The organism is Aquabacterium sp. (genome assembly GCF_016195855.1).
Taxonomy (GTDB): Bacteria; Pseudomonadota; Gammaproteobacteria; order Burkholderiales; family Burkholderiaceae_C; genus Aquabacterium.
The window spans coordinates 112,730-168,208 of sequence record NZ_JACPYU010000022.1; the positions used below are offsets into that span (position 1 = coordinate 112,730).

General features: G+C 62.7%; 52 protein-coding genes, 3 tRNA genes, 3 pseudogenes and 1 riboswitch (2 of these 59 only partly in view). Of the genes and pseudogenes, 25 read left to right on the top strand and 33 right to left on the bottom strand.

What is annotated here, in order from left to right; all coding sequences use genetic code 11:
• The 5 genes in view from HY019_RS18380 to HY019_RS18400 are tightly spaced (at most 19 nt apart) and all read right to left on the bottom strand, a layout consistent with a single transcriptional unit that may run on beyond the window.
• Nucleotides 1–968 carry the 5' portion of an NAD-dependent epimerase/dehydratase family protein gene (locus tag HY019_RS18380; protein ID WP_290694947.1) on the bottom strand. Its footprint begins 64 nt before the window's first position, so only the first 968 of its 1,032 coding nucleotides appear in the window; its start codon is at nt 966–968; the stop codon falls past the left edge of the window.
• The gene (locus HY019_RS18385) at nt 965–2,653 is read right to left on the bottom strand and encodes a fatty acid CoA ligase family protein (protein ID WP_290694949.1); all 1,689 of its coding nucleotides are present in this window, start codon (nt 2,651–2,653) and stop codon (nt 965–967) included. The genes HY019_RS18380 and HY019_RS18385 overlap by 4 nt, the downstream gene beginning before the upstream one ends.
• The gene (locus HY019_RS18390; protein ID WP_290694951.1) at nt 2,650–2,943 is read right to left on the bottom strand and encodes a hypothetical protein; all 294 of its coding nucleotides are present in this window, start codon (nt 2,941–2,943) and stop codon (nt 2,650–2,652) included. Before HY019_RS18390 ends, HY019_RS18385 begins: the two co-directional genes overlap by 4 nt.
• Before the next feature lie 10 nt (nt 2,944–2,953).
• Nucleotides 2,954–3,988, bottom strand: a complete 1,035-nt coding sequence (locus tag HY019_RS18395) for a hypothetical protein (RefSeq protein ID WP_290694953.1) — start codon at nt 3,986–3,988, stop codon at nt 2,954–2,956.
• 19 nt (nt 3,989–4,007) lie between these two features.
• Nucleotides 4,008–5,054 (bottom strand): 3-oxoacyl-[acyl-carrier-protein] synthase III C-terminal domain-containing protein, encoded by a 1,047-nt coding sequence (locus tag HY019_RS18400; protein ID WP_290694955.1) that lies wholly within the window; start codon nt 5,052–5,054, stop codon nt 4,008–4,010.
• 394 nt (nt 5,055–5,448) lie between these two features.
• Here HY019_RS18400 and ccoG (HY019_RS18405) point away from each other — a divergent pair, with 394 nt between their 5' ends.
• The gene (gene ccoG / locus HY019_RS18405) at nt 5,449–6,897 is read left to right on the top strand and encodes a cytochrome c oxidase accessory protein CcoG (RefSeq protein ID WP_290694957.1); all 1,449 of its coding nucleotides are present in this window, start codon (nt 5,449–5,451) and stop codon (nt 6,895–6,897) included.
• Between the two features lie 6 nt (nt 6,898–6,903).
• Here the strand turns inward: ccoG (HY019_RS18405) and HY019_RS18410 are convergent, their stop codons facing one another.
• Genes HY019_RS18410 through HY019_RS18420 form a run of 3 tightly spaced genes read right to left on the bottom strand, consistent with a single transcriptional unit; the run spans nt 6,904 to nt 10,189 of the window.
• Entirely contained in the window at nt 6,904–7,839 is a 936-nt protein-coding gene (locus tag HY019_RS18410; protein ID WP_290694959.1) for an alpha/beta hydrolase, read from the bottom strand.
• A gap of 25 nt (nt 7,840–7,864) precedes the next feature.
• Nucleotides 7,865–8,707, bottom strand: a complete 843-nt coding sequence (locus HY019_RS18415) for an SDR family NAD(P)-dependent oxidoreductase (protein WP_290694961.1) — start codon at nt 8,705–8,707, stop codon at nt 7,865–7,867.
• A gap of 24 nt (nt 8,708–8,731) precedes the next feature.
• On the bottom strand, nt 8,732–10,189 hold the full coding sequence (locus tag HY019_RS18420; RefSeq protein ID WP_290694964.1) for an NAD(P)/FAD-dependent oxidoreductase: 1,458 nt from the start codon (nt 10,187–10,189) through the stop codon (nt 8,732–8,734).
• 81 nt (nt 10,190–10,270) lie between these two features.
• Here HY019_RS18420 and HY019_RS18425 point away from each other — a divergent pair, with 81 nt between their 5' ends.
• On the top strand, nt 10,271–10,927 hold the full coding sequence (locus tag HY019_RS18425; RefSeq protein WP_290694966.1) for a TetR/AcrR family transcriptional regulator: 657 nt from the start codon (nt 10,271–10,273) through the stop codon (nt 10,925–10,927).
• Between the two features lie 30 nt (nt 10,928–10,957).
• On the opposite strand, the gene HY019_RS18430 is transcribed toward HY019_RS18425, so the two are convergent.
• From HY019_RS18430 to HY019_RS18490, 13 genes are all read right to left on the bottom strand, one after another.
• Nucleotides 10,958–11,236 carry a hypothetical protein gene (locus HY019_RS18430; RefSeq protein WP_290694968.1) on the bottom strand — a complete coding sequence of 93 codons (279 nt, stop codon included), beginning with the start codon at nt 11,234–11,236 and terminating at the stop codon, nt 10,958–10,960.
• A 55-nt stretch (nt 11,237–11,291) separates the two neighbouring features.
• Nucleotides 11,292–11,367 (bottom strand) — tRNA-Asn (locus HY019_RS18435).
• A gap of 51 nt (nt 11,368–11,418) precedes the next feature.
• A tRNA-Asn gene (locus HY019_RS18440) sits at nt 11,419–11,494 on the bottom strand.
• A 110-nt stretch (nt 11,495–11,604) separates the two neighbouring features.
• Entirely contained in the window at nt 11,605–13,791 is a 2,187-nt protein-coding gene (locus tag HY019_RS18445) for a TonB-dependent receptor plug domain-containing protein (RefSeq protein ID WP_290694970.1), read from the bottom strand.
• A gap of 84 nt (nt 13,792–13,875) precedes the next feature.
• A riboswitch (TPP riboswitch) is annotated at nt 13,876–13,985 on the bottom strand.
• A gap of 16 nt (nt 13,986–14,001) precedes the next feature.
• Nucleotides 14,002–15,075: an NAD(P)/FAD-dependent oxidoreductase gene (locus tag HY019_RS18450; RefSeq protein ID WP_290694972.1), complete on the bottom strand. Its 1,074-nt coding sequence runs from the start codon at nt 15,073–15,075 to the stop codon at nt 14,002–14,004.
• A gap of 27 nt (nt 15,076–15,102) precedes the next feature.
• Nucleotides 15,103–15,426, bottom strand: coding sequence for a ferredoxin FdxA (gene fdxA, locus HY019_RS18455; RefSeq protein ID WP_290694973.1), 324 nt, complete (start codon nt 15,424–15,426; stop codon nt 15,103–15,105).
• Nucleotides 15,427–15,488: 62 nt separating this feature from the next.
• Nucleotides 15,489–16,313: a uroporphyrinogen-III C-methyltransferase gene (gene cobA, locus HY019_RS18460; RefSeq protein ID WP_290694974.1), complete on the bottom strand. Its 825-nt coding sequence runs from the start codon at nt 16,311–16,313 to the stop codon at nt 15,489–15,491.
• A 25-nt stretch (nt 16,314–16,338) separates the two neighbouring features.
• Nucleotides 16,339–17,664: a GTP-binding protein gene (locus HY019_RS18465; RefSeq protein WP_290694976.1), complete on the bottom strand. Its 1,326-nt coding sequence runs from the start codon at nt 17,662–17,664 to the stop codon at nt 16,339–16,341.
• A complete protein-coding gene (gene cysD, locus HY019_RS18470; protein WP_290694978.1) occupies nt 17,664–18,614 on the bottom strand; it encodes a sulfate adenylyltransferase subunit CysD in 951 nt (316 codons plus the stop codon). Before cysD ends, HY019_RS18465 begins: the two co-directional genes overlap by 1 nt.
• Before the next feature lie 23 nt (nt 18,615–18,637).
• Nucleotides 18,638–19,420, bottom strand: coding sequence for a phosphoadenylyl-sulfate reductase (locus HY019_RS18475; protein ID WP_290694979.1), 783 nt, complete (start codon nt 19,418–19,420; stop codon nt 18,638–18,640).
• A 17-nt stretch (nt 19,421–19,437) separates the two neighbouring features.
• Nucleotides 19,438–19,944, bottom strand: a complete 507-nt coding sequence (locus HY019_RS18480) for a DUF934 domain-containing protein (protein ID WP_290694981.1) — start codon at nt 19,942–19,944, stop codon at nt 19,438–19,440.
• 23 nt (nt 19,945–19,967) lie between these two features.
• Nucleotides 19,968–21,677, bottom strand: coding sequence for a nitrite/sulfite reductase (locus HY019_RS18485; protein WP_290694983.1), 1,710 nt, complete (start codon nt 21,675–21,677; stop codon nt 19,968–19,970).
• Nucleotides 21,678–21,773: 96 nt separating this feature from the next.
• Complete coding sequence (locus tag HY019_RS18490; RefSeq protein ID WP_290694985.1) at nt 21,774–22,553, bottom strand: sulfite exporter TauE/SafE family protein; 780 nt, start codon at nt 22,551–22,553, stop codon at nt 21,774–21,776.
• Nucleotides 22,554–22,677: 124 nt separating this feature from the next.
• Here HY019_RS18490 and HY019_RS18495 point away from each other — a divergent pair, with 124 nt between their 5' ends.
• Entirely contained in the window at nt 22,678–23,592 is a 915-nt protein-coding gene (locus HY019_RS18495; protein ID WP_290694987.1) for a patatin-like phospholipase family protein, read from the top strand.
• A gap of 27 nt (nt 23,593–23,619) precedes the next feature.
• Here HY019_RS18495 and HY019_RS18500 read toward each other — a convergent pair whose 3' ends face one another.
• Entirely contained in the window at nt 23,620–24,057 is a 438-nt protein-coding gene (locus tag HY019_RS18500) for a DUF192 domain-containing protein (RefSeq protein WP_290695079.1), read from the bottom strand.
• A 180-nt stretch (nt 24,058–24,237) separates the two neighbouring features.
• Between HY019_RS18500 and HY019_RS18505 the strand changes: the two genes are divergently transcribed.
• From HY019_RS18505 to HY019_RS18545, 9 genes and pseudogenes are all read left to right on the top strand, one after another.
• Complete coding sequence (locus tag HY019_RS18505; protein ID WP_290694989.1) at nt 24,238–26,643, top strand: cation-translocating P-type ATPase; 2,406 nt, start codon at nt 24,238–24,240, stop codon at nt 26,641–26,643.
• Nucleotides 26,644–26,657: 14 nt separating this feature from the next.
• Nucleotides 26,658–26,792: pseudogene (gene ccoS / locus HY019_RS18510) on the top strand (cbb3-type cytochrome oxidase assembly protein CcoS); the annotation flags it as partial.
• A 90-nt stretch (nt 26,793–26,882) separates the two neighbouring features.
• A complete protein-coding gene (gene ccoN, locus HY019_RS18515; protein WP_290694991.1) occupies nt 26,883–28,310 on the top strand; it encodes a cytochrome-c oxidase, cbb3-type subunit I in 1,428 nt (475 codons plus the stop codon).
• A 15-nt stretch (nt 28,311–28,325) separates the two neighbouring features.
• Nucleotides 28,326–28,955 carry a cytochrome-c oxidase, cbb3-type subunit II gene (gene ccoO, locus HY019_RS18520; protein ID WP_290694993.1) on the top strand — a complete coding sequence of 210 codons (630 nt, stop codon included), beginning with the start codon at nt 28,326–28,328 and terminating at the stop codon, nt 28,953–28,955.
• Between the two features lie 12 nt (nt 28,956–28,967).
• Nucleotides 28,968–29,105, top strand: coding sequence for a cbb3-type cytochrome c oxidase subunit 3 (locus HY019_RS18525; RefSeq protein ID WP_290644976.1), 138 nt, complete (start codon nt 28,968–28,970; stop codon nt 29,103–29,105).
• A 14-nt stretch (nt 29,106–29,119) separates the two neighbouring features.
• Complete coding sequence (gene ccoP, locus HY019_RS18530; RefSeq protein ID WP_290694995.1) at nt 29,120–30,055, top strand: cytochrome-c oxidase, cbb3-type subunit III; 936 nt, start codon at nt 29,120–29,122, stop codon at nt 30,053–30,055.
• Nucleotides 30,056–30,190: 135 nt separating this feature from the next.
• Nucleotides 30,191–31,681, top strand: a pseudogene (gene ccoG, locus HY019_RS18535) (cytochrome c oxidase accessory protein CcoG).
• Nucleotides 31,682–31,702: 21 nt separating this feature from the next.
• Nucleotides 31,703–31,960, top strand: a complete 258-nt coding sequence (locus tag HY019_RS18540) for a nitrogen fixation protein FixH (RefSeq protein ID WP_290694997.1) — start codon at nt 31,703–31,705, stop codon at nt 31,958–31,960.
• A gap of 105 nt (nt 31,961–32,065) precedes the next feature.
• Nucleotides 32,066–32,353 (top strand): hypothetical protein, encoded by a 288-nt coding sequence (locus HY019_RS18545; protein ID WP_290694999.1) that lies wholly within the window; start codon nt 32,066–32,068, stop codon nt 32,351–32,353.
• A gap of 56 nt (nt 32,354–32,409) precedes the next feature.
• Here the strand turns inward: HY019_RS18545 and fnr are convergent, their stop codons facing one another.
• On the bottom strand, nt 32,410–33,126 hold the full coding sequence (gene fnr, locus HY019_RS18550; protein WP_035040296.1) for a fumarate/nitrate reduction transcriptional regulator Fnr: 717 nt from the start codon (nt 33,124–33,126) through the stop codon (nt 32,410–32,412).
• A 247-nt stretch (nt 33,127–33,373) separates the two neighbouring features.
• On the opposite strand from fnr, the gene hemN reads away from it, so the two are divergent.
• The 3 genes from hemN (at nt 33,374) to icd (ending at nt 37,018) form a co-directional block, all read left to right on the top strand.
• Nucleotides 33,374–34,744: an oxygen-independent coproporphyrinogen III oxidase gene (gene hemN, locus HY019_RS18555; RefSeq protein WP_290695002.1), complete on the top strand. Its 1,371-nt coding sequence runs from the start codon at nt 33,374–33,376 to the stop codon at nt 34,742–34,744.
• A 24-nt stretch (nt 34,745–34,768) separates the two neighbouring features.
• Entirely contained in the window at nt 34,769–35,608 is an 840-nt protein-coding gene (locus HY019_RS18560; protein ID WP_290695004.1) for a sulfite exporter TauE/SafE family protein, read from the top strand.
• Between the two features lie 156 nt (nt 35,609–35,764).
• Nucleotides 35,765–37,018: an NADP-dependent isocitrate dehydrogenase gene (icd, locus tag HY019_RS18565; RefSeq protein ID WP_290695006.1), complete on the top strand. Its 1,254-nt coding sequence runs from the start codon at nt 35,765–35,767 to the stop codon at nt 37,016–37,018.
• A 63-nt stretch (nt 37,019–37,081) separates the two neighbouring features.
• On the opposite strand, the gene HY019_RS18570 is transcribed toward icd, so the two are convergent.
• A complete protein-coding gene (locus HY019_RS18570; RefSeq protein ID WP_290695008.1) occupies nt 37,082–37,372 on the bottom strand; it encodes a cold-shock protein in 291 nt (96 codons plus the stop codon).
• Nucleotides 37,373–37,663: 291 nt separating this feature from the next.
• Between HY019_RS18570 and clpS the strand changes: the two genes are divergently transcribed.
• Together clpS and clpA are read left to right on the top strand one after the other, a co-directional pair.
• Nucleotides 37,664–38,017, top strand: coding sequence for an ATP-dependent Clp protease adapter ClpS (clpS, locus tag HY019_RS18575; protein WP_290695010.1), 354 nt, complete (start codon nt 37,664–37,666; stop codon nt 38,015–38,017).
• Nucleotides 38,014–40,332, top strand: coding sequence for an ATP-dependent Clp protease ATP-binding subunit ClpA (gene clpA, locus HY019_RS18580; protein ID WP_290695012.1), 2,319 nt, complete (start codon nt 38,014–38,016; stop codon nt 40,330–40,332). The genes clpS and clpA overlap by 4 nt, the downstream gene beginning before the upstream one ends.
• A gap of 119 nt (nt 40,333–40,451) precedes the next feature.
• On the opposite strand, the gene HY019_RS18585 is transcribed toward clpA, so the two are convergent.
• The 5 genes from HY019_RS18585 to HY019_RS18605 are packed head-to-tail and all read right to left on the bottom strand — an operon-like array spanning nt 40,452 to nt 44,740.
• Complete coding sequence (locus tag HY019_RS18585) at nt 40,452–41,228, bottom strand: UDP-2,3-diacylglucosamine diphosphatase (protein WP_290695014.1); 777 nt, start codon at nt 41,226–41,228, stop codon at nt 40,452–40,454.
• A 25-nt stretch (nt 41,229–41,253) separates the two neighbouring features.
• Nucleotides 41,254–41,754, bottom strand: coding sequence for a peptidylprolyl isomerase (locus HY019_RS18590; protein ID WP_290695016.1), 501 nt, complete (start codon nt 41,752–41,754; stop codon nt 41,254–41,256).
• A gap of 3 nt (nt 41,755–41,757) precedes the next feature.
• On the bottom strand, nt 41,758–42,312 hold the full coding sequence (locus HY019_RS18595) for a peptidylprolyl isomerase (RefSeq protein WP_290695080.1): 555 nt from the start codon (nt 42,310–42,312) through the stop codon (nt 41,758–41,760).
• Nucleotides 42,313–42,341: 29 nt separating this feature from the next.
• Nucleotides 42,342–43,640, bottom strand: coding sequence for a L,D-transpeptidase family protein (locus HY019_RS18600; RefSeq protein WP_290695017.1), 1,299 nt, complete (start codon nt 43,638–43,640; stop codon nt 42,342–42,344).
• A gap of 32 nt (nt 43,641–43,672) precedes the next feature.
• Nucleotides 43,673–44,740 carry a tetratricopeptide repeat protein gene (locus tag HY019_RS18605; protein ID WP_290695019.1) on the bottom strand — a complete coding sequence of 356 codons (1,068 nt, stop codon included), beginning with the start codon at nt 44,738–44,740 and terminating at the stop codon, nt 43,673–43,675.
• Nucleotides 44,741–45,016: 276 nt separating this feature from the next.
• Between HY019_RS18605 and cysS the strand changes: the two genes are divergently transcribed.
• From cysS to HY019_RS18635, 6 genes are all read left to right on the top strand, one after another.
• The gene (gene cysS / locus HY019_RS18610; protein WP_290695021.1) at nt 45,017–46,408 is read left to right on the top strand and encodes a cysteine--tRNA ligase; all 1,392 of its coding nucleotides are present in this window, start codon (nt 45,017–45,019) and stop codon (nt 46,406–46,408) included.
• Nucleotides 46,409–47,104 carry a DNA-3-methyladenine glycosylase gene (locus HY019_RS18615; RefSeq protein ID WP_290695023.1) on the top strand — a complete coding sequence of 232 codons (696 nt, stop codon included), beginning with the start codon at nt 46,409–46,411 and terminating at the stop codon, nt 47,102–47,104.
• A 31-nt stretch (nt 47,105–47,135) separates the two neighbouring features.
• Nucleotides 47,136–48,107, top strand: a complete 972-nt coding sequence (locus tag HY019_RS18620; RefSeq protein ID WP_290695025.1) for an acetyl-CoA carboxylase carboxyltransferase subunit alpha — start codon at nt 47,136–47,138, stop codon at nt 48,105–48,107.
• 32 nt (nt 48,108–48,139) lie between these two features.
• On the top strand, nt 48,140–49,486 hold the full coding sequence (gene tilS, locus HY019_RS18625; RefSeq protein ID WP_290695027.1) for a tRNA lysidine(34) synthetase TilS: 1,347 nt from the start codon (nt 48,140–48,142) through the stop codon (nt 49,484–49,486).
• A gap of 117 nt (nt 49,487–49,603) precedes the next feature.
• Nucleotides 49,604–50,860, top strand: coding sequence for an aspartate kinase (locus tag HY019_RS18630; RefSeq protein WP_290695029.1), 1,257 nt, complete (start codon nt 49,604–49,606; stop codon nt 50,858–50,860).
• A 78-nt stretch (nt 50,861–50,938) separates the two neighbouring features.
• Nucleotides 50,939–51,029, top strand: a tRNA-Ser gene (locus HY019_RS18635).
• Nucleotides 51,030–51,074: 45 nt separating this feature from the next.
• Here the strand turns inward: HY019_RS18635 and HY019_RS18640 are convergent.
• Nucleotides 51,075–51,947 (bottom strand): HDOD domain-containing protein, encoded by an 873-nt coding sequence (locus HY019_RS18640; protein ID WP_290695031.1) that lies wholly within the window; start codon nt 51,945–51,947, stop codon nt 51,075–51,077.
• 196 nt (nt 51,948–52,143) lie between these two features.
• Between HY019_RS18640 and HY019_RS18645 the strand changes: the two genes are divergently transcribed.
• Nucleotides 52,144–53,169, top strand: a complete 1,026-nt coding sequence (locus HY019_RS18645; RefSeq protein ID WP_290695033.1) for a recombination-associated protein RdgC — start codon at nt 52,144–52,146, stop codon at nt 53,167–53,169.
• Between the two features lies 1 nt (nt 53,170).
• On the opposite strand, the pseudogene HY019_RS18650 reads toward HY019_RS18645, so the two are convergent.
• Together HY019_RS18650 and HY019_RS18655 are read right to left on the bottom strand one after the other, a co-directional pair.
• Nucleotides 53,171–53,836 (bottom strand): annotated as a pseudogene (locus HY019_RS18650) (alpha/beta hydrolase); the annotation flags it as partial.
• Nucleotides 53,833–54,885 carry a M14 family zinc carboxypeptidase gene (locus HY019_RS18655; protein WP_290695035.1) on the bottom strand — a complete coding sequence of 351 codons (1,053 nt, stop codon included), beginning with the start codon at nt 54,883–54,885 and terminating at the stop codon, nt 53,833–53,835. The gene HY019_RS18655 and the pseudogene HY019_RS18650, both read right to left, overlap by 4 nt.
• 162 nt (nt 54,886–55,047) lie before the next feature.
• Here HY019_RS18655 and HY019_RS18660 point away from each other — a divergent pair, with 162 nt between their 5' ends.
• Nucleotides 55,048–55,188, top strand: coding sequence for a hypothetical protein (locus tag HY019_RS18660; RefSeq protein ID WP_290695037.1), 141 nt, complete (start codon nt 55,048–55,050; stop codon nt 55,186–55,188).
• A gap of 15 nt (nt 55,189–55,203) precedes the next feature.
• Here HY019_RS18660 and HY019_RS18665 read toward each other — a convergent pair whose 3' ends face one another.
• Nucleotides 55,204–55,479, bottom strand: partial view of a CysB family HTH-type transcriptional regulator gene (locus tag HY019_RS18665; RefSeq protein ID WP_290695039.1) — the 3' portion only. It continues 669 nt past the right edge of the window; 276 of the gene's 945 nt are visible here — the last part of the coding sequence; the start codon falls outside the window, past its right edge; it ends in the stop codon at nt 55,204–55,206.

Below are 55,479 nucleotides of genomic sequence, written 5' to 3' on the forward strand. Positions count from 1 at the left end.
GCCGCAAAGCGCCGATGGGCTTCGTCCATGCTCACTGGCGAGCTCAGATGCAGGTCGCGTTGGGCGGCGGCAACGTCGAAGTAGTGGTCCTTGGCGCACACGGCGGCCACGGCGCGTGTCAGGCGAGGCTCACCGAGCCAGGGCAGCAGCGTGAAGAGGGCCTCGCAGGCGGCCCCGAGGGTGTAGGCGCCGGCGTAGGGCAAGGCCCGCTCGACCGCTGGCAGGCCGATGGACGTGAGCAGCCCATTGATCCAGTCCCACATGTTCACGGGCTCGGCCTCGTTGACGAAGTAGACACGCCGGCCTGCCTGATCAGGGTCGGCGTCGGCCGCTTGCAGGTGCCACCAGGCGGCGTTTTCGACATAGCTCACGCTGATGCGGTTGCGCCCTGGGCCCACCCGGATCAGCTTGCCTGCCTTGTGGCGCTCGATCAGCGCGGGCAGCAATTGGGTGTCGCGTGGCCCCCAGATGGCATGGGGGCGCAAGGCCGTGGTGACCAGGCCATCCTGGCCATGGGCGGCCAGCACCATCTGCTCGGCCAGCATCTTGGTGTGCTGGTAGGCGCTGATGCGTTTGACAGGGTAGGGCAGGCTTTCGTTGACGCCGCACAGGTCATCGAAGCCGATCACGGCGCTGGGCGAGCTGGTGTAGATCAGCTTGTGGACGCCTTGGGCGCGACAGCCGTCAATGAGGTTGCGCGTGCCCAGCACATTGGTGCGGTGAAAGTCTGCATAGCGGCCCCAGGGGCCTGTCTTGGAGGCGACATGGAACACCCGCTCGATGCCCCGGCAGGCGTGGCGCACGGCATCCCGATCGGCCAGATCAGCCTGGATCAGCCGCACACCTTGCTGGCGCAAGAAGGCGTAGTCGCCCCGGCACAGCACGGCCACTTCATGGCCTTGGGCTTGCAAGGCCTCCACGATGTAGCGGCCGAGAAAGCCAGCGCCGCCGGTTACCAATGTCTTCACGATAGAACGCCCTTGTTGATTTGCGCCTGGGCCCATTGCGCGAGGATGGGCCGCTCGATCTTCGAGTTGTGTCGTTTGTCCACGGGGAAGGCGCGCGGGTAGGGCAGCAGATGCTGCACGGGGAAGCCCAGCTCATCCAGGCGTGCCTTGTAGGCGTTGAGCCGGGTGAGGCTGATCTGGCGCTTGTATTCCGGGTAGAACTCGATCACCACAGCCAGCTCCTGGCGGCCCTCTACGGTGACGCCCACCAGTGCAGAACGCCAGACTTCGGTCTCGGCGTTGAGCACTTCTTCAACCGGCACCGAGAAATAGCGTTTGCCCTGCGCGTGCACGATGTGCTTGATGCGGCCACAGAACCACAGCCGGCCCCGCTTGTCGAAGTAGCCCGTGTCGCCGGTGCGGTGCCAGGTTGACTGGTGTGTGTCGTCGCTGTCGTCGGCTTCGATCTTGCTGAGCGCGGTATTGACCGGGTCGTTGTGATAGCGAGGCGACACCAGCGGGCCCCGCACCACGATCTCGCCAACCTTGCCGGCTGGCAGTTCGTCCACGTCCAGCCAGTGCGGCAGCGGCTTGTCATCGATGCGGATGATCTTCACAGTCAGGCCTGGCACCACGCGCCCCACGCAGACGCCATGGCCCACGCTGGAGAGGCGGGCGGTTTCCTGCTCGATCTCTTTGGCGTCGATGGTGCTGATGGGGGTAACCTCGGTGGCGCCATAGGGGGTGTGCATCACACCTTGGGGCATCACGGCACCCAGCCTCTCCACCATCTTGGCCGGAATCGGGGCGCCGCCGCTGAACGAGCGCTTGAGGCTGGGCAACTGATGGCCCTTGGCCACGCAATGGCGGCTCAGCCGCTCCCAGACGATGGGGGAGGCAAAGCCCGAGGTGATGCCGAAGTCCTCTATGGCCTGGATCAGGTTGCCGGGCTTGCAGCGCCCCGGGTGCAGGGAGCCCATGTCGGGGATGACGCTGGTCTGCCCCAGGCAAGGCGAGATCAAGGTGGCAACGGGGAAGGCGGCCAGTTCGACATCCTGCGCGCCGGGGTTGCTCATCGATTTGAAGTGCGCAATCTGCGCGGCCAGCGTGCCGTGTGTGGCCTCAACCCCCTTGGGCGTGCCGGTGCTGCCACTGGTGAAGAAGATGGCGGCCAGATCGCTGCCCGTGGTGGGCTCCATCTGGCCGATGGGCCCGTGCTGGCGCAGCAGGTCCTTCAGGCGGCGTGTGGCGGGCAGGCGCGATGCGCCCGTGCTGATGAACAGGCTGATACTGCCAAATGCGTCACCCACGAATGGGCGCAGGGCATGCACCAGCGTCAGCGCGATCATGGCGTGGGGCTCGACCTGCCTGATGCAGGCCAGCAGGCGCTTCATGCCCATGGCCGGGTCGATGATGACGGGCACCGCGCCCAGCTTGAACAAGGCAAACACGATGACGGGCAGTGCCATGTCGGGCCGAACCAGCAGCAAGGTCTTGCAGCCGCGCCGGATGCCGACCTGGTGCAGGCCCGCGGCCGTGCGGTCCACCTCATCCAGGAACTGGGCATAGCTGCGCGTCTCGTACAGATACCGGCCCGATGCGCTGCGCCGGCGCGCCTGCGCAAACGCCATGCGGCCCGGCTGATGCTGGGCCTGGGTCTGCATCAACTCATAGAGGTTGAGGTGCGGGGTGTGGGGGCTGCTCACGCGGACACCGTCTGGCTTTGCTGAAAACCGATCACGTGCGGCATGCCAAACACCATGATCTGCAGCAGATGGGGCCACAAGGGCCTGGCTTGTTCGCCGAACTTGCGGGTGAAGTACACGCATTGCGCGGCATGGGCCAGCAGGGACAGGGTCATGACCACGTACAGCCAGATGGGCGGAATGTGCACAAAGGGGTGGACCAGCTCGGCCAGCCCCAGCACCCAGGACAGGCCCACGATGGTCTTGCTGATGGCCACGTTGCGGGGCGCGAACAAAGTATGGGTTTTCATGGGGCAGGGCTCAGGCGTCCACGCGGCGAGCCTGGCGTTGCAGGTCGTGCATGGCGATGCAATGGGGTTCGATGACGGCGTCAGGGATGCCGGCCTCGCGGTAGAGATCGGCGATCCAGCTGCGCATGAGTTCACTGGTGGCGTGATGGTCAGCGCCCAGTGATGCATGCAGTTGCAGGGTGAAGCCGGTGCGGCCCTCCCAGGTGAAGCTGCCGGCGGTGATAGGGCACACGGCGCTGACCGGTGGTGCACTGATGACCCAGCTGCCCGCCAGCTTGTGGGCATCGGTTTCAGGTGCTGCCCATGCACTCATGTTGGCGTACACACCAAACCAGGCCTTGCCTTTGAGCCGGTTGTAGGCGCGGCGGATCATGCCGTCGCTGAGCCATCGGGCAAAGTTCGTGTAGATCCACGCCCCCCACAGGATGCCGCGGGCATACAAGGTCTTGAGCTGGCCAAAGATGTCCTGCGCCGTGGGCGCGCCCTGCAGCCGCAGTGACACAGGCGCCGTCCAGTTGCCGGACTGCGTCTGGATGCCCAGCGAGCGGCGGAAGTCGTGCGGCATCATCCACACGCGTTCGCTGTTCTGGCTCAGATGACGCTCACGGCAGACCTTGTCCAGGCTGGCCAGGAACAAGGATGTCTCGCCGACGCCTTGTGCACGGGCGTGGCGCCGCGCCTGTTCGCTGTGCGCCAAGGGCATCAGGAAGTACACAAAGCAGGGTTGCGCCTGGCCGTCATCGGCAGCAGCCTTCTGCCATGGGTAGTTCACAGGCTGGCTGTTGCGGATGTGCAGCTTCAAGGCGGCCAGACGGCCCAGCAGGCTGGGCTTGACAGGCACGTTCTTGTGCGCCTTGGGCGGCATCGTGACGCCCAGCGAGGCCAGGATCTTCACGATAGCCCCGCCGCCGTCGTCCACCTCATGCGAGTGCAGAAACCAGCGCATCTCGCCCAACGTAGGCTGGTACACGCCGAAGATCATGTCGATGTTCTCGCCCAGGGACTTGAGCACCCTGTACTTGCGCCCGGACCAATCCGTTGCCATTTTTGTGCGGCCTCGCGGATCAGTAAACGAAGTTGTAGCGGGTGTAGGACATGCCGGCCGCGGTCATCAGGGCCGTGACCTTGTGGCCTCGCTCCAGCCGGCCTTCTTTGCTGGCGGTGGCCAGGGCGGCGGGCACGGAGTTGGTGACCAGGTTGCCGTACTCGGGCAGCATGAACATATAGGGCACGGTTTTGCCCAGGCGCTTTTCAATATCGCGCCATGCGGTCAGCGTGTTGGTGTGCGGAATGAACAGGTCCACCTCATCAACGGGGATGGGGTTCTCGCGCATCATCTCTTCCAGGTCCTGGATGGTGTTGTCCTGCATCTTCTTGCCGTAGGACATGAAACGCAGGCGGCCCTTGCCTGCCATGGACAGGTCCTTCAATCGCATGGTTTCCAGATCGTCTTCGATGATGGGCGACATGCACAGGTCCGCGTACTGCGTGAAGGTGCGGTTGTCGAACTGCCAGGGCTTGTCGCTGTCGGCGGTCAGGATGGTGGCGGTCGAGCCCTCACCCACGGTGTAGCTGGCGAAGGCCCATTCCAGGTCGGCCAGGCTGGTGAGCTTGTGGTTCTGTGCCAGGGGCTGGCCTTCGTGGCTGGCGTACTCGGCCGTCACGATCAGGATGTTCTTGAACTGGCCCGATGCCAGGAAGGACTGGGCAATCTGCGTGGCACGCGTCCAGCTGCCACAGGCTTCGGTCACGTCGAAACATTGGGTCTTGTGCATGCCCATGGCCTTGGCCACGAAGAAGGCCATGGCGGGCTCGATCACGCGCTTGTCCACGCTGGCATGGATCAGCAGGTCGATGTCTTCCTTGTCCAGGCCGGCCTGGTCCAGCGCATCGTTGATGGCGCGCTCGGTGTAGGCGAAGGCCTGTTCACCTTCGGCCAGCCAGTGGCGGTTCTTCGAGCCGATGTAGCTCAGGTAATGCCCGATGGTTTGCAGGGCCACATCAAGGTCACCCTCGAAACCTTCGCGGCTCTGGTCGGCCACGATTTGCAGCATTTCTTCGTTCGAAACAGTGCGTTCAGGAAAGGCAAAGGAGACACCCGAGATGTGCATGGCGGACTTCCGTTCAAGTGAGGTTCTGGCTGTGGCTTCTCGAACAGTTCAGCTGGCGTTTGGGGGAGGGCCAGAGCGCTGGAGAAGAACGATTGCACGAAGTCTGTCAGATTCGGTTTGATTCGGGAAATCCCTTAAGTGAGCGTCATTTCGTTTCGTTTCTGATTTTGAAAATGTTCGTTGTCTTTCGAATTGCATCCAATATGGCATGAGGTTGACGTATTGGGAAAGAAGCGAATCGTGTCAATCAACACGAATATGGACATGACCTTGTCCGGTAGGCGCTACGCGTCGCTGCCGGATAGCCCCATCTGAATCAGGGAGCTCATAAACATCCATTTGAAATAAATGTTATGGTTCTGCCCGGTAGCCGACTGGCTGCACGGAACCGCACATGAGCCAGCCCCGCATCATCCCCATCAAGCCCGTCAACACGCCGCCTCAGCATGGCTCGCTCTTCGAGGCGCACCAGAAAGTCCACGCACGATCGGTCCAGGGGCTGTTTGCCAACTGGCGATGGGCCATGGTGTGGGTCACGCAACTTGTGTTTTACGGCCTGCCCTGGTTGCCCTGGAACGGGCGTCAGGCGATGCTGTTTGACCTCAACAGCCGGCGCTTTTACATCTTCGATCTGGTCCTGTACCCGCAGGACTTCATCTACCTGGCCGCCTTGCTGGTGCTCAGCGCGCTGGCCCTGTTCTTCTTCACCGCGATCGCCGGGCGCCTGTGGTGCGGCTTTGCCTGCCCGCAAACGGTCTACACCGAGATCTTCATGTGGATCGAGCAGCGCATCGAGGGTGACCGCCTGGCGCGCATCCGCCTGGATGCCGCGCCCTGGTCCGGCAACAAGCTGCTCAAGCGGGGCAGCAAGCACATGGCCTGGGGCGTGTTTAGCCTGTGGACGGGCCTGACCTTTGTGGGCTACTTCACCCCGATGCGCGCCTTGCTGGCGTCCATCCTCAGCCTGAGCGCGGGCCCGTGGGAGCTGTTCTGGAGCGTGTTCTATGGCCTGGCCACCTATGGCAACGCAGGCTTTTTGCGCGAGCAGGTCTGCAAATACATGTGCCCGTATGCGCGCTTTCAAAGCGTGATGCTGGACGGTGACTCGCTCATCGTGGGCTATGACGCGGCGCGGGGCGAATCGCGCGGTTCACGGTCCAAGTCAGCCGACAGGGCCCAGCTCGGCCTGGGTGATTGCGTGGACTGCACGCTGTGTGTGCAGGTCTGCCCCGTGGGCATCGACATCCGCAACGGCTTCCAGATGGAGTGCATCGGCTGCGGTGCGTGCATCGACGTCTGTGACTCGGTCATGGACAAGATGAAGTACCCGCGTGGGCTCATTCGCTTTTCCACGCAGAACGGGCTGGACAACGGCTGGTCCCGATCCAAACTGGTCAAGCGTGTGATGCGATGGCGAACCGCCATCTACGGTGGGGCCTTGCTGATCGGTGCCAGCGCCTTTGCCTTCAACCTGATGACGCGCGCGCCATTCCGTGTAGACATCATCCGGGACCGCGGCGTGATGGCCCGCATGGTGGAAGACGGTGTGATCGAGAACGTCTACCGCCTGCACATCATGAACTCGACCGAGCAGCCCCAGCGCTACCGCGTGGACGTGTCTGCCGAACACGGCGTGTATGGCATGCGGGTGGACAACGCTCAGACCATTCAACTGGCGCCATCCGAGAACCGCGATGTCAGCGTGCGCATCCGGCTGGATGCCAATGCGGCGGCCAATCTGGCGGGCCAGATCGTGCCGATCAGCATGGGCGTCGAGCAACTGGGGGCTTACGGGCAGGCCGTGCGCGTGATCGAGAAGAGCACCTTCGTGGTGCCCCGCTGAGCGGCCTCAGAAGCTGGCCAGGAATTGCTGATAAAGCTCGGCCGTCATGGCCGGGCGCTCCACCATGGGCATGTGGCCGATGCCATCGAGCACATGCACCTTTGACTGGGGCAGGGCGGCTTGCCACACGGGCACGCTGCTGACGTCAATGAGCCTGTCCTCCGTGCCCCACATCAGCATGACCGGCAGCTTCACCTCGTGGATGCGCACGGGCAGGTCGGTCTCCTTGTGCGACTCGCTGAAGATCTGCGCCAGTTGTGCGCGCTGCGCGATGTAACGCTCGCCCACGGCATCCAGCACAAAGCCGGGCATCCAGGGCGGTGAGGCCATGGTCATGGGGTAGAAGCGGTAGAAGTCTGCGCGCGAGCCGATGAGGAAGGGGTTCTGGCCCTTGCTCAGCATGGTGCGCATCTCGCTGGGGTGCAGCGAGGGCAGGCCAGCCGGGTCCACCAAACCGGCAGACAGCGTGCGCTGCGGGTAGCTCACGGCGAACTGGGCCGCGATGAAGCCGCCCATCGAGTTGCCGATCACATGGGCCTGCTTGATCTGCAACTGGTCGAGCAAGGCCACCATGCGCCGTGTCTGTGCCTCGATCGTGTAGCGCCAGTCAGGCTTGAAGCCCGTTTCACCATGCCCCGGCAAGTCAGGAATGATGACCTGGTATTGCCCACTGAAGTGGCGTGCAAAACGCGCCCAGACGTCCTTGTCGGCGCTGAAGCCGTGAAGCATCAGAATGGCCGGGCCGGTTCCAGACGAACGGTACAAGGTGATGGGGATGCCTTCCACCGTGACGACCTCTTTGTGCAGGCCGTACAGGCGCGACTCGATGCCAGCGCCGAGCTCATACGTGAGTTGCCCGATGCGCGGATAGGTCGTGTAAGACCAGCCCAGCGCGAGTGTGGCCAATGCAGCGGCCACAAGCGTTTTCTTCTTCAATGCCATGGTGATGATGCGTGTGGTGCGTGGGTCAACCGGCCAGCATCTTGCGGGCAATGAAGGCCGACATCGGCTGGTACCACGAGCCCACCAGGCGCACGAGGAAGTCCAGGATCTTGGCATCCACGCCCACCAGCACACGACGTTGATTGCGCTCCACCGCACGCAGGATCTGCAGCGCGGCGCTGTGCGCCGTGGTCACGTTCAAGGCTTTGTCAAAACGGGCGCGCGCGGCCTCGGCATCACCGCCAGATGCAGCATGCAGGCTTTCGTCCATCTTGGCTGCGCGGGCAATGTTGGTGCGGATGCCGCCCGGGTGCACGCAGGTCGCGCTCACGCCGCAGTTCTCGATGTCCAGCTCCTGCCGCAGGGCTTCGGTGAAACCACGCACGGCGAACTTGCTTGAGTTGTACGTGCCTTGCGTGGGCGAGGCCAGCAGCCCGAAGAGGCTGGAGGTGTTGACCACATGCCCGTCGCCTGATTGCTTCAGGTAAGGCAGGAAGGCCTGCGTGCCCCACACCACACCCCAGAAGTTGATGCCCATGATCCACTGGAAGTCTTCAGGCTTGACCGTCTCGATGAGGGCGCCCAGGGCCACGCCCGCGTTGTTGAAGACCAGGTTGACCTTGCCGTGATCGGCGACCACCTTGGCGGCCCAGGCGTTCATGGCGTCGCGATCGGCCACATTGAGCTTGTCGGTGGTGACCTTCACGCCCAGCTTGCTCGCCATCTGCGCGGTCTCGGCCAGCCCGGCCTCGTTCACATCGCTCAAGGCGAGGTGGCAGCCGCGGCGCGCCAGTTCCAGCGCCAGCGTGCGGCCCATGCCCGATGCCGCACCCGTGATGGCGGCAACCTTGTTCTTGAAGTCCTTCATGGCTTGCGGTCCTTCTTGCAAAGATCAGGTAAACAGGTGATGGGCCGGCTTGAAGGCCTGGCACATGCGGCGGAAGGTGAAGCTGAAGCCCGGGAACATCGCGATCACGTGGCCGCTCTTGCTCTGGTACCAGCTGTGGCAACCACCCGATTGCCACACGGTCTGCTTCATCTCGCGGTGGATCATGGCGGTGTAATCGTTCTCGGCATCGGGTTTGACCTCGATGGCCTTGGCCTTGCGTGCCTGCACGGACTTGATCGCCCGCATGATGTATTCCATCTGCGCCTCGATCACAAAAATAGCTGAAGTGTGGCCGATGCCCGTGTTGGGCCCGGTCACCACAAACAGGTTGGGGAAGCCCGGGAGCGAGGTGCCCAGGTAGGCGCGCGGGAACGTGCTCCACACCTCGCCCACGGACTTGCCACCCTTGCCGATCACGGGGTAGGAGATCACGCCGTCCGTGGCGTCATAACCTGTGGAGTAGACGATCAGGTCCAGATCCACCTGCTTGCCTTGCGTGGTCACGATGCCGCGCTCGTTGATCTCGGCAATGCCGTCGTCCTTGGTGTGCAGCGTCACATTGGGGCGCGCCAGGGCGGGGTAGAGCGTGCTCGACAGGATGATGCGCTTGCAGCCGATCGTGTAGTCAGGCGTGACGGCGGCTTGCAGCTTGGGGTCTTTCAGCTGCTTGTGGATGTGCCGCAGCGCGGCCTTCTGGGCGACCAGATTGAGCATGGTCTTGGAGTACTTGAAGCCGATCATGCGGCTCTCCAGCGACCAGTAGATGACCGTGCGCAGGGCCTTGTAAATCAGCTTGGAGCCCAGTAGCGCGCGCTCGAACCCCGAAAACACACGGTCAGGGCGAGGCAGCACCCAGTGTGGCGTGCGCTGGAACACATGCAGATGCCCGACGTCTGGCGCGATCGCCGGGATCACCTGCGCGGCCGACGCGCCACTGCCAATGATGGCCACGCGCTTGCCTTGGTAGTTGTAGTCGTGATCCCACGAGTTGGTGTGGAAGCTGTGGCCCCTGAAGGTGTCGCGGCCTTTGAAGTTGGGGATCACGGGCGTGCTCAAGGGGCCGGAGGCATTGATCAGGAACTTCGCCTGGAAGGTGCCAGCGTCATCGGTGTGGATCTGCCAGAGCTGCTGCGCCTCATCCCATTGCACCTTGTTGACATTGGCGTTGAGGCGCACCTTGTCTTCCAGCTGGTGCTTGGCGATCACGTACTTGGTGTACTGCACCAGCTCGTTTTGCTCGGCAAACATCTGCGTCCACTTGTAGGGCTCGAAGGACAACGAATACAGCGGCGACTGCACGTCCACGGCCGCGCCGGGGTAGCTGTTCTGGCTCCAGGTGCCACCGATCCAGGCTCGGCGCTCCAGCATCAGGAAATCGTTGATGCCGTTCTTTTTGAGGTTGATGGCCGCAGCCTGGCCGCCAAAGCCCGTGCCGATGATGATCGCGGTGTACGTCTGCATGGTCCTGCTCGCAAAAGTCTTAAGTGAAGATGCTTGTCGTCAGTTTACAAGTGAAGACGATTGTCGTCAAATACGGGTATGATGAAAACTGGAACCAGCGACGACAACAAGGGCCGCGTTTACGGGGGGGAGAACCAGGAAGAGCGCCGCGCGCGCCGCCGGCAGCAGTTCCTGGACGCCGGCCTGCAGGTGTTTGGCACCCTGGGCTACCGCGCGGCCACCGTGCGCACCCTGTGCAAGCAAGCCGAACTGACGGACCGCTACTTTTACGAGTCGTTCGACACGACCGAGGACTTGCTGATGGGCGTGTACCACCAGCAATGTGATGCGCTGGAGCTGAGCGTGATGCAGGCGCTGGCACGTGCCGTTGGCAGCGCCGACATCATGAAAGGCGTGGAGGCTGGGTTGGACGCCGTGTTCATGCACGTGTCCGACTCACGCGTGGCGCGCGTCATCTGGGTGGAGGTGATGGGCGTCAGCCCGCGCGTGGACAAGATGTACACCGACACCATGGACCGCTTCGCCAACCTGGTGATGACCGTGGCCCGGCAGCGCTATCCGGACCTGGGCATCGACAGCGAAGACGAGATCCGCATGCTGGGCCTGGCCATTGCCGGTGCGGTGAGCCAGTGCGTGCTGCACTGGTTGCTGGGCGGCTACCGCGAGAGCAGGGCGACCATGGTGTCGGCCACATCGCGGGTGTTTCGGGGTTTGTTGTCGACTTTGCCGGCGGGGTGAGGTCAAGGTTGGCGCAGCGCCCAAGCCAGGTCAATGCGTTGGCACGTCCAGTTCTTTGGTCGTGCTGTTGGTCTCATCCAATTGGGGCGGCTCGATCTTGCGCAGCCACGATTGGGCGCAGTCCACCGTGTTGCCCACGGCGCCGTATTCGGTGATCAGGTTGTCACCTTCGACTTTCCATATGCGGCCATGCTCGCTGTGCTCGCCGCGCAAGCACACCACGCGCACGGTCTTGCCCACGTTGGGGCCCTTGGTGCCCAGGGCGCCTTCGATGATTTCGGCGTGGTCACCAGCTTGGATGGGTTTCATGGAAAGCTCCAAAGCAAAACGCCCCAAACATCACTGCTTGAGGCGTTCTTGAACTTGGCTCCTCGACCTGGGCTCGAACCAGGGACCTACGGATTAACAGTCCGGCGCTCTACCGACTGAGCTATCGAGGAACAAATGGTGTCGGGCTTTGCAAATCGGCAAGCAAAGCCGTCTTGAATTTTTGGCTCCCCGACCTGGGCTCGAACCAGGGACCTACGGATTAACAGTCCGGCGCTCTACCAACTGAGCTATCGGGGATCAGCTGAAAACCATGCGCAAGGCGTGGCGATCAGTTGAGAACGCGACTATAGCATGCTTTTACAACTCACCTGGCCACGTTGCGTGTTTTCGTCAGCCGTGTCTGGTCATCAGAAGTCGATTTGTGCGGACAGGGTCACGGTGCGTTGTGTCATGGGAAAGAGGTAGATGTGCCCGAACGATGTGGGTGACTCGCGCCACGCCCGTTTGTCAAACAAATTGGTGACGCCGGCGCGCCAGGTCACAGTCTGAGGGCCCATGGTTTGGGTGGCGCGTACGCCGACATCCACACGCGTCCAGGCTGGCAGCAGCACGGTGTTGCCAGCGTCGACCCAGCGGGCGCCTTCATGAACCACATCGGCCTGCAAGGTCACAGGCAGCGATGCGGCCCAGTTGTAGGCGCCGGAAAGCTTGACCGAGCGGCGTGGCACGTTGACCGGCGTTTTGCCATTGACGCCATCTGTGGCGCTGCCGTCGCGTTGCGCGTCGATCACCATGGCCGAGCCTGCAGCAGACCAAGCCCCCAGGCGTCCTTGCCAGTAGCCCTCCAGTCCCTGATGGGTGGCGCCGCCATCAGTCAGGTAAGCGCCGCCAACGTCACCCGCTACAGGGCGGTGGATGTGGAACCAATTGGCGCCCCACTGCTGGTTCAAGTGGCCGAGGCTGGTCTGCAGTGTGCGCTGGCTCTTCACACCCAACTCGAACTGGCGGCTCTTGAGTGCAGGCAGCACCTGGCCGGCATTGCTGTAGCTGCCGCCATAGGGCGCGGCTTCCACTTCGGCGCCTTCGCCCCAGCTGATGTAGGCGCGGGTCTGCGGGGAGAGGGTCCATGCCAACGCAGCCCATGGTGTGGTCAGGTCCTGGTCGATGGGCGTGGCCTGGCTGCCGTCCGTCGGGGCGCTCAGGCGCCGCAATTGCGTGTAGCGCAGGCCGAGCCAGGCTTGCCATTGCGGGCTGAAGGTGATCGCATCCTGAGCCATCCATTCTGTGGTGCGTTCGTGGCGATCGGCGACGACGTAAAGCGGCGTGGAGGCTGGGGCGAACGCCGAATAAGGATCGGAGAGCGTGCCTGTACCGACCTGGTTATAGGCCTGCGTGCTCACATCGGTCAGGCGCACCGAGCGCAGCGCGCTCATCGTGAGGTCGTGCGTCATGCCAGCCACGTCGAGCTTGCCTTGGACTTGGGCAAGCAAGGAGCGGGTCAGGCGCAGCTCGTCTTCAGAGCGGAAGTCGTACAGGTCGAATTGGCCATCAGCGCAGTAGCGGTCGCCCAGGTAGTCGGGGCCCGCGCTGCAGCCGAAAGGAAAGGCCGCACGGTCGTTGGACTTCAATCGCTGCTCACCATAGGTGATGGTGCTGCGCCAGCCTTGCCCCAAGTCATTGCGGAGCCGTACCGTGCCGGTATCGCCCTGCATCTGAACGGGCAAGGTCCACGGCTGGTTGTTCAGGTTGAGGTTGGGGCTGTAGTCGTGTGCCGATGGCAGTTGGGTGCCCAGCAGGCTCAGGCCGGGCACGCTGGGTTGGCTCATGTAGCTGTGTTCGTATTCGACTTCGATCACATGGCCGGGCGCCAGCTGGCGGTCCACCGCGAAGGCAAACAATTGCCGATGGCCGCGTGTGTTGTCGATGTGCGTGTTCAGGCGTTCAGCGGCCACGTTGACGCGCAAGCCCCACTCATTGTTGGGGCCGCCGCGGTCGCCGATGTCGACGCTGGTCAGCAGGTCGCCAGCATCGTCTACCGAGACGATCGCCGTGCGCACCCGACCTTCCGGGCGCTTGACGACGAGGTTCACCAGGCCACCCGGCGAGCTTTCGCCCGCCTGCATGCCGCTGGTGCCTTTGAGCAGTTCCACCGAGGCCTTGTTGTCCAGCGGCAAACGTGTTTCCGCGTTGATGGGCAGGCCTTCGCGGCGGTAGTTGTCCGCGTTGTCCAGCGTGAAGCCGCGGATGCTCAGGTAGTCCCAGTAGCCCACGGTGTTGTAGGAATCCGTGGTGCTGGCGTCCAGCTTGGTCAGGTCGGCCAGGCGCGTGGCCTGGGCGTTGCGCAGCGTGGTCTCACCAAAGCTCTGGGCTTGCACGGGTTGTTGCCATGCGGGGCCATCACCCAGACCGGCGATGCTGGCGCGGGGCTGCCGGGGGCCTTGAGCCGTCACGTTGATGCTGGGCAGGCTGTCTGCTGCGGCATCGCTTTGGGCATGGCTGGCTGCGCTGCTGATCAGGCCGATGATGGCCAGGCCCAAAGGCGACAGGCGGTGCTGGGCCTTGCGTTGAAGAGCGGCGTGATGTGGCTTGTGCATTGATGACTACTCCGGCACGAAACGGTGGGTGGTCGTCTCGTGGTGAGCAGGCATGCGGGCGGACGCGTGGCCTGGCGGCTTGTCCGGTGTGCATCGGTGCTTCCCTACGCGAGAACGACCTCGGTCAGGTTCAAAGGGTCTTTCTCAGCGAAGCGCATCCGGTACAGGACGGTTTCGCACCCCTAGCGATGGCTGGATTGTAAAGCTTGCCTATTTGGCAATGCCCAGGCGCTGGTGCAAGAGCGGGCTGGTGGTGGTGTAGAGCAGGTGCTGGGGGGCTTCTGGGTGCAGCGTGGCCGCCGCATGGTGCGCCGCCAGCGTGGCCTCGTGGAAGCCGCAAAGCAGCAGGCGTTTCTTGCCCGGGTAGGTGTTGATGTCGCCCACGGCGTAGATGCCGGGGATGCTGCTCTCAAAGCTGGTGGTAGAGACGGCCACCTGCTTGCGCTCCAGCGCCATGCCCCATGTGGTCAAGGGGCCGAGCTTGGGGCTCATGCCCAGGCGGATGAGCAGGTGATCCAGTTGCTGTGTGCGTGTCTGCCCGTCGGCGCCCAGTATCTGCAGTGCAGTGAGCTGCTCGCCTTCGACATGGGCCGCCACTGGCATGCCCACGATCAATTCAATCTGCCCGGTGGCCATCAAGGCGCGAACCTGCTTGTCCAGCTCGTCTTCGGCCTGGAACTGATCGCGGCGATGCAGCAGGCTCAAGCGGGTGGGGCGCTGGGTTGGGTCAGGGTGCAGCGCCATCTCCAGTGCGGCTGACAAGGCCTCGTCTGCGCCGCCATGGATGATCAGATGCTGCCCAGCCCATGGGGTGGCGGCGTCGGCTTGTTCGGGCAGGAAATAGTGCAGATTGCGGACGGCGTCCAGCCCCGGCAGGTTCAAACCGCGCGGCACAAACGCGCCGGCACCCGCAGCGATGAACACGGCGGGGGCGCGGGCTTGCAGGCCCTTGTCGGTCAGGAGCTCGAAGCCACCCTCTGGCAATACGCGCAACTCGGACACCATATGCCCAAGATGCAGGTTGCGGGGGAGTGCATCAGGCGCATCGGCCGGCATGAAGGGCGCTGCCTGGGTCAGCAATTGCTGCGTCAGCTCGCGCCCCGTGCACACGGGCACGCCAGGGATGTCATAGATGGGTTTGTCGGGGTACAGCGCCATGCACTGGCCCCCGGCATGCGGCAACACGTCGATGATGTCGGCCTTCAGGCCCAGCAGACCTAACTGGAAGACCTGAAACAGGCCGACCGGGCCGGCGCCGATGACCAGGGCATCGGTGTGGATCATCGAACGTGCCGCAGGAAGAAGCAGCGATCAGCGGGCCAGCTGATCCAGCTTGCCGGTCTTGTCCTTCCACTCGTCGGCATCAGGCAGGGGTTCCTTGCGCTTGGTGATGCTGGGCCAGGACTTGGCCAGGTCGGCGTTGATCTGGATGTACTGCTGCTGGTTGCCGGGCACGTCCTCTTCGGGGACGATGGCGTTGACCGGGCACTCGGGGATACAGACCGCGCAGTCAATGCACTCATCGGGGTCGATGACCAGGAAGTTGGGGCCTTCGCGGAAGCAGTCCACCGGGCACACGTCCACACAGTCCGTGTATTTGCAGCGGATGCAGGCTTCGGTGACGACGTGGGTCATGTCTAGTCTCTTGAATCAGTTGGAGGTGAATAGGGCGAGATTCTACGGGCTGGGCTTGCGCTTTAGCCTGTCGTGTGGTCTCTTGATTCGCCGCAAAGGGCGATGTGGGTCAAAGGTTGGTCAGGAAGATCCGTGGCGCCAGCCCCCACGATGACCAGGGTCGGGCGCCCGGCGTGGACGGAGCTGGCATCACCCAGCGTGCCCACGGTGTGCACGGTGTGGCGCATGTCAGGCCAGCCGGCACGTGACACCACACTGACGATGGTTTCTGCGGGCCAGCCCGCATCCAGCAGCCCTTTGGACAGTGGATCGAGCTGGCGCCCGGCCATGTAGAACACTTCCGTGTCGGCGCGCTGGCCGGGGCCCATGCCGCATTGCAAGTCGCCCGTGCGCGTCATGGCGGTGGTGAAGCTCACACTGCGGCCTGTGCCACGGCGTGTCAAGGGCCGTTTGGTGGCCGCAGCCGCAGCCAGGGCAGAGGTCACGCCGGGCACCACTTCGCAGGGGATGCCTGCTTCGTTGAGCACATGGAGCTCTTCTTCCAGGCGGCCAAACAGGCTGGGGTCGCCGCCCTTGAGGCGAGCAACCAGACCACGCTCGCCGTGGATGGCGCCAGTGGCCAGCGACTGCTCGACCAGCAACTGGTTGATGCGTGTCTGCCCGTTGAAGTCGCTGCCTTCCTTGCCGGAAAAACCGCGCTTGCCCACGTCGATCCAGTCAGCCTGGGGTGCCAGATCACGCAAGGTGGCGTCCGCGAGTGCGTCGAACAACACCACCTGGGCTTGCGACAGCAGGCGGCTGCCGCGCACCGTGATCAGGTCGGCCTCGCCGGGGCCGGCCCCGATGAACACAACCTTGGCCGCAACGAGTGAGCAGGGCTTATCCACGGATGCTTCCTTGTGGTGTGGGGGATCAGGCGGCCTTGACCAGCAGCGCGCCGCTGGTGCGGTTGGTCGTGGGGTCGACCACGATCAGGGCGCCGCCGATGCGGTTGTCCAGATAGGGCTCGACCGGCAGCGGCTGCTGCGTCTGGATCTGCACGCGACCGATTTCGTTGACGGCCAGTTCATGCGCGTCCTGATCGGCCAGGGTGTGGATGTCCAGGCGGTTGTCGATCGAGGTGATGCGAGCCTGCACCCAACGGTTGCCGTGGCGCACCCAGTACTTGCGGCCGACCACGGCGGGTTCGGTGTCCAGCCAGGCCAGGGTGGCGGTGAAGCTGTCGGTGGGCTTGATGCTGCCGGGCGAGTGGATCCAGTCGCCGCGGGAGATGTCGACCTGGCGGTCCAGCACGATGCCGGCCGACTGGCCTGCCACGCACGCGTCCACAACCAGGGCCGAGTGGCGCACTTCGGCCACGATGGCGGTCTGGCCGCTGGGGAAGATCTGCACTTCGTCGCCAGCCTTGACCGCGCCGTGGGCGATGCGGCCCCAGAACGCGCGGTACTGGTGGCCGGTGCCGGACGCGGATGCTTCGCCTTCACCGACGCTGTCACGGGTCACGTACTGCACGGGGTGCAGCAGCGCGCCGTCATGGCGTTCGTCAGACGCAGGCAGCTCTTCCAGCACCTGCAGCAGGGTCGGGCCCTTGTACCAGGGCCAGTTGGCGCTCGGCGTGGTCACGTTGTCGCCACGCAGTGCCGACACGGGGATCACGCCCTTGCTGACGATGCCGGCTTGCTGAGCGAAGGCTTCCAGCGAGGCCTTGACGTTGTTGAAGGCGGTTTCGGTGTCCTGCTCGATGGCATCCAGCTTGTTCACGGCGAACACGATGGAGGGCACGCGTAGCAACTGGGCCAGCAGGCTGTGGCGGCGCGTCTGGGCCAGCAAAGGCACCGGGTCAGCCTTCCAGTCGATCTTGGTGATGTCGACCAGCACCACGGCCGCGTCGGAGCCGGCGGCAGCCGTCACCATATTGCGGGTGTACTGCTCGTGGCCCGGGGCGTCAGCGATGATGAACTTGCGCGTCTTGGTCGCAAAGTAGCGGTAGGCCACGTCGATGGTGATGCCTTGCTCGCGTTCGGCTTCCAGGCCGTCGGTCAGCAGCGACAGGTCGATCGGGGCGCCAGCAGCGCGCTTTTCCAGCGCGTCGAGCTGGTCGGCCAGGATGGCGCGGCTGTCGAACAGCAGGCGGCCGATCAGGGTGCTCTTGCCATCGTCGACGCTGCCAGCAGTCAGGAAGCGCAGGGCCTTGTGTGCCAATTCTTCGTTGGCAGCGTTGTGAATCACGTTAGTCATCAGAAATAGCCTTCCTTCTTGCGGCGCTCCATCGAGGCCTCGGAGGTGCGGTCGTCCATACGGGTAGCGCCACGTTCGCTCACGGTCACGTGCAGGGTCTCGGCAACGATGTCGGCCGGGTTGGCGGCATCGGATTCAACCGGGCAGGTGCAGGTCATGTCGCCCACGGTGCGGAAGCGCACGTCCACGGTTTCGATGGTTTCGCCATCCAGTGCCGGCGTGACCTCGGTCAGAGGCACCAGCAGGCCCTTGCGGCGCATCACCTGGCGGGGGTGCTTGAAATAGATGTTGGGCAGCGGGATGCTCTCGCGGGCGATGTAGAGCCACACGTCCAGCTCGGTCCAGTTGCTGATCGGGAAGGCGCGGAAGTGTTCGCCCGGCTTGATGCGGGTGTTGAACAGGTTCCACAGCTCGGGGCGCTGTTCCTTGGGCTGCCACTGGCCGAAGCTGTCGCGGTGCGAGAAGATGCGCTCCTTGGCGCGGGCCTTCTCTTCATCACGACGGGCGCCGCCGATCAGGCAGTCGAAGCGGTTGTCTTCGATGGCTTCGAGCAGGGTCACCGTCTGGTGCCCGTTGCGCGATTCCAGCGGGTGGGCCAGGCGCACGGTGCCACGCTTGATGGAGTCTTCCATGTGCGCCACGATCAGGCGCTCGCCGATTTCCTTGACGCGGCGTTCGCGGAACTCGATCACTTCAGGGAAGTTGTGGCCGGTGTCCACATGCACGAGCGGGAAGGGCAGCTTGCCTTCGAGCTTGCCTTGCGCGTTCTTCATCTTGAAGGCCTTCTCGGCCAGATGCAGCACCACGCAGGAGTCCTTGCCGCTGGAGAACAGCAGGCCGGGGCGCTCGAAGGTGGCGGCCACTTCACGCAGGATGAAGATGGCTTCTTCTTCCAGGGCGTCCAGGTGGCGGTGGTCCACATCCGCCAGCAATTGGGTCACATCATTCATAGCTTCAATCTACTTTTCGGGATTCAATTCTTGTGCACGTGCAGGCCGCATTCCTTGGCTTTCTCATCCTCCCACCACCAGCGGCCGGCGCGGAAGTCCTCGCCCACGGCAATGGCGCGTGTGCAGGGCTCGCAGCCGATGCTGGGCATGAACTGGTCATGCAGCGGGTTGTAGGGCACATGGTTGACGGACACGTAGTGCCACACATCGCCCCAGGTCCAGTCGATCATGGGGTTGAACTTGGCGCGGCCCTTGTCGTCCTGTTCGCGCGCGGCCATGTCGCCACGGTTGTTGGACTGTTCGCGGCGCAGGCCGGTGATCCAGGCCGTGCGCTCAGCCAGCATGCGGCTCAGCGGCTCCAGCTTGCGGATGCCGCAGCAGGCCTTGCGCAGGTCGATGCTTTCGTACATCGCCTTCTCGCCGTTGCGCTTGACGAACTCGATCGCGGCTTCCTGCACGGGCTTGTAGACCTCGACATGGAGGCCCACATCGGCGTAGTGCGTCTCGATGGTGCCGATCAACGAGGCAGTCTCGGCATGCAGCTTGCCGGTCTCCAGCGTGCCAATGGCGATGGGCAACTGGTAACGCGCGATCAGATCGGTCACGATCATGTCTTCCACGCCCAGGCTGGTGGCTTGCACGACCTTGCCGGGGTGCTCGAAGGCGGCGGCCTTGAGCAACTCGATGGTGGCATGCACCTTGGCGGCGTAGTCGGCGCTGGGGTGGTTGTACAGCGTGATGGCCGAACCGGCAGGCGCAGGGCCGCCGATCAGGGACGAACTACCGAGGGAGGATGTTTCGCTCATCAGCAATGCTCCTTGGGTCAGGCTGCGCGACCAAACACCGGCTTGGTCACCTTGATGTCGCCCTGGTAGTGCCCGCGTGCGGCAAAGAAGCCCAGTGCGCGTTCGGCCGCGGCACGGTCCTGGTCGCTGCGCAGGGCCACGGCGTCAAAGCCAGAGCGGGCCAACAGCGGCATCATGTCCACCAGCACTTCACCCGTGGCGCGGATCTCGCCCGTGAAGCGGTAACGGGCACGCAGGATGTGCGCCTGGCTGTAGGCGCGGCCGTCCACCCACTTGGGGAACTGCAGCACCACCAGCGCCAGCTTGGCCGTGTCGGCTTCCAGCACTTCGATGTCGGTGTCATTGGGCAGAATCACGCCCACGGGCTTGTAGTCGGCCGAGCCTTGTGCAGGCCACTGCTCGCGCACGGCATGCCACTGGCCCAGCGTCAGCAGGCTGTAGCTCTTGATGGGCGGGTGGGACATGGGGCCGTCTTCGCCGCCAACCGTGCGCCACTGATCGTGATGGGGGTCAATGAACTTCATGTGTGTGTCCTTCCTGGCGCCGATCAGGCTGCTTTGGCTGTCGTGCGGCGTACTGCGTTGGCGGCGGCCTTGAACGGGTCGATGCCGACACGCTTGACGGTGTCGATGAACTTCTCGTTGGCGGCGCGCTGGCCCTTGTAGGTTTCGATGACGGCTTCGATCACGTCGGTGACTTCGTCTGCAGCGAACGAGGGGACGATGACCTTGCCGACCAGGCTGGTGGGCGCGTGGTCGGAGCCATCAGAGCCACCCAGGGTGACCTGGTACCACTCGGTGCCGTCCTTGTCCACGCCCAGGATGCCGATGTGGCCCGTGTGGTGGTGGCCGCAGGAGTTGATGCAACCGGAGATGTGCAGGTCGATGTCGCCGATGTCGTACAGCTCGTCCAGATCCTGGTAGCGCTCGATCAGGTCATTGGCGATGGGGATGGAGCGGGCGTTGGCCAGGGCGCAGAAGTCGCCACCCGGGCAGGCGATCATGTCGCTGAGCAGGCCAATGTTGGCCGACGCCAGCGTGGCGGGCTTGGCGGCTTGCCACAGGGCGAACAACTCTTCTTCGCGCACGAAGGGCAGCAGCACGTTCTGGTCGTGGGTCACACGCAACTCACCGCAGCTGAAGCGGTCGGCCATGTCGGCGATCGCGTCCATTTGCGCATCGGTCACGTCGCCAGGAGCCTGGCCCACGCGTTTGACCGACAGGTGCACGTTCTTGTAGCCCTGCACCTTGTGGCCCTTGACATTGCGCTCCAGCCACTTGGTGAACTGGGTCTTGTCTGCGGCAGACGCATCAGCGGGCAGGCCATTGCCGGTGGGCGTGTAGGCCTTGACCGATTCCGGGTAGCTGAAGCCGACGTTCACGCGGTCGAATTCGGCCTGCGGGATGATGTGGGCCGCGCCGTCCACGTCACGCGTCAGGATGTTGCTGAATTCCTGGTTGACCTGATCAAAGAACTTCTGGCCTTCGGCCTTCACCAGGATCTTGATGCGGGCCTTGTACATGTTGTCGCGGCGGCCGTAGCGGTTGTACACGCGCACGATGGCCTCGATGTAGACCAGGATCTGCTGCCAGGGCACGAAGCTGTTGATCACGGTGCCGGTGATGGGCGTGCGGCCCATGCCACCGCCCACGATCACCTTGAAGCCGACTTCGCCTTCGTCATCCTTGACCAGTTGCAGGCCGATGTCGTGCCAGTAGATGGCCGCGCGGTCTTCCTTGGCGCCGCTCACGGCGATCTTGAACTTGCGGGGCAGGAAGGCGAATTCAGGGTGCAAGGTCGACCATTGGCGCAGCACTTCGCAGTAGGGGCGGGCGTCGATGATCTCGTCTTCGGCCACACCCACCATGGCGTCTGCCGTGATGTTGCGGATGCAGTTGCCCGAGGTCTGGATGCCGTGCATGTTGACTTCGGCCAGCAGGTCCATCACGTCGGCGCTCTTGGCCAGGGGGATCCAGTTGTACTGGACGTTCTGGCGGGTCGTGAAGTGGGCGTAGCCGCGGTCGTATTCGCGGGCGATCTTCGCCAGTTGGCGGATCTGCTTGCTGGACATCTCGCCGTAAGGCACGGCCACACGCAACATGGGGGCGTGGCGCTGGACATACCAGCCGTTTTGCAGGCGCAGCGGACGGAACTCGTCATCGCCCAGCTTGCCAGCCAGGTTGCGCTCCAGCTGGTCGCGGAACTGAGCCGCACGCTGGCGGACGAACTGTTTGTCAAATTCAGTGTACTGATACATGGCAAGTCTCCCGCATTGAAGCAGGGTGTCGATGTGTCAAGGACGCTTGGCACATTCCCGAAGGGGATACTGTGCTGCGGCATGTCTCGTTGTGAATCAAGCGGTCAGCAAAACCTTCTTGGCAGCAAGGACCAGGCAGGCGCAAAGCGCAAAACGCGTGATTGTCTCAGGCAAATGCTTGGTCAGCTTGGCCGATACCCAGATTGCGGGGATGGAGCCGATCAGCAACTCGGTGAGCAACATCCAGTTGACGTTGCCCAAAGAGGCGTGCCCGATGCCCGCCACGATGGTCAGCGGCACGGCGTGCGCAATGTCGCTGCCCACCAGGCGCTTCATGTCCAGGCGAGGGTAGAGCAGCAGGATCATGGTGGCGCCCAGGGCGCCTGCGCCGATCGAGCTCAAGGACACCAGCACCCCCAGGATCGCCCCGCACAGCACCGTCAAGGCAGGGCGGCGCTCGCGGGTGATCCAACGCTCCAGCCAGATCCCGACCTTGTGCCAGACCGGGCGAAACGCCACGGTGATGGCCGTCAACAACAGGGCGATGCCCAGGGCGTAGGCCAGGGCGCTGTCGCCGCGCTTGTTGATGCCGACCATGTGCATGAAAAGCATGGTCAGGATGGTGGCCGGAATGCTGCCGTAGAGCAGCTTTTTAACGATGTGGTAGTCCACATGGCCTTCTCGATGGTGCGCAACCGACCCCGAGACCTTGGTAATGCCTGCGAACCACAGGTCCGTGCCAATGGCCACCGCTTTTTCGAGACCGAAGACCGAAATCAGCAGGGGTGTCATCAAGGAGCCGCCACCCACACCTGTCAGCCCCACAATCGAGCCCACTCCGGCGCCGGCGGCAACGGCTGTCCAATCGAAATTCATTGAAACGCTACAGCTTTCTGAACACGCTCACACGCCAGACACGGCGAGCAGGTTGACGGAGGCTGAACTGTAGAAAACTTATATATAAATGAAAAGAACATTTTTAGAAGTTGTTTATTCTTCTGTGGAATATAGGCTCTTCAAGCGTGTTGTTGCCTTGGGCGCCGTGCTGTCCATCAGTGCCTGCAGCGTGTTTCAGGCGCCGCCCGCTCCGGCGCCCGCCCCTCCACCCATCGCGGCGGTGGCGCCCAAACCCGCCCCGCGGCCTCCGAAAATCGGCCTGGCGCTGGGCGGCGGCGCAGCGCGCGGTTTTGCCCATATCGGCGTGCTGCAGGTGCTGGAAGAGCAGGGGATCAAGCCTGATCTCGTGGTGGGGACCTCCGCCGGCAGCGTGGTGGCCACGCTCTACGCGGCAGGCAAGACACCGGCTGAGCTCACCAATATGGCCATGACGCTGGATGAGTCAACCATCACCGACTGGGTTTTCCCGGGCCGCTCCCTGCTTAAGGGCGAGGCCTTGGCCAAGTTCGTGCGCAACCTGACCGGCGGCCGCCAGATCGAGGGCATGCGCATGCCGCTGGGCATCGTGGCGGCTGATTTGCAAAACGGCCAGCCCATCCTGTTTCGCAAGGGTGACCCAGGCATGGCCGTGCGCGCCTCCAGTTCGGTCCCCGGGGTGTTCGAGCCGGTCAAGATCGGTGGGCGAGAGTACATCGACGGTGGCGCTGTTTCACCGATTCCGGTTCGCTACGCCAAGCAGATGGGGGCCGACATCGTGATCGCCGTGGACATCTCGGCCATCCCGGAAGGCCAGTCGACCAAGGGGGCCGTGGACATCCTGCTGCAGACCTTCAACATCATGGGGCACGCCATCAGTCAGTACGAGTTGCAGGATGCCGATGTCGTGATGCGCCCCAAACTGGAAGGCATCGGCAGCACGGAATTCAGCGCACGCCGCCTGTCCATCCTGGCTGGGCGGGAAGCCGCCCTGATGGTGATGCCTCAGCTGAAAGAGCGCATCGCGGCCAAAACGCGCTGACCTTGCCGAGCGGCAGCGCTGCGAGGGTCAGCGGGGTGTACCAAATGGCACGCCGCTGAGCTTGCTGCCGTCCTTGATGCCGCGCTTGGCAAACCACCCGGTGTTCATCTCCAGCACGAAGCGAACAGGCTTGGTCGAGCAGTGTGGGTCCAGTGTTTGCGGCTTCATCTCGTCGACGTTCACCACGGTGCCGTCGTCGGCCACAAATGCCACGGCCAGCGGGATGAGCGTGTTCTTCATCCAGAAGCACTGCTGGCCAGGCCGCTCGAAGATGAACAGCATGCCGTCGTTGGCGCCCATGCTGGTGCGGTACATCAGGCCGATTTCGTGTTCCTGAGGCGTCTCGGCGACCTCAGCCTTGATGTTGTGCATGCCGGCGCCCAAGGTCACGGTGGGCAGATGTTGCGCGCGGTCTTGTGCCAGGGCCGTCGAGGGTGCAAGCAGGGGCAACACACACACGCTCATGGCTGCGATGGCGGCTTTCCAGGCCGGCCGGCCGGCAACTTGAAACACAATCCGAGACATCACCTTGATCCTTCTTGGGGTTAACCCGTAAATTTCCGTGTAGATTGCCGACCGGTGTCGCCTCAGGCACCTGTCCGTCTGGTCGGCCAATTTGGCAGCCCGACTGTATCAGCGAGCCCGATGACCCAAACGCTTACCCAGACCATCTCGCCGACACCTGCGCAAGTAAAGCCCTTGCCGGCCTTGAGCTCCGCCCAGGTGGCAGGGCTGGATGACCCGGCTTTGCTGGCGCAATGCGTGGTGGACGTGCCCGTGGGCAGCAGCCTTCGCCGCATCGGCCTGGGCCTGTCGGGCATGTACTGCGCGGCGTGTTCCATCACTATCGAGGATGCCATCCTGCGTGTGCCGGGCGTGCGCGAGGTTCAGGTGCAGGCTGCTTCACAGCGCGCCCGCATCCTGCTGGATCCGGCCAAAACGAAGCTGTCCGAGGTGGTGGCCGCGGTGCAGAAGGCCGGTTACCGTGCCTGGCCTGATGCGGCCGCGCGTGCTGGCAACGAGCGCCTGCTTGAGCGTCGCAAACTCTTGTGGCGCCTGTCGGTGGCGGCGTTTTGCATGATGCAGATCATGATGGTCACGACCATGCAGTACGTGTCTGGCCCCGATACCATCCCCAAGGACCTCTGGAACCTGATGAACTGGGCGGGCTGGGTATTGAGCCTGCCGGTGATGCTCTTCTCGTGCGGTCCCTTCTTTTCTGGTGCCTGGCGCGCAGCCCGGCAAGGGCGCATCGCCATGGACACCCCGGTGGCACTGGGCATCGCGGCCACCTTCATCACCAGTACCGGCGCCACATTCGGCGGCCAGGCCATCTTCGGGCACGAGGTCTATTTCGACTCGCTGACCATGTTCGTGACCTTCCTGCTGGGCGGGCGCTGGCTGGAGAGCCGGGCACGCGAGAAGGTCACCCAGTCGCTCGAATCCTTGTGCGTGCAACTGCCAGAAGCGGTCGACAGGGTGATCGAGGCCGACGCTGCTCTGGCCGACGTGTCCGCGTCCCGCACCGAATCCATCCCCATCTCATCCCTTCAGCATGGGGACAAGGTGAGGGTGGCCGTAGGGCAGGTGTTTCCGGCTGACGGGCAGATCCTGACCGGGCAGACCGATGTCGACGAATCCTTGCTGACAGGGGAGTCGCGTGCCGTGCGCCGCCAGGAGGGGCAGATGGTGGTGGCCGGCAGCATGAACCTGGGCTCGCCCGTCTGGATGACCGTGGAGCGCCTGGGGCCGGACACCCGCTACCAGCAGATCGTCTCCCTGGTGCAGCAGGCCATGACGGAAAAGCCCGGCTGGATGCGGCAGGCCGACCGCATGGCAGGCCCCTTCCTGTGGGCTGTCCTGGCGCTGGCCGGTGGCAGTGCCATTGCCTGGCAGTTCATTGACCCGGCGCGCTCGGTCTGGGTGGCGGTGTCGGTTCTGGTCGTCACCTGCCCTTGTGCCTTGTCGCTGGCGGCCCCCTCGGCCCTGTTGGCCGCTGCCGGCGCCATGGCCCGTCAAGGTTTGCTTGTGCGACGCCTGGATGCGCTTGAGGCGCTGGCACATGTCGACCGCATCTATTTCGACAAAACCGGCACCTTGACCGAGGGCGAGTTGCGCGTCGTGGGTCTGGTCAGCCAGGCGAGTGGGGCGCAGGTTTCCAATGGCCTGACGGGCGAATCGAGCGATCGCTGGCAAAAGGCCGCCGCCTTGGCCTCGCAGTCGCAGCACCCCTTGTCGCGCTCGCTGGTCAAGGCCGTGCAGGAGGCCGGTGGTCTTCAGGGGCAGTCATGGCTGGACGTGCGCGAGTTCGCGGGCAAAGGCGTGCAAGCACAGGACGAGCATGGGGTCTGCTGGCGCCTGGGCTCCCGTCACTGGGTGCTGGACGGCGGCGGCGAGGCGCTGGATGCATGGGCCGCAGGCCTGTCCGAGGCGCGCGTCTGGCTGGCGGGGCGCGGGCAGGACGGCGTGCTGATGCCGCAAAGCGTCACCGGCTTTGTGTTCGACGAAACCTTCCGCGAGGAGGCCGCCCCGACAATTGCCCGCCTCAACGCCCTGAAATGCCAGACTGCGCTGCTTTCGGGTGACCAGGAGAGTCGGGTAGTTGCTGCGGCGCAACATTTGGGGCCTCGCGGCGAACTGGTGATCGCCAGGGCCCACGCCACCCCGGAAGACAAGCTGCAGGTGATTGCCCAGGCGCAGTCGCAAGGCCACCGCGTTGCCGTCGTGGGCGATGGCATCAACGATGCGCCCGTGCTGGCCAAGGCCAACGTCTCCATCGCGCTTGACCAGGGGGCGGCCTTGGCGCAATCTCAGGCGGATCTGATCGTGCTGGGCGGGCGCCTGCTGGGGGTGCCGCTGGCCGTTGAAACCGCGCGGCGTGCCATGCGTATCGTCAAGCAGAACCTGGCCTGGGCTGCCTTCTACAACCTCAGTTGCATACCCTTGGCCCTGATGGGGCTGCTGCCCCCTTGGCTTGCGGGGCTGGGCATGGCGCTCAGCTCGCTTGGGGTGGTCCTGAATGCGCTTAGACTCGGCGCCTTCCGCTCGTGAGGCGGCCACACACCATGGAAATTCTGTACGTCCTGATTCCCGTATCCGTTCTGCTCGTGCTGGCGATCCTGGCCGTGCTGGGATGGGCTGTCAACAGTGGGCAGTTTGAGGACATCGAACAAGAAGGGCTGCGCATCCTGCAACCCGAAGGGCAACAAGATGGGGGCAACGTTGAGCCTCATCAAGAATAGATAGTGGTTTGCCCTCACAATTCAGTCTGTAACAAAGGAGAAGAAGAGATGGCAACCACCCACTCTGCCACGTACAACGATACGGTTGTCCGGCAGTTCGCCATTGCCGCCGTCCTATGGGGCGTCGTAGGTATGGCTGTCGGCGTCCTGATCGCGTCACAACTGGCATGGCCGGAACTCAATTTCGGTATCCCCTGGCTGACCTACGGTCGCCTGCGTCCCCTGCACACCAATGCGGTGATTTTTGCGTTCGGCGGCTGCGCCCTGTTCGCAACGTCTTACCACGTGGTGCAACGTACCTGCCAGACGCGCCTTTTTGCGGGCCCCCTGGCGGCCTTCACGTTCTGGGGTTGGCAACTGGTGATCCTGCTGGCCGCGATCTCGCTGCCCATGGGTTTCACCACCGGCAAGGAATACGCCGAGCTGGAATGGCCGATTGACATCCTGATCACCTTGGTCTGGGTGGCTTACGCCGTTGTGTTCTTCGGTACCGTGGGTACCCGCAAGATCCGTCACATCTATGTGGCCAACTGGTTCTACGGCGCCTTCATCATCGCCGTGGCCCTGCTGCACATCGTCAACAGCGCCGAAATCCCCGTTTCGCTGACCAAGTCCTACTCCGCTTACGCCGGTGTGCAGGACGCCATGGTGCAATGGTGGTATGGCCACAATGCCGTGGGCTTCTTCCTGACGGCAGGCTTCCTGGGCATGATGTATTACTACATCCCCAAGCAGGCCGGCATGCCCGTGTACTCGTATCGCCTGTCGATCGTGCACTTCTGGGCCCTGATCTTCACCTACATGTGGGCGGGTCCTCACCACCTGCACTACACCGCATTGCCTGACTGGACCCAGTCCGTTGGCATGGTGTTCTCGCTGATCCTGCTGGCACCCTCGTGGGGCGGCATGATCAACGGCATCATGACCCTGTCGGGTGCCTGGTACAAGCTGCGTGACGACGCCATCCTGAAGTTCCTGATTGTGGCGCTGTCGTTCTACGGCATGTCGACCTTCGAAGGTCCGATGATGTCCATCAAGACCGTGAACTCGCTGTCGCACTACACCGACTGGACCGTCGGCCACGTGCACTCCGGCGCCTTGGGCTGGGTGGGGCTGATCTCGATGGGCTCGCTGTACTACCTGATTCCGCGCATGTTCGGCCGCACCACGATGTACTCCGTGTCGGCCATCTCGCTGCACTTCTGGGCTGCCACCATCGGCATCGTGCTCTACATCGCCGCGATGTGGATTGCCGGTGTGATGCAAGGCCTGATGTGGCGCGCTGTGAACCCTGACGGTACCCTGGTGTACTCCTTCGTGGAGAGCGTGAAGGCAACCTATCCGTTCTACGTGATCCGCGTGGCCGGTGGTCTGCTCTACCTGGGCGGCATGATCCTGATGCTGTGGAACACCGTGATGACCGCGACCAATGGTCGTGCCGTCAACGCGCCGATCCCTCAGCCTGCTCACGCCTGATCGAAGGAGAACAACATGGCTGACAACAATCACAATGTGAAGCTCTTCTCGCACGAGAAGATCGAGACCAGCAACTTCCTGATGATCGTGCTGACGCTGGTCGTCGTGCTCTTCGGTGCCCTGGTCGAAATCGTGCCGCTGTTCTTCCAGCACAGCACGACGGAGCCGGTTCCTGGTCTGAAGCCTTACACCGCGCTGCAACTGGCTGGTCGTGACATCTATCTGCGTGAAGGTTGCTACAACTGCCACTCGCAGATGATCCGTCCCTTCCGTGCCGAGACGCTGCGCTATGGCCACTACTCCATGGCTGGCGAGTTCGTGTACGACCACCCCTTCCAGTGGGGCTCCAAGCGCACCGGTCCTGACCTGCAGCGCGTGGGCGGCAAGTACTCCGACGAATGGCACCGTGCTCACCTGCACAACCCACGTGACGTGGTGCCCGAGTCGAACATGCCGGCCTACCCGTGGCTGGAGCAGAACAAGGTCGACCCGGCTGGGATGGCGCCTCGCATGAAGGCCTTGCGCCTGGTGGGTGTGCCTTACACCGATGCAGACATCAGCGGCTCGGCCGAGGAAGTCAAGGACAAGACCGAGCTTGAAGCCGTGATTGCCTATCTGCAGGTGCTGGGCACGTCTGTCAAATAAGGAGCGACGCACATGGACATCATTGTCGTGAGAAGCATTTTCACCGTTGTGTGTCTGTGCGTTTTCGTGGGCATCGTTGCTTGGGCGTTCAAGCGCGGCAACAAGGCCCAGTTCGAGGAGGCAGGCCGCCTGCCCCTCGCTGAAGATTGACTGGAGGCTCATAAATGAGCGACTTCATTAACAGTGGATGGTCGTGGTATGTCATCGCGATCGTCGTCTTTGGTCTGGTTTATTGCGCGTTTGTGTTGATCGGTGCGGCCAAGCACAAGGTCATCTATGACGCGCAAGGCAATGTCGACAAGACAACGGGCCACGTGTGGGACAACGACCTGCGCGAGTTGAACAACCCGCTGCCTCGCTGGTGGCTGTTCCTGTTCATCATCACGCTGGCCTTTGCTGGTGCTTACCTGGCCTTGTATCCCGGCCTGGGCAACAACAAGGGCACCTTGGGCTGGAGTTCCAAGGGGCAGCTGGAAGCCGAAATGGCCAAAGCCAAGGTTGAGCAGGACAAGATCTTCGCCGCGTTCAAGAACGCCTCGGTTGAAGACCTGGCCCGTGACCCCAAGGCCCATGCCATCGGTGAACGCTTGTTCCTGAACAACTGCGCGGCTTGCCACGGCTCTGATGCCAAGGGCAACAAGGGCTTCCCCAACCTGACGGACAACGACTGGTTGCACGGTGGTTCGCCCGAGAAGATCATCGAGACCATCACCCATGGTCGTCGTGGTCAGATGCCCGTGATGGCGCCTGCTGTGGGCAGTGCCGACGAAGTGCGTCAAGTGGCAAACTATGTGCTGAGCCTGTCTGGCGCTGGTCACAACTCGATTCAGGCTGAATTGGGCAAGGCCAAGTTCAAGCAAGTGTGCGCGGCCTGCCACGGTGCCGACGGCAAGGGCAACCAGGCCATCGGTGCGCCCAACCTGACGGACAAGATCTGGCTGCACGGCTTCGGTGAAGAAGCCATCATGGCCATGGTCAACAAGGGCAAGCTCAACATCATGCCCGCGCAGGAAACACGCCTGTCCGAAGACCAGATCAAGCTGCTGGCTTCGTATGTCTGGAGTCTGTCGCACACCACGCAGACGGCACAGGCTCAATGAGGCTGTGATGCCCTTACAAAGGCCCCACAAAGCGCTTGATCTCGATCAAGCGGGGGCCTAAAGTCAAGCGGCGGACCATGATGACTGATACCCTTGTGGGTATTCATCGGGTCCGCCGCTTTTCCGTTTTGCGCCATGACTGATACAAGCACCACCACCCCAGCGCCCAAGCGCATCATCCCCATTCAGGCAGCTGAAACCACACCAGCGCAAAGCGATGCGCGCCGGGAAGAGGTGGTGTCGCTCTACAAAAAGAGCGAAAAGATCTATGCACGCGAAGTGGAAGGCTGGTTCCGCAACTGGCGTCTGCTGCTGATCTGGGTGACCCAGATCGCCTTTTACGGCACCCCCTGGTTGAGCTGGAATGACCGTCAGGCTGTGCTGTTTGATCTCGGCACGCGGCGCTTTTACATGTTCAACCTGGTTCTGTACCCACAGGACTTCATCTACCTGACCGCCTTGCTGGTCATCTCGGCCTACGGCTTGTTTCTTTTCACCACGGTGGCCGGCCGCCTGTGGTGCGGTTATGCCTGCCCTCAAACGGTCTACACAGAAATGTTCATGTGGATCGAGAACAAGATCGAGGGCAATCGCGCCAAGCGGATGAAGATGGACAAGTCCCCGTGGACGGCCGAGAAGCTGGGCCGCAAGGTGGCCAAGCATGCTGCCTGGATCATCCTCGCCCTGTGGACGGGCTATACCTTCGTCGGGTATTTCACGCCGATTCGCGTGCTGGGTGCCGAGGTGCAGTCCTTCGGCATGGGCCCCTGGGAGATCTTCTGAGTCCTATTCTACGGTTTCGCGACCTATGGCAACGCAGGCTTCATGCGCGAGCAGGTGTGCAAATACATGTGCCCGTATGCCCGCTTCCAGAGCGCCATGTTCGACCGTGACACGCTGATCATCAGCTATGACGCCAAGCGCGGTGAGCCCCGTGGTTCACGCTCGCGCAAGACAGACGCGCAATCCAAGGGGCAGGGCGATTGCATCGACTGCACGCTGTGCGTCCAGGTCTGCCCGACGGGCATAGATATCCGCAAGGGGCTGCAGTACGAGTGCATCGGGTGTGCCGCCTGCATCGACGTGTGCGACTCCGTGATGGACAAGATGGGGGCGCCGCGCGGCCTGATCCGCTATGCCACGCTGAACTCGCTGGACAACGGCTGGGGTCGCAAGGAAATGTGGGGCCGCGTGACCCGCCCCCGTGTGCTCATCTACACCGCCATTCTGTTGATCGTTGTGGGCGCCTTCCTCACCAGCTTGTACTCCCGCCCGCCGTTCCGGGTGGATGTGGTGCGCGACCGTGGCGCGCTGGCGCGTATCGTGGATGATGGTTTCGTCGAGAACGTCTACCGGATCCAGTTGATGAATGCCAGCGAGTCGGTGCAGAAGTACCGTGTTGGTGTGGAGCAGCTCACCCAGTCCATCGTCAAGGGCGGTGACGAGGTGGTGTTGGGCCCGGCCGAAGCGCGCTGGGTGCCCATCGCAGTCCGCGTGCCGCCGGAAGTCGCCGCCCGCATGGGCTCCGGCGCTTTCGGCATGACGGTGGTCGTCGAGCAGTTGCGCCAGGGCGATCGGCCCCAGGTGGACGTCCGGGAAAAATCGACATTCATGGTGCCTCGCTGAGTGCGCCTTGCAGGAGTAAACATGTCTCAAGTTGAAAACAAGCCAGTCGCTCACGCAGAGCAATCGAAACCCTGGTGGCGTTACCCCATTGTCTGGATGGTGGTTGGTGGCCCTGCGGCTGTGGTCGTGGCGTCGATCTTCACGGCCTCCTTGGCCATCAAGCATGTGGATCCGGTACTGGACACATCTGTGGGCCAGGTCAAGGCTCCGTCAGAGGCGCCAGCCATTCAAGCCCGCAACCACTCTGCGGAACAGGCCAGGGAACCGGCGGAGCGGTAAAACCCTTTGGGGTACACCCCCTTGTTTAGGGGTTATTCCTCGCCCGCGATTTGATCCGTCGTAGGAATATGTGACTTGTGTCCCAGTTCAACGAAGGAGAACCGAATGACACAGCGCGTACTTCACGCTGCCCAGATTCTGTGGCCTGCTTTTCTGATTGCAGGCGTTCTAGAGATGGTGGTGTTCTCGTGGGTCGATCCCACGCAGTTGCGGATCGGCCAGTGGCAACCTGATGCCCAGACGACCTACAGCCTCGCCTTTTTTGTGTTCTGGGGTTTGGTGACACTGTCATCGCTGCTCAGCCACTGGATGATGAAGGTGTCGGACTCCCCGGCTCATGCGCGCAGAGTGCGCCGCCATGCACGTCGCCAGCAGGTTCACAACCACGCTTGAATGAAAAAGGCCCGCTTGACGCGGGCCTTTGTATTTCCTGGCGATGACCGAGCCAATCAGCAGCGCACGCTGTTGACCAGGGCGCGCAAGCCTGCTTCATCCGTGATGCGGATGTCGCGTTGCTTGACTTCCAGCAGACCTTCTTCCTGGAACTTGGAGAAGGTGCGGCTGACTGTTTCCAGCTTCAGCCCCAGGTAGCTGCCGATTTCCTCGCGCGTCATGCGCAGGACCAGGGCAGAGGCCGAAAAGCCCCGTGCGTGCAGGCGCTGCGTCAGGTTCAGCAGGAAGGCCGCCAGGCGTTCCTCTGCGCGCATGCTGCCCAGCAGCAGCATCACGCCGTGGTCGCGCACGATTTCGCGGCTCATGATCTTGTGGAACTGGTGCTGCAAGTCCGAGAACTCGCGCGACAGGTCTTCCAGCTGCGAGTAGGGGATCACGCAGACCTGAGAGTCTTCCAGCGCAATGGCATCGCAAGCGTGGCGGTCCGTGCTGATGCCGTCCAGGCCAAGCAACTCGCCGGCCATCTGGAACCCTGTGACCTGATCGCGCCCATCTTCAGAGGACACGCGGGTCTTGAAGAAGCCGGTACGCACGGCATAAACAGAGCGGAAGGGGTCGCCCGTATGGAACAGGGCGTCTCCTCGCTTGACTGTCTTGCGTGTGGCCACCAGGGAGTCGAGGTGCGACAGTTGAGGCTGCGACAGGCCGACAGGCAGGCACAGCTCGCGCAGGTTACAACTTGAACAGGCTACTTTGAATGTGTCGTATTTCATGGAACAGCCAGACGTGCCGCCTTGGTCGTGATGACAGGGATGATGGTGGGCGGTCGAGTCAGAAGCGTCTGCGATGGGAAATGTACTGTTCAGCATGAGGAACCTCAAAGGTTGCCCGATTGTTGCTGCTTCCGTGTCGCCGACCTTGAGCCAGATCAACCCAACTGGGCGACAGTTTGGCACAGTCCCCGGCATGAGTGAACCGGCCCTGCTATCAAATCATGTTGCTCCCGCGATTTCCCGGGAGATGCTGTCTCGCCTGGATGTGAGTGGGCCGCGTTATACGTCCTACCCCACCGCAGACCGCTTCGTGGAGGCCTATGGCCCTGCGCAATACCTTCAGGCCCTGCAGCAGCGCGTGGAAGGCGGTGGTGCCGTAGGCGGCGCTGCCACACCGCTGTCGATCTACGTGCACATTCCGTTTTGCGAGTCGGTCTGTTATTACTGCGCTTGCAACAAGGTTATTACCAAGCACCACGAGCGCGCTATTGAGTATCTGGATGCCCTGCGCACAGAAATCGAACTGGTGGTGGAGCAACTGGGGCGTGGGCAGGCGGTGTCGCAGTTGCACTTCGGCGGTGGCAGCCCCACCTTCCTGAGCGACGACGAACTGGAAGGCTTGCTGGCTACCCTGCAGTCCGCGTTCCGTTTTGTGCCGGGCGGCGAGTATTCGATTGAAATCGACCCCCGGACGATCGACGCCTCGCGCCTCAAGCGCCTGGCTGCCATGGGCTTCAACCGCCTGAGCTTTGGGGTGCAGGATTTTGACCCCGATGTGCAGCACGCTGTGCACCGTGTGCAGCCTTACGAGCAGGTTGCCGAGTTGATGCATGCGGCACGGGCCGAAGGCTTTGACTCGATCAACATGGACTTGATTTACGGCCTGCCCAAGCAGTCGCTGGAGAGCTTCCAGCGCACGCTCAACCAGGTCACCAGCCTGAAGCCCGACCGCGTGGCCCTGTATGCCTACGCCCACTTGCCGCAGCGCTTCAAGCCGCAGCGCCGCATTGACGCGGCGGCCTTGCCCAAGGCCGAAGACAAGATCGGCATGCTGTCGATGGCCATCAATCACTTTGGTGCGTCCGACTACGACTACATCGGCATGGACCACTTCGCCTTGCGCAGCGACAGTCTGGCTGTGGCCCGCAGGCAAGGGCGCCTGCACCGCAATTTCCAGGGCTACAGCACCCACCCGGACAGCGACCTCATTGGCTTGGGCGTGTCGGCGATTGGTCGCGTAGGTGCGCATTACTGCCAGAGCGCCAAGACGCTGGACGAGTACTACGACGCCCTGCGTCGGCGCGAGTTGCCGATCGTGCGCGGCCTCATGTTGTCCCGAGATGACCTGGTTCGCCGCGCGGTGATCATGGCCGTCATGTGCCAGGGGCGTGTGGACATTGAGTCCATCGAGCTCGCCTACCTGATCGATTTCAGGCAATACTTCGCAGCTGAATTGCGTCAACTGGAGCCGCTCGTGGAGTCGGGGTTGGTGCAACTGGAGTCTGACGGTGTTCGGGTTACAGCCTTGGGCTGGTATTTTGTGCGGGCGATTGCCATGGTGTTCGACAGGCACCTGCAGGCTGACAAGACGGTCGAGCGCTTCTCGCGCATCATCTGACCGTTTGCACAAGAAGGGCTGGGCATGCTGTCCAGCTTGATGCTCACCGCATTCCTCATGGGCTTGGGTGGCGTGCCGCATTGCGCCGCCATGTGCGGTGCCGCGTGTGCCGCCTTGCTGCCCAATGGGGTGCCTTGGCTCAGCCTGCTTGGCCGCTGCGTGGGCTACGCCTTGCTCGGGGCTATCGCTGCAGTGGGCTTTGGTGCGGCCGCACAATGGGGGCGTCAGGTCTCCTTTCTTCAACCTCTGTGGATCATGGCCCAGGCGCTGGCGCTGCTGTTGGGCTTGTGGTTGCTGTGGTCCGGCGCCATGCCCCGTCAGCTGGATGCGCTGGGGCAGGACGCCTACCGCGCTTTGCGTGCGCGCTTGAACGCCACGCCGGCGTTCCGTGACGGGGGAGCTTTGCGTGCGCTGTGGCCGTTTGTGGCAGGCATGGCCTGGGCCATGTTGCCTTGCGGCCTGCTGTACGCAGCCGTGATGGTGGCCGCCTTGGCGCCCGACGCCTTGGGGGGCGGCCTGGTGATGCTGGCGTTCGCCGTGCCCGGCGCTTTCGGGGTGTGGGGCGCACCTGAGATCTTGCGACGTCTGGCGCGCATGGGGCGGCGTGCGGATGGGCATTCTCCGGCGGCTTCGGTGCAGGGTGATGCGGCCACGATCGTGCCGGTGTTGTGGCTGAGGTCCGAGCGCTCGAATGGTGGCGCCGGTGATCGGGCTTGCGCATCCGCGGTGGCCTCGGGCGATGCGGCAGGTGCCTCGTTTGACCCACGATGGGCTGTTCGTGTCTCGGGTTTGATGCTGGCGGGCATGTCCGCATGGGCGCTCTACCATCAGGTCATGGACCAGTGGCGCGCGTGGTGTGCCTGATCTTGCGCAAGGTCCGCGAGGCTAATTGGCAACCTATACCGGTAATCCCCAGGTCCCATTGCGTGCTGATTGAATTCGCTCGCGTAGAATTGTTTCCACGCTGCCGATATCCATGGCAGCGTTTTTCACGGAAACGCCAAACGCGGAGACCACAACATGTACCAGCACATCAAGGTGCCCGAGGGCGGGCAGAAGATCACGGTGAACCCGGATTACTCGCTCAACGTACCCAACAATCCCATCATTCCCTACATCGAAGGCGACGGCACCGGTTTTGACATCACCCCCGTGATGATCAAGGTGGTCGATGCTGCCGTTGCCAAGTCCTACGGTGGGCAGCGCAAGATCCATTGGATGGAAATCTACGCGGGCGAAAAGTCGACCCGTGTTTATGGTCCCGATGTGTGGCTGCCTGAAGAAACGCTCAAGGTCCTGAAGGACTACGTCGTGTCGATCAAGGGCCCGCTGACCACGCCCGTTGGCGGTGGCATCCGCTCCTTGAACGTGGCACTGCGTCAGGAGCTGGATCTGTATGTCTGTCTGCGCCCGGTGACCTATTTCAAGGGCGTGCCGTCTCCCGTGAAGGAGCCCGAAAAGATCGACATGGTGATCTTCCGCGAAAACTCGGAAGACATCTACGCTGGTATCGAATTCGAAGCCCAGAGCGACAAGGCCAAGAAGCTGATCGCCTTCCTGCAGACCGAGTTCGGCGTCAAGAAGATCCGCTTCCCGGAAACCTCCGGCATTGGTATCAAGCCGGTGTCCAAGGAAGGTACGGAGCGCCTGGTTCGCAAGGCGCTGCAATACGCCATCGACAATGACAAGCCCAGCGTGACCATCGTTCACAAGGGCAACATCATGAAGTACACCGAAGGTGGCTTCCGTGACTGGGCCTACGCCCTGGCGCAAAGCGAGTTTGGTGCCGAGCTGATCGACGGCGGCCCATGGTGCAAGTTCAAGAACCCCAAGACGGGCAAGGACATCGTCGTCAAGGACGCGATTGCCGACGCCTTCCTGCAGCAGATCCTGCTGCGCCCGGCCGAGTACAGCGTCATCGCGACCCTGAACCTCAATGGCGATTACATCTCTGACGCCCTGGCGGCTCAGGTGGGCGGTATCGGCATTGCCCCGGGTGCCAACCTGTCGGACTCGGTGGCCATGTTCGAAGCCACCCACGGTACAGCACCGAAGTACGCCGGCAAGGACTATGTGAACCCCGGTTCCGAGATCCTGTCTGCCGAAATGATGCTGCGCCACATGGGCTGGTTTGAGGCTGCCGACCTGGTCATCAGTTCGATGAACAAGGCCATTCAGAGCAAGAAGGTGACCTATGACTTCGCTCGCCTGATGGAAGGCGCGACCCAGGTGTCCTGCTCCGGTTTTGGCCAGGTGATGATCGACAACATGTGAGCCTGAGGGCTGCATGAAAAAAGCCCGCTCATCGAGCGGGCTTTTTTGTCTGGTGGCGAGAACTCAGTGAGGCAGGCTCCGTCCGGCACTGCCATGGTCTCGGAAGTGCATGTCGCTCAAAGCATCCGGGGTCGCGTCGGCGATGGCGCCATCGACTTGCTGGATGTTTTGCGCAAGCATGCCTTTCGGGCCGGCTATCAGGTCATACCTGACCTTGGAGCCTTGCTTGAGTGTTCGGAATCCATCCATTTGAATGGCCGAAAAATGAGCGAAGACATCGCCTCCGCCTTGATCAGGTTCGATGAAGCCAAACCCTTTGGCGTCGTTGAACCATTTGACAGTGCCTGTGGCCATACTGCCCCTCCTACGTTAATTTGTTGTCATTTTCCGAGTGCTGGAAGGGCCTGTCAAGTGTTGCGGCGCACCAAAATGATTGCCAAATGTGCGCAAATTTTGCGCTTTGTGAAAAATGATCGCCGCACATTCCGGGTCGGGTACTCGTCACAAGTCGCACGAAGCTTGCTAGTTGATGGCATGGTCTCGAAAATAGTCTTGTGTCTGCCGTGAATTTCCTACCCTTGAACTGGGGTCGGACACCCCAACATCACATGACATGATCGCGGACCGTCTCGTAGAATCATTTTCATGACAAATCCGTTTCCCGCTCGGTCGTCCGCGACGCCAAAAGGCCCTCCAGAGGATGGGCAAGGAGCCGCTGTCGTCGAGAAAGAAGAGTTGGCACTGGAGCCTCCCAAGCTTTTTCAAGTGGTCATGCTTAATGACGATTTCACGCCAATGGAGTTTGTTGTCCTTGTATTGCAGGAGCATTTCCGGCACGACATCGAATCGGCAACGCAAATCATGCTAAAAATCCACCACGAAGGTCGTGGTGTGTGCGGGGTCTACACCAAAGACGTCGCGGCCACCAAGGTCGAACTCGTTCTTGCCGCCGCCCGCCAAGCCGGGCACCCCCTGCAGTGCATTCTGGAGACCGCATGATTGCGCAAGAGTTGGAAGTGAGTTTGCACATGGCCTTCGTCGAGGCCCGTCAGCAACGCCATGAGTTCATCACCGTGGAACACCTGTTGCTGGCCTTGACAGACAACCCCTCTGCTTCCGAGGTGTTGAAGGCCTGCGCCGCCAATCTGGATGAGCTGCGCAAGAACCTGGACCAGTTCGTCAGGGACAACACCCCGACGGTTGGTGGTACCGATGAGGTCGATACGCAGCCCACCTTGGGCTTCCAGCGTGTGATCCAGCGCGCCATCATGCACGTCCAGTCCTCCGGTAGCGGCAAGAAGGAAGTGACCGGCGCCAATGTGCTGGTCGCGATCTTCGGTGAGAAGGACTCCCACGCGGTCTACTACCTGCACCAGCAGGGCGTGACCCGTCTGGATGTGGTGAACTTCATTGCACACGGCATCCGCAAGGCAGATCCCCCTGAGGCTGCGAAGTCTTCCTCCGAGCCTGGCCAGGCGGAAACGGAAAAGGAAGAGGTTGAGGGCAAGGCTTCTCCGCTGGAGCAGTACACCCAGAACCTCAACCAGATGGCCCGCGATGGCAAGATCGATCCGCTGATCGGTCGTGACTCGGAGGTCGAGCGCGTGATCCAGGTGCTGTGCCGCCGCCGCAAGAACAACCCGCTGCTGGTGGGTGAGGCTGGCGTGGGCAAGACGGCCATTGCCGAGGGCCTGGCCTGGCGCATCACGCAAAACGATGTGCCCGATGTGCTGGCCGACGCCGAGGTCTATGCCCTCGACATGGGCGCGCTGCTGGCTGGTACCAAGTACCGCGGTGACTTCGAGCAGCGCCTGAAGGCCGTGATCAAGCAACTCAAGGATCAGCCGGGATCCGTCCTGTTCATCGATGAGATCCATACCTTGATCGGTGCGGGCGCGGCTTCTGGCGGCACGCTGGATGCCAGCAACCTCCTCAAGCCCGCCTTGAGCTCGGGGCAGCTCAAGTGCATCGGCGCGACCACCTTCACGGAATACCGCGGCATCTTCGAAAAGGATGCGGCGCTGTCTCGTCGATTCCAGAAGGTGGAAGTGGCCGAGCCTTCGGTTGAGCAGACCATCGAGATCCTCAAGGGATTGAAGTCGCGCTTTGAAGAGCACCACAGCGTGAAGTACGCCATTGGTGCCCTGCAGGCTGCGGCAGAGTTGTCGGCCAAGTTCATCAATGACCGTCACCTGCCGGACAAGGCGATTGACGTGATTGATGAGGCGGGTGCCGCGCAACGTATCCTGCCCAAGAGCAAGCAGAAGAAGACCATCACGCGTGCCGAGGTGGAAGAGATCGTGGCGAAGATCGCCCGTGTGCCTTCCACCAGTGTGTCCAGTGATGATCGCTCCAAGCTGAAGAACCTGGATCGCGACCTCAAGAGCGTGGTGTTCGGGCAGGATGCGGCCATCGATGCGCTGGCTGCGGCCATCAAGATGGCCCGCTCTGGTCTGGGCAAGCCTGACAAGCCCATTGGCTCTTTCCTGTTCAGTGGCCCTACGGGCGTGGGCAAGACGGAAGTGGCCAAGCAACTGGCTTACATCCTGGGCATCGAGTTGATCCGCTTCGACATGTCAGAGTACATGGAGCGCCACGCGGTGAGCCGCCTCATCGGTGCGCCTCCGGGTTATGTTGGCTTCGACCAAGGTGGCCTGCTGACCGAGGCGATCTCCAAGAAGCCGCATGCTGTGCTGCTGCTGGATGAAATTGAAAAGGCTCACCCGGACGTCTTCAATATCCTGCTGCAGGTCATGGACCATGGCACGCTGACGGACAACAACGGTCGCAAGGCTGACTTCCGCAATGTCATGATCATCATGACGACCAATGCAGGTGCCGAAACGCTGCAGAAGGCTTCGATCGGGTTCACGAACCCGCGCGAACTGGGTGACGAGATGGCCGACATCAAGCGGCAGTTCACGCCGGAGTTCCGCAACCGCCTGGACGCGATCGTGGGCTTCAAGTCGCTGGATGAAGACATCATCATGCGGGTGGTCGACAAATTCCTGCTGCAACTGGAAGGCCAGTTGGGTGAGAAGAAGGTCGAGGTCACCTTCACCGATGCATTGCGTCGTTACCTGGCCAAGCGTGGGTTCGATCCGCTCATGGGTGCACGTCCGATGCAGCGCCTGATCCAGGACACGATCCGTCGTGCGCTGGCTGACGAGTTGCTGTTTGGCAGCCTTGTGGACGGCGGCCGCCTGACGGTGGACGTGGTCGACAACGAGAAGGGCGAGCCTGAAGTCAAGCTCGATATCCAGCCCAACAAGAAGAGCGACAAGACCAAGCCCGAGGCGGCCACGGCCGAGTAAGCGGGGTTTGCTGCTCCAGGAAATTGACCGGCTGATCGCCGGTCAATTTTTTTTGGTGGGTACGAAAAGATTCTGATACTGCGCCAGGGCAGTGGCCAGGCAATCAGGCAATCAGGTACTCAGGCGATCAGTGAGAGGCGTTGGAGGCCGTTCCTGGTCAAGCGCAGAACCTCGGCACGGGCGTGCCCATGGTCCAGATCCCAGTCGCTCAATACATGGCGCATGACACCTGCGGGGCCGAATGCCTGGTCACCCGGGCGGTGCGTGTGGCCGTGGATCAGCGCCGTGGCGCCTGCAGCCTGCATCCATTGCGTTGCGCTGGCTTCATCCACGTCGGCCCAGTTCTCGGGCGCTTGTGCATGCTGGTGCATCTGGCTGGCTTCGCGCATTTGTCGCGCTTGCGCCAGGCGCGCCTCCAGCGGGTGAGCCAGGAAGGCGTTCTGCCATTGGGGGTGGCGAACCTGCGCGCGGAACTTCAAATAGGCCTGATCGGACAGGCACAACTCGTCGCCGTGGATCAGCAACATGGACTGGCCAAAGGCGTGCAGTACCGTCGGGTCATGGAGCTTGTGTGCGTGGCAAGCCGCGAGCATGGCGTCGCCCAGCAGGAAGTCCCGGTTGCCCACCATGATGGCCAGGTGCAGGCGTGAACCCGCTTGGGCAAGGAACTCGACGCAGGCTGCCTCGTAGGGCTGGCTGCGCATGTCATCGCCCACCCAGGCTTCGAACACATCGCCAAGCATGAACACCGCATCAGCCGGGGTGCTGGCCAGATAGTCGGCCAGCGCGCGGGTGGTGCGCGGCAAGCCTTCGTGCAGGTGCAGGTCGGATATGAAATCAATACACCGCCACGAGGGCGGTGCATGGAAGGTGTCCGAGGGTGGAAAGGGGGGCATGGCCCCCTTCACATCAGGCATCGCGTCAGATGACGACGGCCTTGTTGATCATCACGTCTTCAAGGGGGACGTCGTCATGGAAACCCTTGCGACCAGTCTTGACCTTTTCGATCTGATCGACCACGTCGGTGCCAGCCACGACTTTGCCGAAAACGGCATAACCCCAGCCTTGTGGCGACTCGGACTTGAAGTTCAGGAAGTCGTTGTTGGTGGCGTTGATGAAGAACTGGGCGCTGGCCGAGTGCGGTGCGCTGGTACGGGCCATGGCGATGGTGTACTTGTCGTTCTTCAGGCCATTGTTGGCTTCGTTCTGGATTTCGCCCTTGGTGGGCTTTTGCTTCATGCCGGGTTCAAAGCCGCCGCCTTGAACCATGAAGCCCTTGATGACGCGGTGGAACACGGTGCCGTCGTAGTGGCCGGCGTTCACGTAATCCACGAAGTTGGCCACGGTCAGGGGGGCCTTTTCTTCGTCCAGGTCCAGGCGGATCACGCCTGCGGTGGTGTGCAGTTCAACGGTCTTGGTCATGGCTTATTTTTCGATGGTGGCGGTTTTGATGATCACAGGTTGAACGGGCACATCGCCGTAGGGGCCTTTCTGGCCGGTTTCAACCTTGCGGATTTTGTCGACCACATCCATGCCCTGGATGACCTTGCCAAACACGGCATAGCCATTGCCATCGGGCGAGCGGGCTGCGTCGAGGAAGGCATTGTCCTTCACATTGATGAAGAACTGCGCAGTAGCCGAGTCGGGAACGTTGGTGCGGGCCATGGCGACCGTGCCACGCACATTGCTCAGTCCGTTGCGGCTTTCCAGGGGGATCGGCGCGCGGGTGGGTTTTTCCCTCATGTCGGGTGTCATGCCACCACCCTGGATCATGAAGCCGTCAATGACACGGTGAAACACCGTGCCGTTGTAGTGGCCGGCTTTGACGTATTGAACAAAGTTGTCCACGCTCTTGGGGGCCTTGGCGGCATCCAGCTGGAGCACGATGTCGCCCATGCTGGTGGCGATCTTGACGTTCTGGGCCAGGGCCAGTTGGGTGCAGGCCAGGGTCAGGCCGGCGATCAGCCATTTGGCGCCCATTTTGAGGGCCGGCTGTGTGCGGTGCAGAGTCATCCAATCACTCCTTCATAGAAGATTTTCCAGAGGCCGCCTTCTTTACCCCAGTATTGACGTTTGACGGCGCCGGTGCGTTGACCGTCGGAGACTTCTCCGAATGTCACGACCAGGATATCGCTCTTGTCCTTCCACCCCAAAATGGCCACGTCCTTGAGTTGCAATGCGCGACCGCGTTGTTGCGTGACCTCTTTTTCAAGCGTCTGACGCCACTGGTTCAGGTCTCGCGTGCCGTTGGCAAACTGGGGCGAGTAGAAGGACATCAGCCGGTTGAGGTCGCCGCTGGCGCGGGCGACTCGCCAGCCTTCGATCAGGTTGTGCAGGCTGCGGCGTTGCGGTTCGGTCTTGACGGGCGTGACCCATTGAAGCGAGCGCGCAATGACCACAGGTGTGGAGCGTGGCTGAACACGGTCCAGGATGGTTTGCAACTCGGGGTTGGCCAGGACCACGCAGCCATCCGTGCTGTTCGGGCTGCGTGCATAGCTGTCGCTGGGCACGCCATGCAGCCAGATGCCGCTGCCGGTCTTGCCCAGGCGCCTGTCGTACTCGTTGGGGTAGTTCAGGGGCAGGGCGCCGATCCCGTAGAAGTCGGTGAGCTTCTTGGCATCCAGGCGGCTGGTGATGTAGTACACGCCCAGCGGGGTGCGTTGGTCGCCCTCGAAGCTCTTGTCGGCGCCCAGGCGGCCGATCGAGGCGTAGTGATCCGCGACGAGTTGCAGGCCATTGGGCCCGTTTTCAAACAGGTACAGGCGTGACTTGCTGGCGTCGACCGCGATGGCGTGCCGGGTGGTTGGTGGCAGTTCGATGAACTGGGTGGGCAGGGCGCCCTGGGGGGGGCGATCACGCAGGGCTTGCAGGCGGCGATCGGCCTCCATGCGCAACTGGTCCAGCCGCTGGGGTGCCTTGGCGGCCAGGTCGTCCGGGGCGTGCCCCATGGAGGGCAGTGGCCTGGTTTGTGCCGCCAGCAGGTCGCCGTAAACCAGTTGTGCCAGCTGGAAGTTGGGGACGTCCCTGACCAGCACTTCAGCCTTGTTCAGCGCCTGGCGGGTCTGCCCGGAGCCAACCAGCCTGTAGATTTCAAGCAAGCGGGCTTCTGCGGGGGCAGATTGGGCTTGAAGCGCTGGCAGGCTGGTGCTTGGCTGATGGGGGGCTTCGTGGCTTGTGGCTGGCGCCTTGGTCCGGATGACGCGTGCATACCCCGGGGCGGCGGCGAAGCCGGCGCTCAGTGCAACCACGCATGTCACCAGCACGCCGCGCAAGAGCGGCAAGAGCGGCGTCTTGGGCCGCTTGCTCATGCTTGTGGGCAAGCGACGAAACTCACGACCCATCACGACCCAGCGCTTTCCTTCGCGATCAACCAGTTGCTGCCGGAGCGAACCATTTCCAGGCGCTTGCCACTGCTGACACTCAGGCTATCAGCCTTGTAGTCCTGGTGGAAGCGCACGGTGGCCTTGCTGCCGCTCACGTCAACTTTGACGCCCGAGATTTTCACAGAAATGCTGCGCTTGCTGGTGATGCGGTCGCGGCGCTCTTGCTCCCAGACCTTGCGTGTCTTGCCGCCGTTGAAGTCCTTGGTGTAGGCGGCGAAGTAGCCGTCCATGTCCTGCTTGCTCCAGGCAGAGGCCCAAGCTTTGAGGGAGGATTCGATCTCACGCTCTTGCGCAGCATTGTCGTTCTTGGGTTCGGCCACCGGGGCTGGTGCTGGCGCAGGTGCAGGCTTGGCCACAGGTGCTGGCGCAGGCGTCGCTACAGGTGCGGGGGCTGGCGCAGGTGTCGGCTTGGGCGCAGCCACAGGCGCGGGGGCAACCGGAGCAGGCGCTGGCGTTGGTGCTGCAGACGCCGTGGTGATCGAGTTGCGTTCCTTGGGGAACAGGTCGCGGATCATGGCCAGCTTGGGGGCCACTTGCGAGCGGGTGTCGATCTGCAGGGCCTTGGAGTAGGCCTGGCTGGCCAGCTTGGCGTAGACGTCCCCCAGATTCTCGTAGGCGGTCGCGTAGCTGGGGTTGGTGCGGATCGCCATTTCAAGCGCCGTGCGAGCCTTGTCGTACTGACCTTGCTGTGCGTAGAGCACGGCCAGGTTGTTGAAGGGCTCGGGCAACTCGGGGAAGTCTTCAGTCAGCTTGGTGAAGGTGGTGATGGCTTCTGGCGTGCGGCCGGCCTGGGACAGGCTGATGCCACGCAGGAAGCGCATCATGGGATCGCGCGGCTTGCTGGCCAGGAATTGGTCGGCTTTCTGGAGGGCCTCGGCGTTCTTGCCGGCGGCGAGCAGCTTCTGGACATCAACGATGTCATCGGCGCGCACGCTCAAGGCTGTGAGGGACAGGGCGGCAACAGCCAGGCACTTGGCGGCGATGGCCGTGAGACGAAGACCAATGTGAGGCGCAACAGCTTGCATGGATTGGTGTACCAGTTTGTTTGTGATGAACGCTGGGTCGCGCTGGGTGCCGTGAAACCATAGCGCATTCACGAATGCGCAACAGCTTGGCGCAAACCTCCGGAGAATAGCAGCCCGCTTGCCGGCGGTAACTTGTCAATCACCCTCATGGTCGGGCAGGCCGCTATACTCAACGAATTGTATCTGAGCGGCGTGGTCGCTTAACGTCTTGTATCAGGTGTTGGTGCCAGCCAACCATGTTCGAATACATTCGCCGCAGATCCCCCTATTTCTCCCATGAGTTTGCGTCTCTTCAATAGCCTGTCGCGTCAGGTCGAGCCCTTTGTCCCCATGACGCCAGGCCAGGTCCGCATGTATGTGTGCGGCATGACCATCTATGACTACTGCCATGTGGGGCACGCCCGCATGATGATGTCGTTCGACGTGGTGCAGCGCTGGCTGAAAGCCTCTGGTTACCAAGTGACCTATGTGCGCAACATCACCGACATCGACGACAAGATCATCCGCCGCTCGGTGGAGCGCGGGATCACGATCCGCCAGTTGACTGACGAGATGACGCGTGCCATGCACGAGGACATCGGCGCACTGGGCATCGAGCCGCCCACGCATGAGCCGCGTGCCACCGAGTACGTCGGGCAGATGCTGGATTTGATCAGCAAGCTGGAAGGCAAGGGCCTGGCCTACCGTGCCAGCAATGGCGATGTGAACTACGCGGTGCGCAAGTTTGAGGGTTATGGCAAGTTGTCCGGCAAGTCGCTGGACCAGTTGCGAGCCGGCGAGCGCGTGGCGGTGGACGAAGGCAAGCAGGACCCGCTGGACTTCGTGCTGTGGAAGGCTGCCAAGGCTGATGAGCCCGCTGATGCCAAATACGAGTCGCTTTACGGCGTGGGGCGCCCTGGCTGGCACATCGAGTGCTCGGCCATGGCCTGCACGCTCTTGGGCGATCAGTTCGACATCCATGGCGGTGGGCTGGATCTGCAGTTCCCGCACCATGAGAACGAGATCGCGCAAAGTGAAGGCGCCAGTGGCAAGCCGCTGGCCAACTACTGGCTGCACAACGGCTTCTTGAACGTGGACAACGAGAAGATGTCCAAGTCGCTGGGCAACTTCTTCACCATCCGCGATGTGCTCAAGAGCTACGACGGCGAAACGATTCGCTTCTTTGTGCTCCGCACGCACTACCGCAGCCCCTTCAACTACAGCGATGCCGGCCTGGATGACGCGCGCAGTGGTTTGCGTCGCCTTTACACGGCGCTGGACAGCGTGGACTTGTCGGGCAAGGCTGTGCCTGCCATCGATTGGGGCAACCCGCATGCAGCGCGCTTCAAGGCGGCGATGGACGAGGACTTCAACACGCCCATCGCGCTGGCCGTGTTGTTCGAGCTGGCTGCCGAGGTCAACCGTTCGCAATCGGTCGAGACCGCGTTGCTGTTGAAGTCGCTGGCCGGCGTGCTGGGCATTCTTCAGCAGGCGCCGAAAGCCTATCTGCAAGGTGATGTCGCTGCTTCTGGCGTGGACGTCGCGGCCATCGAGGCCCTGATCGTGGCACGTGCCGATGCGAAGAAGGCCCGTGATTTTGCGCAGGCCGATCGCATTCGCGAAGATTTGCTGGCACAGGGCATCGTGCTGAAAGACAGTGCCCAAGGCACCACCTGGGTGAAAGCTTAAATGGGTACGTCTCCCGCCAAGCCGCTTGTCACGGGCGAGGTTGCCAGCGCCCTCGTCACCCCGCCGTATTGGGACGACGCATGCAAGCATTTGTCCAAGCGCGACCGTGTGATGCGCAAGCTGATTGCCGACCATGGTTCGGCACGCCTGTACAGCCGAGGTGATGCGTTCACCACGCTGGCACGCTCCATCGTCGGGCAACAGATTTCAGTCAAGGCGGCGCAGTCTGTCTGGGAGAAGCTGTTGACCCTGTTCGGGCACCAGCCACCCGAGCAGCGTGGCCCGCTGTCGGTGCAAGGCGTGCTGGCGCAGTCGCCCGAGAGCCTTCGGCAGGTGGGTTTGTCCGCGCGCAAGGTGGAGTACATGCGCGACCTGGCCAAGCACTTCGACGAAGGTCAGGTGCATGTCGGGCAGTGGCAGCAGATGGACGACGAAGCCATCATCGAAGAGTTGATCGACATCCGCGGTATTGGCCGCTGGACTGCCGAGATGTTTCTGATTTTTCACTTGATGCGGCCCAATGTGTTGCCGCTGGATGACCTGGGCCTGATCAAGGGCATCAGCATGAGCTACTTCAGCGGTGAGCCCGTCTCGCGCGCTGAGGCGCGTGACATTGCTGAAGCCTGGGCGCCGTACCGCACGGTCGGCACCTGGTATCTGTGGCGTAGCCTCGACCCGCTGCCCGTGGAATACTGACAAGCCTGGAGTCTGAGAAAGGACGATCGCCATGAGCAAAAGACACTTTCTGGAGTTCGAGCAACCCATCGCCGAACTGGAATCCAAGATCGAAGAGCTGCGTTACGTGCAAAGCGAATCGGCCGTTGACATCTCTGAAGAGATCGACCGCCTGAGCAAGAAGAGCCAGCTGCTCACCAAGGACATCTATTCAACGCTGAGCCCGTGGCAGGTCACGCAGATCGCGCGCCACCCGCAGCGCCCGTACACGCTGGACTACGTGAACGAGCTGTTCACGGACTTCCAGGAAATGCACGGGGACCGTCATTTCTCTGATGACCTGTCGATCGTGGGTGGCCTGGCGCGTTTCAATGGCCAGCCCTGCATGGTGCTGGGCCATCAAAAAGGGCGTGACACCAAGGAGCGCGCGATGCGCAACTTCGGCATGTCTCGCCCTGAGGGCTACCGCAAGGCCTTGCGCCTGATGCAGACGGCCGAGAAGTTCGGCCTGCCGGTGTTCACCTTCGTGGACACGCCGGGCGCCTACCCCGGCATTGGTGCGGAAGAGCGCAACCAGTCCGAGGCCATTGGCCGCAACATCTTCGAGATGGCGCGCCTGGAGGTGCCCATCATCACCACCATCATCGGTGAAGGTGGCTCAGGCGGTGCGTTGGCCATCAGCGTGGCCGACCAGGTGTTGATGATGCAGTACTCGGTGTACTCGGTGATTTCGCCCGAAGGGTGCGCGTCCATCCTGTGGAAGACGGCAGACAAGGCGTCCGATGCGGCTGAAGCCCTGGGTATCACGGCGCATCGCCTCAAGGCCCTGGGCCTGATCGACAAGATCGTGAGCGAGCCCGTGGGTGGCGCCCATCGTGACCACAAGCAGGCTTGTGCCAACCTCAAGCGTGCGTTGAACGATGCCATGCGCCAGTTGAGCGACATGAAGGTCAAGGACCTGCTGCAGACCCGCTATGACCGGCTGCAAAGCTATGGTCGCTTCAATGACACCAAGGAGCATTGAGCTCCGATACGGTTGAGCCCGAGGGCGCTGTGATGTTGACGGATGCATCGCGGCCCTCTTGCGTGGCTGTGGCTTACAGCGGCGGCCGGGATTCGACGGCGCTGCTGCATGCAACGGCCTGCGCGGCGCGCGAGCACACCGGGATGGTGGTGTTGGCGCTGCATGTTCACCATGGTTTGAGTGCCCAGGCGGATGCCTGGCTGGCGCATGCCGAGCAGGTCTGCTCGCGTTGGGCTGAGCAGGGCTTGCCTGTGCGCCTGGTGAGCCGGCGTGTGCAGGTGGCCTTGGGCAGTGGTGTCAGTGTCGAAGCCCAGGCCAGGCGGGCGCGTTATCAGGCGCTGGCTGATATGGCCCGGGAGGCGGGCGCAGGGCTGGTTTTGCTGGCCCACCATCGCCGGGATCAGGCTGAAACCTTTTTATTGCAGGCGCTGCGCGGAGCTGGGCTCAACGGGCTGGCGTCCATGCCCGCCGAGATCGAGCGTGATGGGCTGCGCTGGGTGCGCCCATGGTTGGCCCATCCGCGTGAAGCGATCGAGGCCTATGTGGCACACCATGGCCTGAGCTGGATCGACGACGACAGCAACGCGCACACGCGTTTTGCGCGCAACAGGCTGCGCCTGGATGTCTGGCCCGGCTTGCTGGCGGCCTTTCCGCAAGCAGAGGCCAGTCTGGCTGCCGCGGCAAGGCGTTTGCAGGATGTCTTGCCGGGTGCGGAGGCCTGGCGCAGTGCGCTGGTGGCCTCGCTCTTGATGCCCGGGCGTGAGGGCGAGGCCGCGAGGCTGGACGCGGCGCAATGGGCCGAGTTGTCTGGCGCGCAGCGGCGGGAGTCCTTGCGGCATTGGTACCGGATGGTCGCCGGGGTGAGCCTGGCCGCCAGTTGGGTGGAGCGTCTGGCGCATGAGGTACCGGGGCTGGTGTTCCAGCAGAAGTCCTTGCCGTGGCCGGAGATCGGGCTGGGGCTGTATCGAGGTGAGCTGGTCTTTCTCGGGGTGGTGAAAACGGCGGGCGCTGATGCGTTGCCGCCGGGTGAAGTCCCTCTGTGTATCCAGGTGCCTGGCGCGCACGCGCTGGCTTCCTGGGCAGGCCACCTCCTTGTTGCGCCTGTGCCCAGCGGTGGGGTGCGACCCTCTGTGCTGGCAGCGGCCGTGGCCCGCCCCAGGGCTGGCGGCGAGCAGTTTCAGTCTGGTCCAGGCAGGCCGGCTCGGTCATTGAAAAAGCAGTTTCAGGCGTCTGGCGTCCCCCAGTGGGGCCGTGATGGCCCCTTGATCTGGTCTGGGGATGCTCTGGTTTTCGTGCCGGGGTTGGGCGTCGATGCGCGCTGCGTGGCACCCGCTGGCGAGCCTCAGTGGGGCCTTGAATGGGTGCCCGCCTCCCGTTAAATGACGGGTTTTTCCAGGCAGGCGGGCCTGTGAGGCTAAAATCGAGAGTTCGATCGCGCACGCTTCGTGAGTTTTCCTGGTGTGTTTCATGCGCGGTCTTTTCCAACAACATCTGACATGGCACTGATCGTTCACAAATACGGCGGCACGTCGATGGGCTCTACCGAGCGCATCCGCAACGTGGCCAAGCGCGTGGCCAAGTGGGTGCGGGCGGGTCATCAACTCGTGGTCGTTCCCTCGGCCATGAGCGGTGAAACCAACCGTCTGCTGGGCCTGGCCAAAGAACTCTCCGCGAGCCCCAGCGCCCGCGAACTCGACATGATTGCCGCCACGGGCGAGCAGGTCTCGTCCGGCTTGCTGGCCATTGCGCTGCAGGCTGAAGGCCTGGAGTCGGTCAGCTACGCTGGCTGGCAGGTGCCCATCAAGACGGATTCGTCCTTCACGAAGGCGCGCATCGAGAGCATCGATGACGCCCGCGTGCGCGCCGATCTGGCTGCAGGCAAGGTCGTCGTGATCACCGGCTTCCAGGGTGTTGACCCTGAAGGCCACATCACCACCCTGGGCCGCGGCGGCTCCGACACCTCGGCTGTGGCCGTGGCGGCGGCCATGAAGGCCGACGAGTGCCTGATCTACACCGACGTGGATGGCGTGTACACGACCGACCCGCGCGTGGTGCCCGAGGCCCGCCGCCTGCATGCCATCAGCTTCGAAGAGATGCTGGAAATGGCCTCGCTGGGCTCCAAGGTGCTGCAGATCCGCTCGGTGGAATTCGCCGGCAAATACCGTGTGCCCCTGCGCGTGCTGTCCAGCTTCACGCCCTGGGATATCGACCTGGCTGAAGAAGCCAAGTCGGGCACGCTCATCAGTTTTGAGGAAGACGAAAAAATGGAACAAGCCGTTGTTTCGGGCATCGCGTTCAACCGCGACGAAGCCAAGATCACCGTGGTCGGCGTGCCCGACACCCCCGGCATTGCCTACCAGATCCTGGGCAAGGTGGCCGAGGCCAACATCGACATCGACGTGATCATCCAGAACGTGTCGCATGACGGCAAGACGGACTTCTCGTTCACCGTCCACCGCAACGATTTCAGCAAGACCGTGGAATTGCTCGAATCCAAGGTGCTGCCCACCTTGGGCGCCGCCAAGGTGGTGGGCGACCCCAAGATCTGCAAGGTGTCGATCGTGGGCATCGGCATGCGCAGCCACGCGGGCATCGCCTCGACGATGTTCAAGACGCTGTCTGACGAGAACATCAACATCCAGATGATCACCACCAGCGAAATCAAGACTTCTGTCGTGATCGACGAGAAATACATGGAACTGGCTGTGCGGGCGCTGCACAAGGCTTTCGGCCTGGAAGAAGCCAAGGCCTGATCTGCGTTGCGGATCAGCGTTGTTTTGAGCGCAACAGGCTGATAGCCTTTAATTCTGGGCTAGAATGCTAGCTGTGCTGGAGATGTGGCCGAGTGGTCGAAGGTACTCCCCTGCTAAGGGAGCATACGCCAAAAGCGTATCGAGGGTTCGAATCCCTCCATCTCCGCCAGAACAAGAAGCCCCCAAGTGAGAAATCGCTTGGGGGTTTTTCTTTTCAGGCTTCCAGGGCGAAGCGATCGTGCAATTCGTCGGCCCAGTTGTCGACGTCGCCCTGAGACACGGACAAGGTTCTCAAGGAGCGTTGCCCGCCCTTGACCCATTCGGCGTGTGCGTTGAGGCCCTGAAACCGCTGGATGATGTGTTCCACCACCAGGCACAGGGCAATCAGTTCATGGACCTGGCCTGGTTGGCTTTCTTCCAGGTAGTCGTAGTCGTGGTGCAGTTTCACGGCATTGGCCACATCGGGCGCCAGCCCCCATGAGCGGGCCAGCAGGGCGCCGATGACCGTGTGATCGGTGCCGTGGCGATCCTGTTCAATGCAGGTGAAGGGGTGCTCGCTGCGGTTGGCATGGTCCAGCGTGTCGATGTAGGAGGGCTCGGCAAAACGCTGGGCCAGCAGCGGGATGCCCACATCGGCGAACAGGCCCATGGTCTGCGCGGTGTCGGGCTCCAGCCCCACGCGGCGTGCCAGCAGGCCCATGGCCTGGCTGCGTTTGGACGAGACGTCCCAGAAGCGGTAGAGGGCCGGCCCATTGGTGGGCAGCACCTTGCGCAGCGCGATCTCGGTGAGGACGTGCTCGCAACGCTTGAACCCCAGGATGGCAAAGGCCTCGGACACGGTCGAAATGCGGCGGCTGAGCCCCAGCCAGGGCGAGTTGACCAGCTTGAGCAGCGCGGCTGACATGGCCACGTCCGAGTTGACGATGTGGACCAGCCGGTCGGCGCGGGGTTCTTCCCGCTCCAGTTCCAGCTGAAGGTCGACCAGGGAGCTGGGGCGAGGCGGAATGTTGATGTCCTTGAGCAGGGCCTTGAGGTCCAGCTCGGCGCGGCATACAGGGCCCGCAGGGGCTTCTGTCGTGATTGGCATACGTACTCCCGTTTGTATGCCTTCATATCGCCCGCTTTGTAACGATCTGAATCCGAAATTGTGAAATCCGCCCTGAAATTTTGCTGAAACACGAACCGGCGGATGACCCCCTTCAGTCCGCTACACTCAATACCTCGTTGCAACGCCTCTGACCCGTCAGGGGCGTTTGCATTGGTGGGTTTGTAGAAGGTCGAACGTGTTCAAGAATCTGACGGTGTATCGAATCGGGCCGGACTGGTCGGCCGAGGCTGCCACGATGGAGGCAGCGCTGGACAAAGAGCGTTTTGTGGCCTGCGGTGCCACGCAGCAGAAGTCTTCCGGCTGGGTTGAGCCGCGCGGAGAAGCGCATGCGCCCCTGGTCGAGGCTGTGGATGGCCATCTCTTGCTCAAGCTGATGACCGAGCAGCGCGTGGTGCCCGGTTCCGTGGTGAAACGCCGCGTGGACGAGATTGCCGAGCAGATGGAGAAGTCCACCGGTCGCAAGCCCGGCAAGAAGATCATGAAGGAGCTCAAGGAGCAGGCGTTGCTGGAGCTGCTGCCCATGGCCTTCACCAAACAGTCGGTGACGCGCATCTGGGTTGCCCCGAAGCAGCGCTTGCTGATGGTGGACAGCGGCAGCCAGTCCAAGGCCGAAGAGGTTGTGACCATGCTGATCAAGGCGCTGGATGGCCTGGCACTGACCTTGGTGCAGACCGAGATGTCGCCAGCCGTGGCCATGACGCACTGGCTGGGTACAGGTGAGCCGCCTTATCAGTTCACGATCGACCGCGAGTGCGAGTTGAAGTCCACGGACGAGATGAAGTCCATCGTGCGTTATGCCCGCCACGATCTGGATACCGAGGAAGTCAAGCAGCACATCGTCAGCGGCAAGGTGCCCACGCGTGTGGCCATGACCTGGCGTGATCGCGTGTCCTTCATCCTGACCGAGTCCATGCAGCTCAAGAAGGTGGCTTTCCTGGACGTGGTGTTTGAAGGGCCGATGGCCGTCGCGGGCAAGATGGACAAGGGCGAGGCCTTCGATGCGGACGCGGCCATTGCCACGGGCGAGTTGATCGAGCTGATCCCCGATTTGCTGGAGGCGCTGGGCGGCGAACAGGTCATGGGCCAGGGTTCACCGGCACCGCTGGCCGAGGCGCCGGCATCGCCAGCCAGGACTGAATCTGCTGTGCAACCCAGGGAGCTGCATCCAGTGGCAGATCATGCCCCGCCGTGGGATGCCTGATTAAAGGCAGTTGCCAGCGCTGCGCCAGGGCGGCTGAACAGCTGGGGTGGACGAGCTGGTCGTCCAGCGCGTTGAGGACCAGCATGGGCATGGCCGGCCTGGCTTTCGGCGCCCGGTAACGGGTGGCCGCCCAGAGCTGCCTCAAACCGTTGGCCGTGCTGACCGGGTGCTGCGCCCGAAGTTGCAGCCAATGTTGCAGCGTGGCTTGCGCGTCTGCCGGGTGGCGTGTGGTCATGGCCATGATGGCGCGCTCCCAGGCTTCGGCGCTGGCGCGTGTCAGCAGCAGCTTGAAGATCCGTGGGTAGTTGCGCGCCTGCAGCCTGTGCCAGAAGGGGCTGAAGGGGCGCAGGCTGGTGTTGATCAGCACGCAGCGCGTGAGCTCTTGCGGGTGCGCATGCGCCCAGGCCACCGTGACCATGGCCCCCAGCGACATGGCGACCACGTTGTAGGGCGGGCGGTGCCCTTGTTCGGCCAGCGCGGCCCGCAGCGCCTCGACCATGTCTTCCACCCGTGTCGGGCTGGTTTGAGCGTGCAGCTCGCCGTTGCCGGGTAGGTCTGGCGTCAACAGTTCGCTGCCCGGTGGCAGGGCAGCCAGCAAGGTGGGCACGAACGCGCCCCAGTGGCCTTGTTCGCGGGTCAGGCCTCGCAGCAATATCCAGGTGCTCATCGGATCAAGCCTTTGTGTTTGCGGTGAGGCAGTTCCGGGTACCAGCGGGCCAATGCCTGGCGGTGGTGCAGGTCGCGCTCCTGCTCGTCAGGTTGCCACCGGGCGTGGCTGGCCACGGCCCGCGTCATGAAATCCAGCATGACCATGTGGCGCCGCAGGACGCGTTGCTGCCGATGGGCAATGAGTGGGTTGAAGATGCCATGCCGGCTGAAGAGCTGGCGTGGGTTCTTCTTGACCCACAACCAGGAACCCATCTCCAGTGTCAGAGGCAGGAAGACATGCTGTGGATGCTGCGCACGCGCCAGCAGATAGAGGTGATCCCACAGGTCGCCGTGGGTGAGGTAGTGCAGGCTTTGCGGCTCGAAGACATAGCGGTGATAAGCCTGCGCCTGGTCGAAGATGCGGTGCAGCGCATGCACCTCGGCCAGGTGGGCAATGGGCTCGCAGGTGTGTGCAAAAGGGAACCAGATGCGGTCTTGCACGCCGAAGCCGGAGTGGCAGTCGATGGCGGCACTGAAGGGACTGGTCAGCAGCCTGTGTTCAACGGTCTGGCACAGGGCGTAGCTTTCTTCCTGCATGGGCGCGTCTTTGGGGCCGCGGTACCAGGGCAAGGTGGCGCTCAGGCGCTGGCCACCGATGAGGAAGGGGGTCTCTTCCTTGGCTTCGATGGGTGCATTGCGCATGAGGTCCACGCCCTGCGGGTTGGCGCGTGTGCCTTGCCACAGGCCGCCCGGGTTGACCAGGGGCATGAAGACCAGCCGGACTTCGCCCAGCAGCGTGTGCAGCAGGCTGTCCCACTTCAGGCGGTGAACCAGGCTGCCCAGATAGGCCAGCACGACCTCGGCACCGATGCGCTCCAGCCCGTGCACGCCGCCAAAGAAACCGATGGCCGGCGCTGCAGGATCCGGGTTGCCCATGGTGACCGACAGCACGTCAAAGGTGTGCGAGCCCATCTGGACCTTGCACATGAGCTGGGTGTCCATGTGCGCGCCGCCCAGCTCGATCAGGCGATGCAGTTCATCCAGTTCAGGCAGGACAGATTGGGGCACGCTGTGGGTGACGTCGGGCGACGTGCTGGGGCAGTCGAACAAAACCCAGCAAGCTAGCCTGCTCAGATGTCAGGCGTGCGACAGGTGGCATACCCACCTTGTCACAGGTGTGTCACAGGCGCCTCTTACCGTCTCCATCCATTCGGACTCGGGAGTGCCAGCATGGCCCGTCATCACACCATTGGTCGTCAGGTTTTCAAGGTCGCCGTATTGAGCCTGGCCGCTTTGGGCGGGCTGGTTGAATGTGCGGCCTTGCTGCGTGCACGCCTGGCGGGGCAGAACTCGGTCGCGCGCCAGGGCTGATCACGCCGCGCGTCATCAGATATCGAACTGCTCGCCCGCCTCGGCGCCTGAAGCCATGTCGACCACCTTGCGTGTCAGTGGTGGCGCAAAGGTCTCGATGAAGCTGTACACGTAGTTGCGCAGGAAGGCCCCCTTGCGGAAGGCCAGGCGCGTCATGTTGACGGCGAACAGGTGGCCTGCGCCAAGGCCGCGCAGGTTGAGGTCGCGGTCTTCGTCAAAGGCGATGGCCGCCACGATGCCCACCCCCATGCCCAGCTCGACATAGGTCTTGATCACGTCCGCGTCCATGGC

What these genes read in the sequence shown, in the direction of transcription:
- cysD (WP_290694978.1), bottom strand. Translation starts at nt 18,614, where the DNA reads ATGAATGATGTGACCCAATTGCTGGCGGATGTGGACCACCGCCACCTG.
- HY019_RS18390 (WP_290694951.1), bottom strand. Translation starts at nt 2,943, where the DNA reads ATGAAAACCCATACTTTGTTCGCGCCCCGCAACGTGGCCATCAGCAAG.
- clpA (WP_290695012.1), top strand. Translation starts at nt 38,014, where the DNA reads ATGATTGCGCAAGAGTTGGAAGTGAGTTTGCACATGGCCTTCGTCGAG.
- fdxA (WP_290694973.1), bottom strand. Translation starts at nt 15,426, where the DNA reads ATGACCCACGTCGTCACCGAAGCCTGCATCCGCTGCAAATACACGGAC.
- ccoO (WP_290694993.1), top strand. Translation starts at nt 28,326, where the DNA reads ATGGCTGACAACAATCACAATGTGAAGCTCTTCTCGCACGAGAAGATC.
- HY019_RS18475 (WP_290694979.1), bottom strand. Translation starts at nt 19,420, where the DNA reads ATGAGCGAAACATCCTCCCTCGGTAGTTCGTCCCTGATCGGCGGCCCT.
- icd (WP_290695006.1), top strand. Translation starts at nt 35,765, where the DNA reads ATGTACCAGCACATCAAGGTGCCCGAGGGCGGGCAGAAGATCACGGTG.
- HY019_RS18480 (WP_290694981.1), bottom strand. Translation starts at nt 19,944, where the DNA reads ATGAAGTTCATTGACCCCCATCACGATCAGTGGCGCACGGTTGGCGGC.
- HY019_RS18620 (WP_290695025.1), top strand. Translation starts at nt 47,136, where the DNA reads ATGAGCAAAAGACACTTTCTGGAGTTCGAGCAACCCATCGCCGAACTG.
- HY019_RS18570 (WP_290695008.1), bottom strand. Translation starts at nt 37,372, where the DNA reads ATGGCCACAGGCACTGTCAAATGGTTCAACGACGCCAAAGGGTTTGGC.
- HY019_RS18430 (WP_290694968.1), bottom strand. Translation starts at nt 11,236, where the DNA reads ATGAAACCCATCCAAGCTGGTGACCACGCCGAAATCATCGAAGGCGCC.
- HY019_RS18640 (WP_290695031.1), bottom strand. Translation starts at nt 51,947, where the DNA reads ATGCCAATCACGACAGAAGCCCCTGCGGGCCCTGTATGCCGCGCCGAG.
- HY019_RS18600 (WP_290695017.1), bottom strand. Translation starts at nt 43,640, where the DNA reads ATGAGCAAGCGGCCCAAGACGCCGCTCTTGCCGCTCTTGCGCGGCGTG.
- ccoG (WP_290694957.1), top strand. Translation starts at nt 5,449, where the DNA reads ATGAGCCAGCCCCGCATCATCCCCATCAAGCCCGTCAACACGCCGCCT.
- HY019_RS18540 (WP_290694997.1), top strand. Translation starts at nt 31,703, where the DNA reads ATGTCTCAAGTTGAAAACAAGCCAGTCGCTCACGCAGAGCAATCGAAA.
- hemN (WP_290695002.1), top strand. Translation starts at nt 33,374, where the DNA reads ATGCTGTCTCGCCTGGATGTGAGTGGGCCGCGTTATACGTCCTACCCC.
- HY019_RS18605 (WP_290695019.1), bottom strand. Translation starts at nt 44,740, where the DNA reads ATGCAAGCTGTTGCGCCTCACATTGGTCTTCGTCTCACGGCCATCGCC.
- HY019_RS18585 (WP_290695014.1), bottom strand. Translation starts at nt 41,228, where the DNA reads ATGCCCCCCTTTCCACCCTCGGACACCTTCCATGCACCGCCCTCGTGG.
- fnr (WP_035040296.1), bottom strand. Translation starts at nt 33,126, where the DNA reads ATGAAATACGACACATTCAAAGTAGCCTGTTCAAGTTGTAACCTGCGC.
- HY019_RS18560 (WP_290695004.1), top strand. Translation starts at nt 34,769, where the DNA reads ATGCTGTCCAGCTTGATGCTCACCGCATTCCTCATGGGCTTGGGTGGC.
- HY019_RS18660 (WP_290695037.1), top strand. Translation starts at nt 55,048, where the DNA reads ATGGCCCGTCATCACACCATTGGTCGTCAGGTTTTCAAGGTCGCCGTA.
- HY019_RS18445 (WP_290694970.1), bottom strand. Translation starts at nt 13,791, where the DNA reads ATGCACAAGCCACATCACGCCGCTCTTCAACGCAAGGCCCAGCACCGC.
- HY019_RS18505 (WP_290694989.1), top strand. Translation starts at nt 24,238, where the DNA reads ATGACCCAAACGCTTACCCAGACCATCTCGCCGACACCTGCGCAAGTA.
- HY019_RS18615 (WP_290695023.1), top strand. Translation starts at nt 46,409, where the DNA reads ATGGGTACGTCTCCCGCCAAGCCGCTTGTCACGGGCGAGGTTGCCAGC.
- cysS (WP_290695021.1), top strand. Translation starts at nt 45,017, where the DNA reads ATGAGTTTGCGTCTCTTCAATAGCCTGTCGCGTCAGGTCGAGCCCTTT.
- HY019_RS18545 (WP_290694999.1), top strand. Translation starts at nt 32,066, where the DNA reads ATGACACAGCGCGTACTTCACGCTGCCCAGATTCTGTGGCCTGCTTTT.
- HY019_RS18400 (WP_290694955.1), bottom strand. Translation starts at nt 5,054, where the DNA reads ATGCACATCTCGGGTGTCTCCTTTGCCTTTCCTGAACGCACTGTTTCG.
- HY019_RS18630 (WP_290695029.1), top strand. Translation starts at nt 49,604, where the DNA reads ATGGCACTGATCGTTCACAAATACGGCGGCACGTCGATGGGCTCTACC.
- HY019_RS18590 (WP_290695016.1), bottom strand. Translation starts at nt 41,754, where the DNA reads ATGACCAAGACCGTTGAACTGCACACCACCGCAGGCGTGATCCGCCTG.
- HY019_RS18595 (WP_290695080.1), bottom strand. Translation starts at nt 42,312, where the DNA reads ATGGGCGCCAAATGGCTGATCGCCGGCCTGACCCTGGCCTGCACCCAA.
- HY019_RS18490 (WP_290694985.1), bottom strand. Translation starts at nt 22,553, where the DNA reads ATGAATTTCGATTGGACAGCCGTTGCCGCCGGCGCCGGAGTGGGCTCG.
- HY019_RS18485 (WP_290694983.1), bottom strand. Translation starts at nt 21,677, where the DNA reads ATGTATCAGTACACTGAATTTGACAAACAGTTCGTCCGCCAGCGTGCG.
- HY019_RS18395 (WP_290694953.1), bottom strand. Translation starts at nt 3,988, where the DNA reads ATGGCAACGGATTGGTCCGGGCGCAAGTACAGGGTGCTCAAGTCCCTG.
- HY019_RS18525 (WP_290644976.1), top strand. Translation starts at nt 28,968, where the DNA reads ATGGACATCATTGTCGTGAGAAGCATTTTCACCGTTGTGTGTCTGTGC.
- ccoN (WP_290694991.1), top strand. Translation starts at nt 26,883, where the DNA reads ATGGCAACCACCCACTCTGCCACGTACAACGATACGGTTGTCCGGCAG.
- HY019_RS18420 (WP_290694964.1), bottom strand. Translation starts at nt 10,189, where the DNA reads ATGCAGACGTACACCGCGATCATCATCGGCACGGGCTTTGGCGGCCAG.
- HY019_RS18415 (WP_290694961.1), bottom strand. Translation starts at nt 8,707, where the DNA reads ATGAAGGACTTCAAGAACAAGGTTGCCGCCATCACGGGTGCGGCATCG.
- HY019_RS18500 (WP_290695079.1), bottom strand. Translation starts at nt 24,057, where the DNA reads ATGAGCGTGTGTGTGTTGCCCCTGCTTGCACCCTCGACGGCCCTGGCA.
- ccoP (WP_290694995.1), top strand. Translation starts at nt 29,120, where the DNA reads ATGAGCGACTTCATTAACAGTGGATGGTCGTGGTATGTCATCGCGATC.
- tilS (WP_290695027.1), top strand. Translation starts at nt 48,140, where the DNA reads ATGTTGACGGATGCATCGCGGCCCTCTTGCGTGGCTGTGGCTTACAGC.
- HY019_RS18465 (WP_290694976.1), bottom strand. Translation starts at nt 17,664, where the DNA reads ATGACTAACGTGATTCACAACGCTGCCAACGAAGAATTGGCACACAAG.
- clpS (WP_290695010.1), top strand. Translation starts at nt 37,664, where the DNA reads ATGACAAATCCGTTTCCCGCTCGGTCGTCCGCGACGCCAAAAGGCCCT.
- HY019_RS18425 (WP_290694966.1), top strand. Translation starts at nt 10,271, where the DNA reads ATGAAAACTGGAACCAGCGACGACAACAAGGGCCGCGTTTACGGGGGG.
- HY019_RS18450 (WP_290694972.1), bottom strand. Translation starts at nt 15,075, where the DNA reads ATGATCCACACCGATGCCCTGGTCATCGGCGCCGGCCCGGTCGGCCTG.
- HY019_RS18410 (WP_290694959.1), bottom strand. Translation starts at nt 7,839, where the DNA reads ATGGCATTGAAGAAGAAAACGCTTGTGGCCGCTGCATTGGCCACACTC.